The following is a 56,111-nucleotide window of genomic DNA, read 5'->3' as shown; positions in this document are numbered from 1 at the left end:
CGGCATGGCCGAGTTCGAAGGCCGTCACGTGCACACCTCCGACTACACCGACGCGGAGGACTTCCGCGACAAGCACGTGGTGGTCGTCGGCGGCGGCACCTCCGCGATCGGCTTCATGCTCGAGCTCGAGGATGTCGCGGCCGGGCTCACGTGGGTCTCGCGCCGTCCGATCGACTGGCTCGACCGGCAGGAGCTCGATCTCGAAGGGGCATCCGCCGCCGTCGCCAAGCAGGACGAGGCGGCCCGCTCGGGCCGCGCGCTGCCCTCCATCGTGAGCGGAACCGGCGTGCCGAAGAGCCGGCGCATCGCGGCGGGCATCGAGCGCGGGCTCCTCGTGGCGCGCCCCGTGTTCGATCGCATCGAGGCCGACCGCGTCGTCTGGCGCGGCGACGAGGGCGGCGGCATGGCCCGGGCCGACGTCATCATCTGGGCCACGGGCTTCCGTCCGGAGCTGCGGCACCTGTCGCCGCTGAGGCTGCGCGAGAAGGCGGGCGGCGTCACGGTGGGTCAGGGCGCGGCGTGGAGCGACCCGCGCATCTTCCTCGCGGGGTACGGGCCGCAGGCGTCGACGATCGGTGCGAACCGGGCGGGCCGCATGATCGCGCGCCAGATCATGGCGATGCTGTAGCTTCGCGCTTCCGCGGGCGCTCACCGGGCGCTCACCGGGGCGGATTCGGCCTACCTGCCGCGCTTGGTCGGGGTCTTCTCGACGATGGGCCGACGCGGCACGGGTCGCACGGGTTCGCCGCGGCGATCCTGGCCGGGCAGCGGGCGTGAACGCCGGCCGTAGATGAGGTCGGACGAGTCGAGCAGCCACGGCACCAGGGCCACCGTCACGCCGTGCACGAGCATGAGCTTCTGCCGGATGCGCCGTGCCTTGTGGTTGTGCAGGAGGTTCTCCCACCAGTGGCCGACGATGTACTGCGGCATGTACACCGTGACGACCTCGGCGCCGTGCTCCTCGCGCCGCGCCTTGATGTACTGGATGAGCGGATGGCTGAGGTCGCGGTACGGCGACGACAGGATGCGCAGCTTCACGTGGATGTTCTGCTTGACCCAGCCCTTCTTGAGGCGCTTCGTCTCGTCGTCGTCGAGCGAGACGTGCACTGCTTCGAGCGAGTCGTGGCGTGCGGCGATCGCGTAGTCGAGGGCCTTCAGCGTCGGCTTCTGCATGCGGCCCACCAACACGATCGCGTGGTCGCCGGCTGAGCCGAACGTCGTCGTCGGGTCGACCTCGATCTCCCGCTCCACGTCGCGGTAGTAGCGGTTCACGCCGAGCATGAGCGTGAAGAGCACCGGCATCAGCACGAACACGATCCATGCGCCGTGCGTGAACTTCGTGACCGTGACGACGATGAGCACGACCGCGGTCATCGCGGCGCCCACCGCGTTGATGACGAGGGCCCGCCAGATCGCGCCTCGCGTGAGCGGCCGATCGCCCGCGGCATCCGCCTGCGCTCTGGGCGACCTCGTTCGTTGAGGAGTGCGCAGCGCGCGTAGCCAGTGCCGCACCATTCCCGTCTGGCCGAGGGTGAACGAGACGAACACGCCGATGATGTAGAGCTGGATCAGCACCGTGAGGTTCGCCTGGAAGATGACGAGGATGACGGATGCCGCGAGCGCGAGGATCACGACGCCGTTCGAGTAGATCAGCCGGTCGCCGCGGGTCGAGAGCGACTTCGGCGCGTAGCCGTCGCGGGCGAGCACCGACCCGAGCAGCGGGAACCCGTTGAACGCCGTGTTCGCCGCGAGGAGGAGCACGAGCGCCGTCGCCGCCTGGATGACGTAGAAGAACACCGTCGCGTCGCCGAACGTCGCCGCCGCGACCTGTGCGATGAGGCTCTTCTGCGGCTCGGTGGCGCACTCGGTCCAGCCGATGAGATGGCACGGGTCCTCGGCATAGTGCACGTTCGCGATGAGTGCGAGCGCGGTGAGGCCGGCGAACAGGATGATCGCGATGCCGCCCATGAGCACGAGCGTCGCCTGCGCGTTCCGCACCTTCGGGAGGCGGAACGCGGGGACGCCGTTCGAGATCGCCTCGACGCCGGTGAGCGCGGAGCATCCGCTCGCGAAGGAACGGAGCAGGAGCAGGATGATCGCCGCCTGGGTGAGCGACTCGGCCTGCACCTCGAACCCGGCCGATTCGGCCACCGGCGGGTCGCCGAGCACCGTGCGGGTGAGCCCCACGACGATCATGACGAAGACGCTGCCGATGAACAGGTAGGTGGGCACCGCGAACGTCTTCGACGACTCGCTCACGCCGCGGAGGTTCACGGCGGCCAGGATGATGACGAAGAGCACCGCGAGCTCGACGCGGAACGGGTTCAGCTCGGGGATCGCGGAGATGATGTTGTCGACGCCCGACGCCACCGAGACCACGACCGTCATGACGTAGTCGACGAGCAGGGCGGATGCCACGACGAGGCCGGCCTTCTCGCCGAGGTTGCGGTGCGCCACCTCGTAGTCGCCGCCGCCCGACGGGTAGGCGCGGATGAGCTGGCGGTAGCTCGCCACCACCGTGACGAGCAGCACGATGACCGCGAGCGCGACCCACGGCGCGAAGGTCAGGAAGGCGAGGCCGCCGATGGTCAGGATCATCAGCAGCTCCTGCGGCGCGTACGCCACGGAGGAGAGCGGGTCGCTCGCGAAGATCGGCAGTGCGAAGCGCTTCGGGAGGAGCTGCCCCTCGAGTTTCTCGGTGGGCAGCGGGTCGCCGATGATCCAGTGCTTCGGCGACTTCAGCTCTGCCGGCGGCTCGCCGACTTCATTCGTCACGGCGGATGACACTACACCCGCCGCGGCGCAAGTCAAGTCAGGCGAGCGGATGCCGCGGCTCGCGCGAGCCGGGCGACCCAGTCGTTCGTGTGAAGCACACGGCCCGGCGCGACTTCGAAGTCCACCTCGCCGAGGAGTGTGAAGCCCGCCTTGCGGCACACGGCGTTCGACGCGGGGTTGTCGACGCGCGGATACGCGTGCACCGGAAGGGTTTCGCCGGCGGCGCGGACCTGTTCGAGCATCGCGACCACGGCTGCCGGCGCGATGCCGCGACCGCGATACGCCGCTTCGACCGACCAGCCCGCCTCGAGGGTCGCCTGCCCGCCTTCGTCGCGATGCCAGTAGCCGACGATGCCGACGCCCTCGGGATGCCCCGCGATCACGATGCGGAACTGGAACCCGGTGCCTTCGCGCTGCAGGCGCAGGTAGCGCTCGTGTCGCGCAACGACCTGGGCATCGGTCTCGATGCCGCCGAGCTGGTCCATCAGTTCGGGCGTGTTCGCCCGCCGAAGCAGGTCGAGGTCGTCGGCGGACCATGGCCTGAGTTCGACGTCGGTCATGCGTTCATCGAAGCACGAGCCGCCGACGTTCGGCGCGCAAGGTGACGTCGTTGGGATCGCGCGGATCGGTCGCACAGAGGGAGACCACGATGACAGGATGAGAGGCCAGATGGCCTTGTATGCGAGGTCATCTGGCCTCTCATCCTGCACAGCGGATTGCTCAACAGGGCACCCTTCGTTCTGCCACGCATCGAGCTGATGTGAGACGTTCACCGCTGAGCGCTCAGCATTCAGCGCTCAGCGAGCGTGGCGAGCACGTCGGCGCGCACCTGGGCGAGGCGGGCCCTGAGCAGTGAGACCGACTCGGCGGTCACGCGGCCGTGGTGGGCCCGGGTGCGCAGGTCGGTGCGCAGCTGCTGGCGGAACTCGTTGATCACGAGGTCGGCCTCGTGCACGGCACGGATGGACTCGCCGGATGCCGCGCCCGTGCCGCCTGTGGCGCCCGCGCCTGTGGCGCCCGTGCCACCCGCGGCGCTCGCCGGCGTGCGGGTCGCCGCGCGCTTCGCCTCACGGGCGGCGCTCGCGAGCTCGGCGCGGAGCGTGCGCATCGCGTCGTTGACCTCGGCGCGCACTCCGTCGGCGAGACGGCGCACGGAGTCGGTGAGGTCGTCTTCGATCGCGTCGAGCTCGGGGCGCCTGGCCTCGAGCTCGGCGCGACCGGCATCCGTGATCTCGTAGACGGTCTTGCGGCCGTCGGTGGACTTGGTGACGAGCCCCTCCTCCTCGAGTTTCGCCAGGCGCGGATAGATCGTGCCGGCGCTCGGGCTGTAGGTGCCGCCGAAGCGGTCGGACAGCGCCTGGATCAGCTCGTAACCGTGGCGCGGGCGCTCGTCGAGGAGCGCGAGCAGGTACAGGCGCAGGTTGCCGTGGGCGAAGACGGGTGGAGTCATGCCGACGCCCCGTTGCCGTTCGCGCCGGCGCCGGCGGCGGCCCCTTCGGCAGGCTCAGGGAACGCCGCGGTCCCTTCGGCGGGCTCAGGGAACGCCGCGGTCCCTTCGGCAGGCTCAGGGAACGCCGTCGTGCCCGCGTTCGCCCGAGACTCGCGCCGCATGATCGAGATGCTGCCCGACACGCTGTTCGCGCCGAGGTCGAGCCAGGTGCCGGCCAGCTCGCCGACGACGCGCTCGAAGCCCTTGCCGAGCATGCCCTTGATCGTCATGTCGTCGAGCAGCACGGTGCCGCCGACGGTGTTGATGCGGTAGCGCGCCCCCGAGCCCTGCTCGAAGCGCACGGTGAGGTCGCCAGAGACCGTGTTGGAGTCGATGCGGCCGGGAGTCCCGTAGGCATCGACGATCATGTTGCCCGAGACCGTGTCGGCGTTGAACGCGACGATGTCGCCGGTCGCCACGATGTCGCCCGACACCGAGTGCGCCGTGATGCGGCCGGTGTGGTCGCCTGCCGACATCTCGCCCGAGACGCTCGAGAGTTCGACGTCGCCCGAGTGGTTGTCGAGCACCACGTCGCCCGAGACGGTGCTGAGCTTCGCGTCGGTCTCGAATCCCGAGACGAGCGCGTCGCCCGAGACCATGCCGAGCTTCAGCGCGACGTGGCGCGGCGCGAGGATCGAGACCTCGGCCTTCGCGTTGCCGATGAAGCCCTTGAACGCGTCGATGAAGTTGTCCCAGCGCAACTGGGGGTGGTCGATCTCGAGCGCGTCGCCGTCGATCTCGACCTTGAGGTCTCTGCCGGTGACGCCCGAGATCTCGATGCGCGCGCCGGGCTCGTCGTGGGCGATCACGTCGACCTTGCCGCCGATGAGGCTGACCTTGAGCTTGCGGACGAGCTCGAGGTCGATGACCCGGCTCTCTCCGGGTGCGATGACCCACTTCTCGATGGCCATTGCGCTTCCTCTCCTTCGATTGCGGGCGACGGATGCCGCGGCATCCGCTGCTCTTGGAATCTCGCTCGCGATATATCGCGTCTTCTGCTCGACAACACGATATATCGCGTTCCGCCCGAGCGCAAGCATCGACGGATGCCAGTGCTTGACATTGACGCCGCGTCAACGTCTACCGTGGCATCCGTGGGGCAATACCGGCCCCGGAGATCACGAGAAGAAGGGAGGCATATGGACTGGTCGATCCAGGAGATCGCGAAGCTCGCCGGCACGACGAGCCGCACGCTCCGCCACTACGACGACATCGGCCTGCTGCCGCCGAGCCGCATCGGCGGCAACGGGTACCGGTACTACGACGACGACGCGCTCGTGCGGCTGCAGCGCATCATGCTCCTCCGCGAGCTCGGACTCGGGCTCCCCGTGATCGCGGAGGTGCTCGACCGGGAGGAGAGCGCCCCGCTCGCCCTGCGCGCGCACCTCGAGTGGCTGCGCGGGGAGGAGCACCGGCTGGCGCTGCAGATCGCGTCGGTCGAACGCACCATCGGAGCACTGGAGGGAGGTGAACGACTCATGGCAGAGCAGATGTTCGACGGCTTCGACCACACCCGGTACCGGGAGGAGGTCGAGGAGCGTTGGGGCACGGACGCGTACGCCAAGGGCGACTCGTGGTGGCGCTCGATGAGCACCGACGAGAAAGCGGCGTGGCAGCAGCGTCTCGCGACACTCAATGGCGACTGGATCGCGGCGCACGAACGGGGCATCGACCCCGCGGGCGACGAGGCGCAAGCGCTCGCGCAGCGCCAGTTCGAGTGGCTGCGCGGCATCCCGGGCATGCCCGGCGGCGCGGACGGCCCGACGAAGGCGTACTTCGTCGGCCTTGCCGAGATGTACGCGGCCGACGAGCGCTTCGGCGCCAACTACGCTTCGACCGGCTCAGCGCAGACGGCACGCCGGGCGGGCGCCGAGTTCGTGCGCGACGCGATGACCGTGTACGCCGAGCGCAACCTGTAGGAGGTTCGGCCCGCCGCGGCCCGCCGCGGCCCGCCGTGACGACCCTTTGCCGGGGCGCGACGGTTCGCACGCGTCCTCCACCCGGCAAAGGGTCGTCACGCAGGAGGCAGGGTCGTCACGCACCCGCAAAGGGTCGTCACGCGGGAGGCACGCTTGCGGATGCCGCGACGGCGTCGCGCGCGTCGCGCGGTGGGGCCGCGGCATCCGCTCGCTCGGCGCGCTTGATCGCGAACAGCGGGATCGTGTAGCCGCAGAGCGGCCCTATCAGGAGCGCGAAGGCGACCGTGCCGATGCCGACGTTGCCGCCGAGCAGCCAGCCGACCGCGAGCACGACGAGCTCGATGCCGGTGCGCACGATCCAGATGCGCCATCCGGTGCGCCGGTGCAGGCCCGTCATGAGGCCGTCGCGCGGGCCCGGGCCGAAGTGCGCGCCGATGTACAGCCCGGTCGCGATCGCGAGCACGACGATGCCGGCGGGCAGCAGGATGACGCGCGCCCACAGGTCGAGGCCCGGCGGAATGAGCCAGAGGCCGACATCCGCCGCGGGGCCGACCAGCAGCGCGTTCATGACGGTGCCGAACCCGGGCTTCTGGCGGATCGGGATCCACAGCAGCAGCACCACGCCGCTCGTGATGACGGTGATCAGGCCGAAGCCGAGCCCGGTCTGCTTCGCGACGCCCTGCGTCAGCACGTCCCACGGGGCGACGCCCAGCTCGCCGCGCACGATGAGCGCCATGCCGATGCCATAGAGGAACAGCCCGACGAAGAGCTGCACGAACCGGCGGACGAGCACGGGAGCAGGGTCGGCGGGGAGGCGGGGCATCCGACGGAGCATGGTGCGAGGACTGGTGCGGGGCATGATGCAATCCAATTCCATGATTGGCCTTCCCGTACAGAGCCAATCTGCGTAAAGTGGCCTTATGGCCGACCTGGCGCTCACCGCGCGCTCACTCCAGCTCCTCCTCGGCGACTGGCGGGGATCCGGCAGCGCCTACGAGGCGCTCGCAGAGCGCATCCGGCTCCTCATCCTCGACGGTCGCATCGGCGTCGACACCCGGCTGCCCGCCGAGCGCGATCTCGCCACCCGTCTCGCGCTGAGCCGCACCACCGTGACCGCCGCGTATCGGCACCTGCGCGAGCAGGGCCTGCTGCACAGCGTGCGCGGCTCCGGCAGCGTCGCCCGGCTGCCCGGCGCCCCGGCGATCCTTCCCGCGCCGCTCGAGACCGAGTACATCGACTTCTCGAAGGCGGCCCCGCCCGCGCTGCCATGGCTTGCGGATGTCGCGCGCCAGGCGGTCGACGACCTGCCCGCGTACCTCGGCGACGCGGGATTCGACCCCATCGGCACGCCAGCCCTGCGTGCGGCGATCGCCGACCGCTACACGGCCCGCGGGCTGCCCACGACGCCCGAGCAGATCATGGTGACGATCGGCGCCCAGCATGCGATCGCCCTGCTCTCGCGTGCGCTCATCGGCCGCGGCGACCGCGCCGTGACCGAGGTGCCCATCTACCCGCACGCCTACGAGGCCCTGCGCGCGGCGGGCGCGCGGCTCGTGCCGGTGCCGGTCGCTCCGCACGGCGTCGGCGACGAGCGCGAGGAGACCGACGCGCTCGTGCAGGCCATCCGCCACTCGAACCCCGTCGCGGCCTATCTCATTCCCGACTTCCAGAACCCGACCGGCCGCTCGATGAGCCGAACCGCGCGCGCCCGTGTGCTCGACGCGGCGGCCCGCCAGGGCACGGTCGTGATCGCCGACGAGACCACCGCCGAGCTCTCGATCGACCGTCCCGGCGAGTTCCCGCCGATGGCGGCCGACGGCCCCGCGGTGCTCATCGGCTCGGTCGGCAAGACGGCCTGGGGCGGCATCCGGGTCGGGTGGATCCGGGCCGAGCGGCCGCTCATCCGGCGCCTGCTCGCGGTGCGCTCCCCGGGCGACCTCGGCACCCCCATCCTCGAACAGCTCCTCGTGACCCGGCTCCTCGGCCGCATGGATGAGATCCTCGAGCTGCGTCGCGAGCAGCTGCGCGCCGGCCGCGACCGCCTCGAAGACCTGCTCGCGCGCACCATCCCCGAGTGGCACGTGCCGCACGTCGACGGCGGCATCGTCACCTGGGTGGGGCTCGGCACGCCCGTGAGCTCGCAGCTCGCGCTCGCGGCCAGGCGCGAGGGCCTGATCGTGGCGGCGGGTCCGCGCTTCGGCGTCGACGGGGCGTTCGAACGCTTCCTCCGCCTGCCGATCTGCTACACCCCCGAGACGACGGATGCCGCGGTGCAGGCCCTCAGCCGCGCGTGGCATTCGCTGGCGCACGCCCCGGTCGCCGAGCCCGAGCAAGAGCTGCTCGCCTCCGTCGTGTGAGCCGACGGCGTATCGCGCCGACAATGTCGGATGCATCGAGCAGAATCGAAGCATGTCATTCGCGTTCGATGCGCCAACTCTGCGTAAAGGGCGCGGCGCGTTCTTTACGCCCTTGCCGCTCGCGGCGTTTCTCGCAGATTGGGCGATCACCAGCCCGGACGATCGAGTGCTCGAACCCTCCTGCGGTGATGCCGTGTTTCTCCAAGCTGTATCGGAGAACCTCCGGAGATCAGTAGACGACAGTGCCCCGCCTCGGTTCGTCGGCTTCGATATTCATGGCCCGTCAGTGATCGAAGCATCCGAACGCGCGCGATCTCTCGGTGTTGCTGCCGACATTCGGGAAGCCGACTTCTTCACGGTTGATCCCACGCCGACGTTTGACGCGGTGATCGGAAATCCGCCGTTCATCCGCTTTCAAGGGTTCGCGGGAGACGGCAGACGACGGGCTATCGAACGCGCGCTCGCTGCTGGCGTCAATTTGTCGGGCCTCGCCTCATCCTGGGCCGCCTTCGTCGTGCACGCGACGCAGTTCTTGCGGCCTGGAGGGCGTCTTGGCATGGTTCTCCCGGCAGAACTGCTCTCGGTGAATTACGCGGCTCCCGTCAGGGCTTTTCTGCTGGAGCGGTTCACAGCAGTCGAGTTGGTCACCTTCGAGCGGCTGCAATTCGACGGGATACAAGCCGACGTCGTCTTACTCCTTGCCGGTGGTAACGATGCAGGAGGCACCGACCACTTCACGGTACGACAGGTCGGAGACGTTGAGGAGCTCTCTGGCGCCACGACAACCAGTTGGGCACCAGACCCCGTCGGCGGAAAGTGGACAGGTGCGTTCCTAGGGGACACGGCACAGCAGGACCTGCAGCGCCTCGCAGATGTGGGCGCGCTCTCGCCGCTCGGAGGATGGGGCCGAGTAACGTCCGGGGCGGTCACCGGGCGCAATTCCTACTTCACGTTGGCTCAGGAGGATGTCGTCGCCCTCGGTATCCCGCAGCATGAACTCGTCAGGATACTTCCGCCCGGTCTCTCCATCACCTCAGTCGGCGACTTCTCGCGCCGATCGTGGGAACGAGCGCGCGATGACGGACGATGTGCATTTCTGCTCGTGCCCGGGAAGAAGCCGAGCCCTGAGAGCGCCCGATACATGGACCGCGGTCGGCTGCTGGGCGTTCCCGATGGCTACAAATGCAGGGTTCGACAGTATTGGTGGAGAACACCAGGGATTTCGCGGCCTGATTTCTTCGTCTCGTATATGAGCGGACACACCCCGAGGGTTGTCAAGAATTCGGCTCGGGTAGCGAACCTCAACGGCACGCATGGCCTCGCCTTGGCCTCGGAAGGGTCGTCGTTGGCGAAATTCCTTCCAGTGCTTTCGATGTCGTCGATGTCACTTCTGTCCGCGGAAACCGTAGGGCGAACGTATGGGGGCGGAGTTCTCAAGATGGAGCCCACTGAAGCGGCGAGATGGTTGACGGTTTCGCCAGCCTTCGTGAAGGCTGCCTTGAGCGGTCACGCATCGAGTCTGGCTGAAGCGCACAAGCGCATCCAAGTTGGCGATATCGAGGGCGCCCAGAACTTGGCAGACTTGCTCGTCTTCTCCGTGTCTCGATCAGCATTTGAGACGGTCGTTGACATCGACCGGATAAAGGCAGCCCGCCACGACTACACGACGCGTCGCGTCAGCCGCGCAAGGAGAGCATGATTGGCGTGACCGAGTTCGTTTCCCCTTGGAAGATGTCGGAGGGCTTCTCGCCCGACATTCCCGCGCTTGAAGAGCTTCTTCTCCAGCGCGTCGTGGATGGTGGGGACTGGAGTTCGGGCGCACTCGCCGTTTCGCTCGATGCTTGGGTCGCCAGAGAACTCGTTAGGTCTGGGTTTCCACCTGATGAGGTGTGGCCACGACCCGACGCGCCCGCGGTTCTTCCGAGGGAGGTTGGCTTGTTACTGGCGCGTGCGAATCCGACTCTTCGAGCAGAGTTGCTGAAGCTCATCCGTCGAACACCTGGTGTGGCGTCCAGTGATGCCCGTGTGCTTGGCAAGGCGTACTTGAAACAGGTAGACGTTGTCATGGCGCAGTGGTCCCGCGGCCCCGAACTGATGATCTCGACCAAGACGATGATGTCCTCGTTTCGCAAGAACCTCCCAAATCGGTTCGAAGAAGCGTATGGCGATGCTGCGAATCTCCGAGGGCGGTACCCGCTGGCAGCGATCGGGTTTGTATTCGCCATGAGAGCTGCCGCCCTGGCAGAGCCGGGGACAGTGCAACGCGCGGTCGACATGTTGCGGAAACTCAAGGATCCATCGACGTATGATGCGACCTGCCTCATTCTCGTAGACGTCGAACGCGCACAGGGTGACAGTCTCGGAATTGCGGATGTCCTCGAATCTGAAGTGCCGGAGGACCTCCGGAGTTCACAGTTCTTTGAGTCGATGATCGATCGAGTGCTCGATTCCTCGCCGGTCGATATGCACGTGCGAGTGCGTGAGCAGCGCGAAGGGCGCAACATCGCTCCACCCCATTGGTCGTTGTCGGCCAGACCGGTCGCGGCATGTCGCGTTTCGCATTCCCGGGTAGTGATTTCCGGCTGCGTCCTGTGACCTTCGGGCGCCAATGCCCCTGCCAGAATCGGGGGATGCACCTGCTTGCCGCGCTCAGCATGAAGAACCGAGCGCTCATCGCGCTGATCACCGTCGTGGTCGCGATCTTCGGCGGCATCTCGCTGTCGAGCCTCAAGCAGGAGCTCGCCCCGTCGATCGAGTTCCCGCAGCTGTCGATCGTCGCCGCCTACCCCGGCGCCTCGCCCGACATCGTGAACACGGATGTCTCGACGCCGATCGAGACGGCCATCCAGGGCATCACTGGGCTCGAGACCACCTCGACGACGAGCTCGACCGGGCTCTCGCGCGTCACCGCGAGCTTCACGTACGGCACCGACCTCGCCTTCGCCGAGCAGAAGCTGCTCTCGGCGGTCAACCGCATCGCGGGCGAGCTCCCCGAAGACGTCGAACCGCAGGTGCTCGCCCTCAGCCTCGACGACTTCCCGGTCATCGCGGTCGCGGTCACCGGCGCCGACGACGTGAGCGCTCTCGCCGACGAGCTCGACCGCACCACGCTCGGCGAGCTCCGCGACCTCGACGGCGTGCGGGACGCGACGCTCATCGGCGACGTCGGGCAGCGCGTCACCATCACGCCCGACCCGGCCGCGCTCGCCGCCCGAGGGCTCACCCAGCAGGCGATCCGCCAGGCGCTGGCGCAGAACGGCCTGCTCGTGCCCGCGGGCACCATCACCGAGGGCGACTCCACGTTCGCGGTGCAGACCGGCCGCGTGCTCGGCAGCGTCGACGACATCGCCGCGCTGCCGGTGCTCGGAGCGGCCTCGACGGGCTCGGCCAGCGGCGCGGGCGCCGTGCCCGCGACGATCGACGACGTGGCATCCGTCGCCCTCACCGACAACCCCGTCGCGAGCATCTCGCGCGTGAACGGCGAACCGGCCCTCACGATCTCGGTCACGAAGTTGCCGGCGGCCAACACCGTCGAGGTGTCGAACGCGGTGCGCGCGCTGCTGCCCTCTCTCGAGTCCTCGCTCGACACGACGAACCCGGGCGCGACGTTCACGGTCGTGTTCGACCAGGCCCCCTACATCCAGCAGTCGATCGAGTCGCTCGCCACCGAGGGCATGCTCGGCCTGCTCTTCGCCGTGCTCGTGATCCTCGTGTTCCTGCTCTCGATCCGGGCGACCCTCGTCACGGCGATCTCGATCCCGACGTCGGTGCTGATCACCTTCATCGGGCTGCAGGCGGCCGACTACACCCTCAACATCCTCACCCTCGGCGCGCTCACGATCGCGATCGGGCGAGTGGTCGACGACTCCATCGTGGTCATCGAGAACATCAAGCGCCACCTGGTCGAGGGCACTGACAGGGCGTCGACGATCGTGCACGCGGTGCGCGAGGTCGCGGGCGCGATCACCGCGTCGACGGTCACCACCGTGGCCGTGTTCCTGCCCCTCGCGCTCGTCGAGGGCGTGACGGGCGAGCTGTTCCGCCCGTTCTCGCTCACGGTCACCATCGCGCTCCTCGCGTCGCTGCTCGTGTCGCTCACGATCGTGCCCGTGCTCGCGTACTGGTTCCTGAAACCCGCGAGGCTGCACAAGCACGAGGACGCAGCGGATGCCGCGGCGGCGGCGTTCGTCGACGAGCTCCCCCCGCTCCCTGAGCCCGTCGAAGGGAGCCCGCGGGCGAACGCTTCGACAGGCTCTGCGAGCCCCGTCGACGAGCTCGAGCACCCGTCGCGTCTGCAGCGGGGCTACCTGCCGATCATCGAGTGGACGCTGAAGCACGGCGTCGTCACGATCGTCGTCGCCGTGCTGATCCTCGGGGGCACGATCGCGCTCACGCCGTTCATGAAGACGAACTTCCTCGGCTCGTCGGGGCAGAACACGTTCCAGGTCACCCAGGAGCTGCCCGTCGGCACGAGCCTCGACGCGATGGACGCGGCATCCAAGCCCGTCGAGCGCACGATCCGCGGCACCGACGGCGTCGAGACCGTGCAGACGTCGATCGGCTCGGGCGGGCGCGGACTCGCGGCGGCGCTCGGCGGCGGAGGCGGCGCGACGGTGACGTACCGGGTGACGACCGACGAGGACGCCGACCAGGAGGCGTTGCAGGCACAGGTGCGCGAGGAGCTCGGGGGCTTCGGAGACCAGGGCGAGATCAGGCTCACCGCGGCGAGCGGGTTCGGCGCGTCGACCGACATCGAGGTCGACGTGACCGCCTCGAACGCGCAAGACCTGCAGGCCGCGACCGACGCGGTGCAGGCGGAGCTCGACGGGCTCGACTCGCTCTCGCAGACCTCGTCGAACCTCTCGGAGTCGCGTCGCTACATCGCGGTCGAGGTGAACCGAGCGGATGCCGCAGCCGCGGGTTACTCCGAGGTCGCCCTCGGCGGCGTCGTCTCGGCGGCCATGCAGCCGCAGTCGGCGGGCTCGGTGGTGATCGACGAGAAGACGCTCACGATCTACCTCGCGAGCGAGAACCCGCCCGCGACCGTCGCGGAGCTCTCGGCGCTCGAGGTGCCGACGCCGTTCGGTCCCGTGCGGCTCGACTCGCTCGCGACAGTCGCCGAGGCCGACGGCCCGTCGTCGGTCACGACCGTGCAGGGCCTTCGCAGCGCGACAGTGACGGCGACGCCGAACGACGACGACCTCGGCACGGCGAGCGCCGAGGTGTCGGCGGCGATCGACGCGGCCGACCTGCCGGCGGGCGCGTCGGCGTCGATCGGCGGTGTCTCGGCCGACCAGGCGGAGTCGTTCTCGCAACTCGGGCTGGCCCTGCTCGGGGCGATCCTCATCGTCTACATCGTGATGGTGGCGACGTTCCGTTCGCTGCTGCAACCGCTCCTGCTGCTCGTCTCGGTGCCGTTCGCCGCGACCGGCGCGATCGCGCTGCAGGTCATCACGGGCATCCCACTCGGCGTCGCCTCGCTCGTGGGCGTGCTCATGCTCGTCGGCATCGTCGTGACGAACGCGATCGTGCTCGTCGACCTCGTGAACCAGTACCGCGGTCGCGGCATGACCGTGCGGGAGGCGCTGCGGCACGGGGCATCCCGACGACTGCGACCGATCCTGATGACCGCACTCGCGACGATCTTCGCCCTGCTTCCGATGGCGCTCGGCATCACCGGACACAGCGGGTTCATCTCGCAACCGCTGGCGCTCGTCGTGATCGGCGGGCTCGTGTCGTCGACGGCGCTCACGCTCGTCGTGCTGCCCGTGCTCTACGACCTGGTCGAGGGTGCGCGCGAGCGTCGCGCGGCGCGGCGGGCGACGACTCGGGACGACGTTCTGTCGAGCAACACGTAGCCTGAAGCCGGGAGGCCGATCATGGAACGCAGCGACACCGAGGTCGACGGATTCCTCGCCGGCGTCGAGGGTCCGCGCGGCGACGACCTGCGCGCGCTCGACCGCATCCTCTCCGAGGAGCTCGCGGGCCTCGAGCGCGTGCTCTGGGAGGGCACCATGTGGGGCGGCACCGAGCAACGGATCGTCGGGTATGGCGGCATCTCCCAGCCGCGGCCGCGCGGGGCATCCGTCGAGTGGTTCCTCATCGGCCTCGCGGAGCAGCAGCGGCACCTCAGCGTCTACGTGAACGCCGCCGAGGACGGCGAGTACCTCGTGAAGCGCCGCGCAGCAGGGCTTGGGAAGGTGAAGGTCGGCTCGGCGGCCATGACGTTCGGCTCGCTCGCCGACCTCGACGAGGCCGCCTTCCGATCGTTGCTCCGGCGCGCCCGGGAGCTGACGCCCGAAGCCCGCTGAGCGGATCGCGGGGCCCGGGCCCCACGGATCCCCCGCGACCTGTACGTGCCCGCAACGCGACGAACCGGCAGCGGCTCCACATCTACTGGGTCTCGATACGCTCCTTCGTCGCTGCTCGACCACCGGCGGGGCGCGCGTGTTCCGTTCCGCGCGAGCGGTCGAGCACCGCGCGCGTCGACGCCTCGGGCCGCAGGTCGAGCCGGCGCAGCAGCTGGGCGTTGGCGGCGACGATGACCGTCGAGAGCGACATGAGGATCGCGCCGACCGACATCGGCAGCACGAACCCGATGGGCGCGAGCACGCCCGCGGCGAGCGGCACCGAGATGAGGTTGTAGCCCGCCGCCCACCAGAGGTTCTGCGCCATCTTGCGGTAGCTCGCGCGCGACAGCTCGATCACCGAGATCACCGAGCGGGGGTCGGATGACGCGAGGATGACGCCGGCCGAGGCGATCGCGACATCCGTGCCCGCGCCGATCGCGATGCCGACATCGGCCTGCGCGAGGGCGGGCGCGTCGTTCACGCCGTCGCCGACCATCGCGACGCTGAGGCCCTCGTGCTGCAGCTCCTGCACCTTCGCGGCCTTGTCTTCGGGGCGCACGCCCGCGAACACCCGGTCGATGCCGAGCTCGGCGGCGACCGTGCGGGCCACGGGCTCCGCGTCGCCCGTGATCATCACGACCTGTACACCGAGCGCGTGCAGCGCGTCGACGGCCTCTCTCGACTCGGGCCGCACCTCGTCGGCGAGGGCGATCGCGCCGGCCACCTCGGCGCGCTGCCCTGAGCCTGTCGAAGGGTCGACGAGCACGTGCAGCACGGTCGATCCGGCCTCGGCCCAGGCGACGGATGCCGCGAGCGGCGCCGTGCCCTCGCGCTCGAGCATGCCGGGGCCGCCGACGTGCACGGCACGGCCGTCGACCATGGCGCGCACGCCGATCGCCGCCGACGCCTCGAAGTCCTGCGCCGGGCGCGTCGGGTATCCGCGACGCGCGGCCTCGGCCACGATCGCCTTCGCGAGCGGGTGCTCCGAGTCGCCCTCGGCGGAGGCGGCGAGCCCGAGCACCTCGGCCAGGTCGTGGCCGGGAGCCGCCGCGGCATCCGTCACCGCGGGCTCGCCCTTGGTGAGGGTGCCGGTCTTGTCGAAGAGCACCGCGCCGACCGTGCGCATCGTCTCGAGGGCGAGGCGGTCGGTGATGAGCACGCCGCCGCGCGCCGCGCGCTCGGTCGCGATCGAGACGACCAGCGGGATGGCGAGGCCGAGGGCATGGGGGCAGGCGATCACGAGCACCGTGATCGTGCGGACGACCGCGTCGTCGGGACTGCCGAGCAGGGTCCAGACGATCGCCGTGATCACGGCGACGCCGAGGGCGAACCAGAACAGCCAGCCCGCGGCGCGGTCGGCGAGGCGCTGCGCGCGCGAGCTCGACGCCTGTGCCTGCGCGACGAGGCGCTGGATGCCGGCGAGCGCGGTGTCCTCGCCGACGGCGGAGACCCGCACGCGGATCGCGGTGTCGGTCGCGACCGTGCCCGCGACGACGTGCGCACCCGGGCCGCGGCTCACGGTCGTGGACTCGCCGGTGATCATCGACTCGTCCATGGCGGCGGTGCCGTCGACGACCTCGCCGTCGGCCGGGACGCGTCCGCCGGGGCGCACGATCACGACGTCGCCGACGTTCAGGTCGGCAGGCGCGACCAGTTCGGCCCCTGAGCCCGTCGAAGGACCGTCCGCGGCATCCGTCACCCGCTCCGCTTCGTCGGGCAGCAGCGACGCGAGCGCATCGAGCGCCGACGAGGTTGCGGCGATCGACCGCATCTCGATCCAGTGGCCGAGCAGCATGATGACGATCAGCAGCGCGAGCTCCCACCAGAAGTCGAGCATGTGGTCGAGGATGCCGAGACTCGCGCCGAGCGACGCGAAGAACGCGACCGTGATCGCGAGCCCGATGAGGAGCATCATGCCCGGCTGACGCGACCTCAGGTCGGACCAGGCGCCGGTGAGGAACGGCCTGCCGCCCCAGACGTACATGACCGTGCCGAGCACGGGGGAGATCCACGGGACGAGGGGGTTGTCGGGCAGCTGGTAGCCGAGGATCGACGCGAACATCGGGCTGAACGCGATGGTCGGCACCGCGATGACGAGCATGATCCAGAACAGCCGGCGGAACTGGCCGACGTGGTCGCCGTGACCGGTGTGCCCGGTGTGCTCGGCGTGGCCGGTGTGCTCGGCGTGGCCGCCGTGCCCGGCGTGGGCCGAGTGCTCGTCGTGCGCATCGTGCGAGCCGTGCGCGGGAACATCCGCGACTGCGGCTCGTTCGTGGTGTTCGTGGCCGGCGTGCTCGTGCTCATCGCGGGTCATACTCATCGATCTTCCTCCGTTGCGAGCGGTCATGCATACCCCCACCGGGTATTGCACACATTGTCGACAACGCAGGCACGGCTCGATCTGTTCCCGCATCCCGCGAAGAGTTCGCGTTGCGAGAACAGGAGTGCATGCGGCATCCGTCACGTGCTGGGATGGGCGGATGGACCTGCTCATCCTCGGCGGCACGCAGTGGCTCGGACGCGAACTCGCGCGGGAGGCGATCGTGCGCGGGCATCGCGTGACGAGCCTCGCGCGGGGCGAGGCGGGCGAGGTCGCCCCTTGCTCGGCGTTCGTGCGTGCCGACCGGTCGGAGCCGGGCGCGTACGACGAGGTCGCCGGGCAGGAGTGGGATGCGGTCATCGACGTCACGCGCCAGCCAGGGTTCGCGCGTCGGGCCGCAGCCGACCTCGCGCCCCATGCCGCGCACTGGACGTTCATCTCCTCGGGCAACGTCTACGCGGCGCAGAACGAGCCGGGCGCCGATGAGTCGGCCGCGCTGATGCCGCCGCTGGAGTCCGACGAGTCGACGCCCGACACCTACGGCGAGGCGAAGTCGGCGATCGAGCTCGCGTACCGCGAGACACTCGGCGATCGGCTGCTCGTGGTCCGGCCCGGGCTGATCGCCGGACCCGGGGACGCCTCGGGCCGCAGCGGCTACTGGGTCGCGCGCGCCGCCCGCGACGACGAACCGATGCTCGTGCCCGACATCCTCGACTCCCCGACCCAGGCCATCCACGTCGACGATCTCGTGCGCTTCACCCTCGACTCGGTCGAACGTCGACTCACGGGCGCGTTCAACGCCGTCGGCGACCGGAGCACGTTCGGCGACTGGCTCGGGGCGTCGCGCGTCATCGGCGGTCACCGGGGCGAGGTCGTCGCGGTGGCGCCCGAGTGGCTGGCCGAACAGGGGGTCGCCGAGTGGTCGGGACCCGAGTCGCTGCCGCTGTGGATCATCGACCCCGGGTGGAACGCGTTCATGGACCGGTCGAACGCGGCGGCGGTCGCCGAGGGGCTTCGGTTGCGGCCGGTCGGGCAGCTGCTCGAGGAGGTGCTCGAATGGGAGCGGAGGCAGGGTCTCGAGCGTGAGCGCGGCGCCGGCCTCAGCGCGGCACGGGAACGGGCGCTGCTCGCCGCGCTCCGCGGCTGAGGCGTGCGCTGGGGCGGCCACGTCCGAAATCGCAGACACCACGGCCAGGGGATGCCTCGGCCCGCGGCATCCGTCGTTGCTACCGTCGTGGCATGGCGACGCTCTCTCACGACCCGCTGTGGCCCCGCGCCGGCGCGTGGCCCGCGCTCGCGGAGCTCGGGCCCGAGGCATCCGCAGACCTCGTGCTGCTCGGCGTGCCGGCGTGGCGCACCTCGCTCTCGCCGACGAACGCGCATGCGACGCCCGCGGCGATCCGCACGGCGTTGCAGCGCTACAGCCCGGCGGTCATGCCCGACCGGCGCGCGGCCGTCGATCGGAGCATCGGCGCCGAGGCATCCGACCCGGTCGACCTCGGCGAGCTGCGGTACGCGGACGCCGGCGACATCCACGAGCCCGACGGCCCGGCCGGAGAGGCGCGCACGATCGCGGCCGTGGCGGACGCGCTCGAACGTGCGATTGCGCTCGTCGCCCTGGGCGGCGACAACTCGGTGACCGTCGCCACCGCGCTCGGCGCCTGGGGCGACGACCTCGAACGCGCCGGCCTCGTGACGATCGACGCGCACTACGACCTGCGCGACGGCGTCTCGAACGGCTCGCCCGTGCGCCGGCTCGTCGAGGCGGGCCTCGATCCGCGCCGCATCGTGCAGATCGGCATCGCCGACTTCGCGAACTCCGCGGCGTATGCGCGGCGGGCGGCCGAGCTCGGGATCACGGTGATCCACCGCGACGAGCTGCACGGCCGCCGGCCGGCCGAGGTCATGGCCGAGGCGCTCGAGATCGCCGGCGCCGGAGGCGGCCCCGTGCACCTCGACGTGGACGTCGACGCGTGCGACCGCTCGGTCGCCCCTGCGTGCCCGGCGTCGGTGCCCGGCGGGCTCGCGGCATGGGAGTTGCGGGCGCTCGTGCGGGCCGCGGGTGCCGACGCTCGGGTGCGCTCAGCCGACATCGTCGAGATCGATGCGACGACGGATGCCGCAGACGAACGCACCGTGCGGCTGGCCGCGCTCTGCGTGCTCGAGTTCGCCGCGGGGCTCGCCTCGCGCTGAGCGGTGAGCGGTGAACGGGTGAGCGGGTGAGCGAGGGGCAGGACCTCGCCGGCTCGCACGGTCTCGGACGAGCTGTCAAGCGTTCGCAGGATGAGAAGTCCGATGGGCCCCTCCTGGACACCAACGCGCGGCTGGTCCTGAGAAACGTCGCGGCGGCGACGGCTCGGTGGCAGACTCGGCCCATGAAGACCCTGCTGCTCGTGCGCCACGCCAAGTCGAGCTGGGAGCATCCCGGCACCTCCGACCACGATCGCCCGCTCAACGAGCGGGGCCTGCGCGATGCGCCGGCGATGGGGCACCGGCTCGCCGAACGCGGCGTCGCACCCGACGTGATCCTCTCCAGCACCGCGGTGCGGGCGCGCGCGACGGCCGAGCTCATCGCCGCCGCGCTCGGCTTCGGCGCCGCCCGCGTCATTACCGACGAACGACTCTACGGGGCATCCGCCGACGAGGTCCTGCGGGTCATCGGCGAGCTCGACAACGAGGTCGCGTGCGCGATCGTGGTGGGGCACAACCCCGAGACGGCGTCGCTCGCGCACCAGTTCTCGGATGAGATCCACGAGATGCCGACCAGCGCCGTCGCGGAGTTCACGTTCGATGTCGACGCCTGGTACGAACTCGACGGTGCGTCGCCGGTCGACGTGCTGGTGGAGTCGCCGCGCCGCTGACCATCGCACGGCCCTGAGCCCATGACGTCTTCGCGCCGAACTGGTTGTAGCCTCCTCGACTCCGACACTGCTGCAAGAAGCGCAGCCGTAGCGGAGTCTGCGGGGCCCAATGTGCGGGCGGAACGAGGCGCGAGCGGAGGGGGCGGAACGAGGCGCGGCGGCAACGCAACGGCTATTCTGCGGATGCCGCGAGCATCCGTTCGACGTACGGCGTCGCGGGTGTCGCGCGCAGCTCGTCGAGCGTGCCGCGCTGCGTCACCCGCCCCGCCTCGAGCACGAGCACGGAGTCGGCGAGCGCCGCGGCATCCGCCGGACTGTGCGTGACGAGCACGGTGGCGCCGCCGAACTCGCGCACATGCGTCGCGAGTTCGGCGCGCATCTCGGCGCGCACCTCGACGTCGAGCGCCGACATGGGTTCGTCGAGCAGGAGCACCTCGGGTTCGGCCGCGAGGGCGCGGGCGAGGGCCACGCGTTGCGCCTGTCCGCCTGAGAGCTCGGCGGGCAGGCGGTCGGCGAGGGGCGCGAGGCCGTACCGATCGAGCCACGGCCGGGCGGCGTCCCGCGCCGCGCTCCGCGAGCCGCGCATTCGCGCCGCGAACGCGACGTTGTCGCGCACGGTGAGGTGCGGAAACAGCACGTAGTCCTGGAACACCACGCCGATGCGCCGCCGCTCGGGCGGCAGATCGCCGACGGCGCGATCGCCGATCGACACGAGTCCCGACTCGATCGGCACGAGCCCGGCGATCGCGGCGAGCACGCTCGACTTGCCGGCGCCGTTCGGTCCGATCACGGCGAGCGGATGCCCCGGCTCCACGTCGAACGCGGCCGCGATGCGCGCGGTGCCGCGCGCCACGGTGACGTCGGCATGCAGGGCCGGGCGCCGGGCGGGCCGCGTCATCCCCGCACTCCCGGAAGCCACCGGTCGCGCAGCCCGAGGAGCACGGCCGCCGACACCGCGAGCAGCAGCAGCGCCAGCGCGATCGCCTCGTCGGGGTCGGTCTGCATCGCGAGGTAGCTCGCGATCGGGAGGGTGCGCGTGACGCCGGGCAGGGAACCGGCGAACGTGATCGTCGCACCGAACTCGCCGAGGGCGCGGCTGAAGCAGAGCACCGCGCCGGCCGCGACGCCGGGCGCGACGAGCGGCAGCGTGACGTGCCGGAACACCTGCCACCGCGAGGCGCCGAGCGTGGCCGCGGCGAGCTCGGTGCGGCGGTCGGCCGAGCGCAGGGCGCCCTCGACGGCGAACACGAGGAACGGCAGCGCCACGAACACCTGGGCGATCACCACGGCGCCGGTCGTGAACGGCACCGTGAGTCCGAACCAGTCCTCGAGCGCGCCGCCGACGAGCCCGCGGCGCCCGAGCAGCTGCAGCAGGGCGATGCCGCCGACGACCGGGGGGAGCACGAGCGGCACGGTGACCGCCGCGCGCAGCAGGCGCCGCGGCAGCGTCGGCCAGCCCGATGCCCGCGCGACGAGCGCCGCGAGCGGCACGCCGAGCACGAGGCAGAGCCCGGTCGCCGCGAGCGCCGTGCCGAACGAGAGCACGAGGGCCTGCAGCACCGACTCGCGGGCGAGCAGTTCGGGCAGGCGCGCCCACGGTGCGCGCAGCACGAGCGCGGCGAGCGGCAGCACGAGCAGGGCGAGCGCGAGCGCCGCGACCGCGACGACCGGCCACGACAGCCGTCCGCCCGCGCGCGGCGCCGTCGCCACCTAGGGCGCCCCGAATCCGGCGGCGTCGAGCACGGCGCGCCCGTCGGCGCCGGTCACGAACGCGACGAAGTCGGCGGCGGCACGCGGGCTCGCGGCATCCGTCATCGCAGCGATCGGGTAGCGATTGACGACGGATGCCGCGCCCGGCACCTCGATGCCCTCTACCGCATCGCCCGCCGCGATCACGTCGGTGCGGTAGACGAGGGCCGCATCGACCTCGCCGAGCACGACCTTCGTCAGCACCGCCTTCACGTCGGACTCGAGGGTGTCGGGCGCGGCGGTGACGCCGGCGTGCCCGAGCAGCGTGACGGATGCCGCGCCGCACGGCACCGACGCGTCGCAGAGCGCGATCCGCAGCTCGGGCCGCGCCAGGTCGTCGAGGCCGTCGACGTCGGCGGGATTGCCGGCGGGCACGACGAGCTCGAGCGTGTTCGTCGCGAAGACGACCGGGTCATCGGCGAGCCCGGCACCGACCACCGTCTGCATGGGCGGCTCGGCGGCCGAGGCGAACACGTCGGCGGGCGCGCCCTCGACGATCTGCTGGGCGAGCGCGGCGCTTCCGCCGGAGTTGAGCACGACCTCGATGAGCGGATGCTCCGCCTCGAACCGCTCGGCGAGGGTGTCGAACGCCTCGGTGAGCGAGGCGGCGGCGAAGACGGTGAGGGTGGCGGGTGCGGCATCCGCCGGGGCATCAGTCGTCGGGGCATCCGCCGTGGAACCCGGCCCGGCGGCGCACCCGGAGAGACCCGCCAGCGTCGCGAGCACGAGCACGAGCACGAGCGGACGCGGGAGGGCGCGACCGGTGCGCCGCGTCATCCGTCGCCCCTCGGTGGAAGCTCGATCGAGACCGTGGTGGCCTTCGCGCTCGCCGCGGCGAGCATGCCGGGCTCGAGCCCGAGCTCGTCGGCGGCCTCGCGGCTCATCAGCGAGACGACGCGGAACGGGCCGGCCTGCAGGTCGACCTGGGCCATCACGCCGTCGCGCTGCACGCGGGTGACGAGGCCGACGAAGCGGTTGCGGGCCGATGCCCGCGCGAGCGGGAACGCCTCGGCGAGGGCGCCGCCCGACGCGAGCTCCTCCATGAGGGGGAGGAGTGCCGCGCCGTCGACCATCTGCATGCCGTTCGCGCCGCGCGTGACGTCGATGCGGCCCTGGTCGGCCCAGCGTCGCACGGTGTCATCGCTGACGCCGAGCAGCGCGGCCGCCTCGCTGATGCGGAACTGCGTCACGATTGCACCCGCAGATACGTTTCCATGGGCCGATCCTACCCGCGAATGCGGACACTGATGCCAGGTCGACCGCCGCTGGTCGAGCAGCCGCGGACCGCCGACGTCGGGGCACGTGCGGAGCCGTCACGGGATCGTAAGGAACTGCCTCCCGACGCGCGGCCCGGCCGAGGCAAGGTGGAGGGGTGGCGAACATCGTCGGCGTGATCGGCGGCACCGGCCTCGGTGAGCTCGTCGACGGCGGCGCGACTCGCGACGTCTCGACGCCGTTCGGGCCGGCCATCGTCACGGTCGGCGAACTCGGGACACGGCCGATCGCCTTCCTGCCCCGGCACGGCGCGGGCCACACGATCGCACCCCACCGCGTCAACGCGCGCGCCAACCTCTGGGCGCTCGCGAGCCTGGGCGTGCGGGCGGTCGTCTCCACCGCCGCCGTCGGTTCGCTCAGGCCGGCGTTTCCGACCGAGTCGTTCGCGCTCGCCGACCAGCTGGTCGATCGCACGTTCGGCCGCGCCGACACCTATTTCGACGCGGGTCTCGTGCGGCACCTGCCGTTCGCCGAGCCGTTCTGCCCGGTGCTGCGGTCGCTTTCGATCGCGGAACTGCCGGATGCCGCGCCGCGGGCCACCGTCGCGGTGATCCAGGGGCCGAGGTTCTCGACCGCGGCCGAGTCGCGCATCCTCCGCGACGCGGGCGTCGACCTCGTGAACATGACGCTCTGCCCCGAGGTCGCGCTCGCCGCCGAGATCGGGATCGGCACGGTCGCGATCTGCCTGGTCACCGACACTGACAGCGGCACCTCCGCCGACGACCCCGACGCGGTCACCGCCGAACTCGTCTTCCGCCGGCTCGCCGAGGCGAAGCCCCGCATCGTCGCGGCGATCGAGCGCATCGTGACGTCGGTGCCCGACGACTACGAGCCGCGGGCGCTCATCGACGGCGAGGCGGTCGCGGCGCTCCGGGCGCTGCCGGTGGTGCGATGACCCTGCTCGTCACCGGCGGTGCCGGGTTCATCGGCGGCACGATCGTGAAGCTCGCGGTGGCGCGCGGCCACGACGTGCGGCTGCTCGACTCGCTGCGCGACGACGTGCACCCCGCAGAGCCGAGGCCGATCGACGGCGTCGAGCTCATGCGCGGCGACGTGCGTGACCCCGGTGCGCTCGACCGCGCGTTGCGGGGCGTCGACGTCGTCTGCCACCAGGCCGCGAAGGTCGGCCTCGGCGTGGCCCTCTCGGACGCACCCGACTACGCCTCGACGAACGTCACCGGCACCGCGGAGCTCGTCGCCGCGATGGGCCGAGCCGATGTCGGTCGGCTCGTGCTCGCGTCATCGATGGTCGTCTACGGTGAGGGCGCGTACCGCGACGTGACAGGACGCCGTCGCCGACCGGCGCCGCGCACCACGCCCGACCTCGACGCCGGCCGGTTCGAGCCGCGCGACCCCGGCACCGGCGAACCGCTCACGCCCGACCTCGTCGACGAGGACGACGCGCTCGACCCCCGCAACGTCTACGCGCTCACCAAGCTCGCGCAGGAGCACCTGGCGGCGACCTGGGCCCGCTCGACCGGCGGAACGGCGGCGATGCTGCGCTATCACAACGTCTACGGCCCCGGCATGCCGCGCAACACCCCGTATGCCGGCGTCGCCGCCCTGTTCCGCTCGGCGATCGAGCGGGGCGAGGCGCCGCGGGTCTTCGAAGACGGACGACAGCGGCGCGACTTCGTGCACGTCACGGATGTCGCGGGCGCGAACCTCGCTGCCGTCGACCGGCTCTCCGGGTTGGCAGCCGGCAGTGCGCGGGCGTACAACGTGGGCTCCGGCACGGTGACGACGGTCGGCGAGGTCGCCGAGGGCCTCGCGCGCGCCATGCGCGGGCCGGCCCCGGTCGTCACCGGCGAGTACCGCCTCGGCGACGTTCGGCACATCACCGCGTCATCCGCACGAGCCCGCGCGGAACTCGGCTGGCGGGCGGCGGTGTCGCTCGAGGACGGGCTCCGCGAGTTCGCCACCGACCGCTGACCGCTGCCGCACCGGCCGGCGCCTCAGGCGCTGAGCGAGGCGTCGCGCGGGAGCAGCAGGTCGAAGCGGCATCCGCCGGGCACATTTCGCACCGCGACCTCGCCGCGGTGCGCGCTCATGATGCCCTTGACGATCGCGAGGCCGAGTCCTGCACCGCTCGTGGAGCCCTCGCGCAACGACGGCGTGCGGGCCCTCGACCCGCGCCAGGCCGGCTCGAACACCCGGTCGAGGTCGTCCTCGTCGATGCCGCCGCCCGCGTCGATCACCGACACCATCGCCCGATCGTCGACGAGGTCGACGGCGACCGTGATCGGCGAGCCCTCGGGCGTGTGCTGGATCGCGTTCATGAGCAGGTTCCCGATCGCCCGCGAGAGCTCCCGCGGGTCGGCCACCACGAGGAGGTCCTGCTCGAGCGGCGCCTCGACGCGGATGTCGCGACCGCGCGACGCGGGTCGCAGGTCGGCGACCGTGTCGCTCACGACATCGTAGAGCGACACCTCCTTGAACGAGAGACGCAGCGCGTCGGAGTCGATCTTCGACAGCTCGAAGAGGTCGTCGACCATGCTCGAGAGCTGGTCGACCTGGATGCGCATCTGTCGGTGGTACCTGGCCGGGTCCGGCGCGATACCGTCCTCGAGGGCCTCGGCCATCGCCCGGATACCGGCGAGCGGCGTGCGCAGGTCGTGTGAGATCCACGCCACGAGCTCGCGGCGGGAGCTGTCGATGCGCTGCTCGCGCTCGCGTGACTCGGCGAGCTTCGCGCTCGTCGCGACGAGTTCGTCGGCCAGGGCATTGAGCTCGCTGTTCGAGTACCGGCCGGCCGACTCGAGGCGCTCACCCGCGCCGATGCGTCGGGCCGCGAGCGACAGCGCTCGCGAGTTGCGCGCGACGAGCCGGCCGAGCACCGCGACGAGCACGAGCGACACGACACCCGAGATCGCCGCGACGGCCACCGCGACCGTGAGGTCGTGTTCGGAGAGGTACATCGCGTTGGCGACGCCGACCATGCTCGCGACGACCGACACGATCGCGGCGAGCACGAGCACGCACACCTGCACGACGAGCGACGCACGCCGCAGCAACAGCAGCGCGACGACGCCGAGCCCGCCGACGACGGCGGTCGTGGCGAGCGCGACCGAGGCGACCGCGACGACATCAGACCACGGCATCCGGAACACCACCCATCGAGAACCGGTAGCCGACTCCCCAGACGGTCGTCAGCATGGAGGGCGAGCGCGGGTCGCGCTCGATCTTCTCCCGCAGCCGGCGCACGTGCACGGTGACCGTGGAGAGGTCGCCGTAGGTCCAGCCCCAGACCGTGCGCAGCAGGTCCTCACGGCTGAAGACCTGGTTCGGATGCTTCAGGAGGAACTCGAACAGGTCGAACTCGCGAACCGTGAGCGACAGTTCGACCCCCGCCCGGGTCGCGATCCGGGCCGACGGGTCGAGGCGGAACTCGCCGTACTCGAGCACGGACTCCGGCGTGAACTCGCCGATCGAGCGCCGCAGCACCGACTGCACCCGCAGCACCAGCTCGCGTGGCGAGAACGGCTTCGCGAGGTAGTCGTCGGCTCCGGCCGCGAGGCCCGCGATGCGGTCGTCCTCAGACCCGAGGGCGGTGAGCAGGATGACCGGGGTCGACATCCGTTCGCGCAGCCGCCGGAAGACCTCGAGGCCGTCGATGCCGGGCAGCATGCGGTCGAGCACGATGAGGTCCGGCGCGAGACGTTCCGCGGCCTGCAGGGCGGTGAAGCCGTCCCCCGCCTCCTCGACGACGAAGCCGCCGGCGCGCAGGTAGCTCGACGCGACCTCGGCGACCGTCGGGTCGTCGTCGACGAGCAGCACTCGCCGGCCCACGAGGTCCTCGTTGCCGATCGAGAACGGAGCAGCCGCGGACACGTTCACAGACTACGTCCGCTCCGGCATCGAATCCCGTGACCTCGGCCAGACGTTCGTGTTCCGTAAGACTTGTCCGGCGACCCCGTTGAGGCCGTGACCTAGCGTCGAACCATGCGGGCATCCCGCGTCGACCTGGTGCTCCCGTGCCTCGACGAGGAGCGGGCACTGCCGTGGGTGCTCGGCCGCGTGCCGGCCGGCGTCAGGGCGATCGTCGTCGACAACGGTTCCACCGATCGCTCGGCCGAGATCGCGCGGGAGTTCGGTGCGCTCGTCGTCACAGAGTCGCGCCGCGGATTCGGTGCAGCGGCCGACGCGGGCCTGGAAGCGGCGGATGCCCCGCTCGTCGCGTTCTGCGACGCCGACGCGTCGCTCGACCCCGCCGAGCTCCCACACCTCGTGAGGCTCCTCGAGCAGGGCGGCGCCGATCTCGTGCTCGGACGGCGACGGCCGACCACCGGCGGTGCCTGGCCGTTGCACGCCCGGCTGGCGAACCGAGTGCTCGCTGCCATGCTGTCGCGGCGCACCGGCATCCGGTTGCACGATCTCGGCCCGCTCAGGGTCGCGCGCACCGCCGAGCTGCGGGCGCTCGGCATCCGGGACCGGCGCAGCGGATACCCGCTCGAGATGGTGCTGCGCGCCGTGGCCGCCGGATGGTCGATCCGCGAGGTCGACGTCGCCTACGCGCCGCGAGCGGGCCGGTCGAAGGTCACGGGCACCCTGCGGGGCGTGGTCACGGCGGTCGCCGACATGTCGCGGGTCTTCGCCGAGGTGTCGCGATGACCGCGGTCGTCGTCATCGCGAAGGAGTGCCTGCCGGGGCGCGTGAAGACCCGCCTGAGCCCGCCGTTCTCCCGGTCGGCTGCCGCGAGGCTCGCGGCGGCGAGCCTCGACGACACCCTCTCGACCGTCGCATCGCTGCGGGTCTCGCGGCGGGTGCTCTACTTCGACGGGTCGCAGGCGCCGGCCGCCGCACTCGCCTCCGGGTTCGAGGTGCTGCCGCAGATCGGCGGCGGGCTCGACGAACGGCTTGCACACCTCTTCGACGTGCTGGCGGAACCGACCCTGCTCGTCGGCATGGACACCCCGCAGCTGGGCGCCCCCGACGTCGCCGCGGCCCTCGCCTCGCTCGCGCACGGCGGCGACGACGGCGTGGACTGCTGGTTCGGCCCCGCGGCCGATGGCGGGTTCTGGGCGCTCGGCATGCGTGAGCCTCGCGGCGACCTCGTCCGCGGGGTGCCGATGTCGCGCGGCGACACCGGGGCGCTGCAGCGCCGCCGGCTCGAGGAGGCGGGTCTCGCGGTGGGGATGCTGGCGGTGCTGACCGACGTCGACACCGCGGTCGAGGCATCCGTCGCCGCAGCGCTTGCGCCCGGCTCGCGGTTCGCACGCGAGTTCCGGCGGCTCACGGAGGGGCGGCCCGCATGATCACCGAGACGGTGCCGGCGAGCCCGACACCGGCCACGCGGTCGCGGAGACTCGCACCGTGGATCGGCCTCGTCATCGCGCTCATGCTCATCGGGCTCGCGATCTCCATTCCCGTACTCCTCGGCTGGAGCGTGCACGTCATGTCGTTCCCGCCGCTGCATGCCGAGTGGATGCCGCGGCTCGGCCCCGGCACCCTGCCGGCCGTCGTGCTCGCAGTGCTCGCGGCCGTCTGGGGCGTCGACCTGGCCGCGCGGGCTCCGTGGCGGGCGCTCGTCGCAGGGAGCTTCGTCGCCGGGGCGGCATGGCTCGCAAGCCTCGCGACCGTCGACGGACTCGACGGCATCGGCGTCATCCTCGACACGCAGTACGAGTACCTCGACACTGCGCGAACCGTGACCGATTTCCCCGCGACGTTGCGCGAGTACGTGTCGCGCATCCCGCTCGACTCCGACGACAACTGGCCCGTGCACCTCGCCGGCCACCCGCCGGGCGCGCTGCTGTTCTTCGTCGTGCTCGTGCAGCTCGGCCTCGGCGGCGGCCTCGCCGCAGGATTCGTCGTGTTGCTCGTCGCGGCCACGACGCCCGTCGCGGTGCTGCTGCTGCTCCGGCGACTCGGCGCGGAGGAGTGGGCACGGCGGGCGGCGCCGTTCCTCGTGATGGGGTCGGCGGCGATCTGGATGGCGGTCTCGGCCGACGGCGTGTTCGGCGCGGTCGCGGCGTGGGGGCTCTGCGCACTCGCGTACTCGGCGACCGCCGAGCGGTGGCGTGCGACCGCCGGGTGGGGCATCGCGGCGGGTCTGCTGCTCGGCTCCTGCGTGATGCTCTCGTACGGGCTCCCACTGCTCGGCATCCTCGCTCTCGCCGTGCTGTACCTCACCCGGAATTGGCGACCGCTGCCCTGGGTCGTCGCCGCCGCAGTCACCGTGGTGCTCACGTTCGCGGCGTTCGGCTTCGCGTGGTGGGAGGCGTACCCGGTGCTCGTCGAGCGCTACTGGGACGGCGTCGCGAGCCGCCGGCCGTTCACGTACTGGGTCTGGGGCAACCTCGCCGCCCTCGCAGTGAGCGCGGGGCCGATGGTCGGCGCGGCGATCGCAATGGCCGTGCAGCGCGGCATCCGGCTCCGCGACCTCGTCACCGGAGAGCGCGCGATCGTGCTCCTCGCCCTCGCCGGCACCCTCGCGGTGCTCGCCGCCGACCTCTCGCAGATGAGCAAGGCCGAGGTCGAGCGCATCTGGCTGCCGTTCGTGCCGTGGATGCTCCTCGGCACGGCCCTTCTCACGGCACGCTGGCGACGCATCGGGTTCGCGGGGCAGCTCGGATTCGCGCTCGTCGTGCAGCATCTGCTCTTCACCGGCTGGTGATGCGGCGAGCGCCCGCCGTCGTCAGCACTTCGTAAGGATTCGCCATTGCCGCACCACGATCCCCTGCGTTGACTGAGGCGAAGAGAGAGGTCGCCGATGACCACTGCGATGCACGATCCCCCGGCAGGTCCGCTGGCGTCCGGGTTGTCGCGTGGGCTGCTCTCCGTCGTGCGCATCGGCGTGGCGGTGATGTGGATCCAGAACGTGGCGTGGAAGCGCCCGCCCGACTTCGGACGGGCGGACGACAACGGCCTGTTCTTCTGGGCGGGCCAGGCAGTCGAGTTCCCGGTGTTCCCGCCGTACTCGGCGTTCGTCGAGGTGCTGTTCCTGCCCGGCATCGAGGTCGTCGGATGGATCATCCTCCTGATCGAGGGCGGCCTGGGGGCATTCCTGCTCATCGGACTCGCGACGCGCTTCTGGGCGGTGGTCGGGCTCGCGCAGACGCTCGCGATCACCCTGTCGGTGCTGAACGCGCCGCACGAGTGGCACTGGTCGTACTACCTGATGTTCCTCGCCCACCTCGCGATCTTCGCGACGGCGGCGGGACGCTGGTTCGGACTCGACGGCGTGCTGCGGCCGGCCTGGTCGCGGTCTTCCGGCCGGCTGGCGCGAGCGATGGTGAGGCTCTCGTGAACGAGGACCGCGCGCGCTACGACCGCGCGGCGATCGCTCTCGGCACCGGAAGCATCGTCTCGTCGGTCTTCGTGTTCGGCGCGGATGCGCCCACGCCGATCGACTTCGCGCACGTCGGCCTCGGTGGCGCGATCGTGCTCGCCGTGCTCGGCCTCGTCGGCATCCTCGGCGGTGCGCTGCACCGCGGCATCCTGAACCTGGTCGCAGGCGGCGGGCTCACGATCGCCGCGCTCGTGCAGCTCGCCACGCTGCCGCTCTCACCGCGGCCGCTCGGCGGCGACGCGTCGATGATGGCGCTCCTCGGCGCATTCGGCATCGGCCTGCTCGCCGTCGGCCTCGCCCGCCGCTCGAGCGCGTCCACGCCGCCGCGCACCACCTCGATCCTCGACAGGAAGGTCGAACCCTGATGGACCTCCACGACCGGCTCGAACCGGTGCTCGCGATCGCGTCCGAGCACGCCCACGACGTCGACCAGCGCGGCCGATTTCCCGACGAGGCGGTGGCCGCGCTCCGCGAGTCGGGCCTGCTGGGTCTCACCCTGCCCTCCGAGCACGGCGGACTCGGCGGAGGTCCGCAGGACCTCGTCGACGCGATGAGCGCCGTCGCGGGCGCGTGCGGGTCGACCGCGATGATCTACCTGATGCATGTGTCGGCCTCGATGCCCCTCGCGACCGCCACCCCATCGGGAACCCCCGGGCTCCTCGGCGACCTCGCGTCAGGCCGCGCGCTCGCGTCGCTCGCCTTCTCCGAGGCGGGATCCCGCTCGCACTTCTGGGCGCCGGTGTCGCAACCCGCTGACGACGTCAACGGCATGCACGTCACGGCGAAGAAGAGCTGGGTCACCTCCGCGGGGCACGCCGACCTGTACGTCATCTCGACGAAGACTCCGGATGCCTCGGGCGTCGATCTCTACGCGATCGCAGCCGGCACCCCGGGTGTCGCGGTCGACTCCCCGTTCTCGGGCATGGGACTGCGGGGCAACGCGTCGAGCCCGATGACCTTCGATGTCGCACTCCCCGAGGACCTGCGACTCGGAGACACCAGAGCGGGCACCGACCTCATGCTCGGCGTCGTGCTGCCCTGGTTCAACCTCGGCAACGCCGCAGTCTCGCTCGGACTGAGCCGCGCAGCCGTGGACGCGTCCATCCGGCACACCGCGGGCGCGCGCTTGGAGCACCTCGACCAGACCCTGTCGGCGCTGCCGACGATCCGCGCCCAGCTCGCCAAGATGTCGATCGACCTTGCGACCGCATCGGCATACCTCGACCGGGCGGCGAGCCGCGTGGCCGAGACATCCGACGACACGCCGCTGTTCGTGCTCGGCAGCAAGGCCACCGCCAACGACACCGCGCTGCGCATCACCGACGCGGCCATGCGGGTGTGCGGCGGCGCGGCGTTCTCGCAGCACCTGCAGATCGACCGGTACTTCCGCGATGCACGCGCGGGCCACGTGATGGCCCCGACCGCAGACGCGCTCTACGAGTTCTACGGTCGGGCGATCACCGGCCGACCGCTCTTCGACCCGCCGGCCGAACCCGCCCCGGCGACGGCGCCCAGCGCTGGAGCAGCGCCGTGATCCCCGCCCCGACCACCCCGCTCCTCATCGGGTCGGTCGCGTACACCCCGAACGTCGTGACCGTCTGGGAGGGCATGCGCGACTACTTCGCCGGCACCGACACTCCGATCGATTTCGTGCTGTTCTCGAACTACGGCCGGCTCGTCGACGCGCTCATCGCGGGCACGGTCGACCTCGCGTGGAACACGAACCTCGCCTACGTGCGCACGGTTACACAGACGGAAGGCGCCTGCCGGGCGCTCGCGTCGCGCGACACCGACGTCGTCTTCCAGAGCGTGTTCGTGTCGCGCGCAGGCGCAGGTTTCGGCGGGCTCGGGGCGGTCCGCGGGCGGCGCCTGGCGCTCGGTTCGCGGGACTCCGCGCAGGCGGCGATCCTTCCGGTGCAGTACCTGCACGAGGCCGGCATCGGCGGCGACGACGTCACGTTCCTCCGCATCGACAGCGACGTCGGAAAGCACGGCGACACCGGTCGCAGTGAGCTCGACGCCCTGCGCGCGGTGCTCGATGACCGGGCGGATGCCGCCGCCATCGGCGTCAACACGTGGCAGGCCATCACCCGCGGCGAGATCATGGCAGGCGCGATCGAGGCGTTCTGGACGTCGCCGGAGTACAGCCACTGCGCCTTCACCGCGATGCCGACTCTGTCGGACGAGTGGGCCGAGGCCTGGCTCGCGAACCTGTACGCGATGGAGTGGGAGAACCCTGCTCATCGCGTCATCCTCGAGATGGAGGGGCTGCGCCGCTGGGTGCCGCCGTACCTCGACGGATACGACACCCTCTTCGCCGCCGTCGCAGCTCAAGGAATCCCCGACCGATGGTGAACCACGGCCTCATACTCGACCTCATCGAACAGCTGGGTCGCACCCCGGCCGGTTCGACGATCACGCTCGACGTCGCATCGGGCGCCGCCGACGACGGGAAGATCGCCGACAACGTCGACGTGATCGCCAGGTGGTGCCGGGCGAGCGGCAACGAACTCGTCGAGTCGCGGCCCGGGGTCGTCGTCGTCCGTCACGGGCGCAGCCCCGACGTGCTCGCCGGTCTCGACCCCGACCAGGTCCCGGGCACCCGGCTCTGGATGTACACGAACTTCGACTGCAACCTGCACTGCGACTACTGCTGCGTGAGCTCCTCACCGCAGACCGACCGCCGAGCGCTCGGCGCCGACCGAATCGCGCGGCTCGCCGCGGAGGCGGAGCCGGCCGGCGTCCGTGAGCTGATCCTCACCGGCGGCGAGCCGTTCCTGCTGCCCGACATCGACGAACTCGTCGGCTCCTGCACCGCACACCTGCCCACGACGCTGTTGACGAACGGCATGCTCTTCCGCGGAGCTCGCCTCGAGCGGCTCCGCCGGATGGACCGCGAGCGACTCACCCTGCAGATCAGCCTCGACTCCGCGACGCCCGAACAGCACGACGCGCACCGCGGTCCTCGCGCGTGGGAGCGCGCGGTCGCCGGCATCGGGCTCGCGCTCGACGAGGGCTTCGACGTGAAGGTCGCGGCCACGCTCCCGGCCGAGCAGACGCAGGATGTCGCGCCGTTCAAGGCGTTCCTCGGCACGCTCGGCATCCGCCCCGAGAACCAGGTGATCCGCGCGGTCGCCCACCAGGGCGCCGCCGACGGCGGCATCGAGCTCACGGTCGAATCCCTCATCCCCGAGGTCACGATCACCGCGGAGGGGGTGTGGTGGCATCCGGTCTCGGCGACCGACGAGTCGCAGTTCGTGCGGCGGGAGATCTTCCCGCTCGCCGACGCCATCGCCGACGTGCGGCAGCGGTTCGTGCGGCACCGCGAGGCGGCTGATCGGGCCGCCGACTGGTTCCCCTGCTCCTGACGTCCCGCATGCGCGGATGCCGCGGGGGATGGCCGCGCCCACGCGGCCGGCTGTGGCGGCCGATGGTTGCGACCGAGCACGCGCTGTTGCAAGCTGGCCGCAAAGGGGATGGGGATGGACGCCGACGAGGGCCGCATCCGCCGGCTTCAACGCACCGCATACGGCGCAGACGTGACCGACGGCGAACGCGAGCGGGCGGTCGCCGAACTGGCTGAGCTCGCGGAGCACAGTGCCGTACGCGATGAGGCCCAGGGTGCAGACCTCGTCGAACGGACGGCACCCGACACATCCGGGCGTCGTCGGTTCGTCCGCTGGACGATCGCGGCGGGCGCCGCCGGTCTCCTGGTCGGCGCCGCCCTCGGCTGGGGCGTGGGCCAGCGCCTGTCGGTGGACTCCGCCGCACCCTCGACCGCAGGGGGGCCGGAGTCGTCGCGTGCCGGAACCCCGCTCGAAGACACCGACCTGCTCGCGCTGTTCGATCGGCTGCCCCCGGCCGACGAGTCGACACGTGTCGCGAGCGTCGACGACACGATCGATCCGGCGTCGGTGCGGCTGCTCGCCACCCGAGTGGACGGACCCGCCGCCTTCCTGGCCCGCACCGCCGACGGCGAGAACGTCTGCCTCGTGCTCCTGCTGCCGGCCGGCCCGTCGCGAAGCGAGTGCACGCTCGACGGGCGTCTCCCTCCCGACGGCCTGCGCATCCTGTACGGCGCCGAGGGGTACGGACTGTCCGCGGCGCAGCTCGACCCGACCGGAGTGGTCTCGCTCGGCTTCATGTACTGACGTCGCGCACGGTACCGACGTCGCGCGCGAGGCGCGACGGGAGGCCGCCCGGCCATCGGGGCCTGCGAGAATCGATGCATGGCCGACGCGATCGATCCGCAGTCCCCGCGGTACGCGCGCCAGCGCGTGCTGCCCGGGTTCGGCGCCCTGGGGCAGCGACGCCTCGCCGACGCGCACGTCGTGGTGCTCGGTGCGGGCGGGCTCGGCAGCGCCGTCGTGCCGGTGCTCGTGGCCGCAGGCATCGGCCGCATCACCGTCGTCGACGACGATCGCGTCGACGTCACGAACCTGCACCGCCAGACCCTGCACAGGCCCGCCGACGTCGGGCGTTCCAAGGTCGACTCCGCGGCGGATGCCGCGGCCGCCCTCTCGGCCGAGACCGACGTCGTGGCGGTGCCGACGCGCTTCGACGCGGGCAATGCCGACGCGCTGCTCTCGGATGCCGACCTCGTCATCGACGGCACCGACGACGTCCTCACGACGTACCTCGCCGACGACGCCGCGGCACGCGCCGGCATCCCGCTCGTGTGGGGATCGGCCGCGAGGTTCTCGGGGCAGGTGGGCGTCTCCTGGGAGGCGCACGGCGTCTCGTACCGCGACCTCTTCCCCGAGCCGCCGGCCGACGCGGGTCTCAGCTGCGAGGTCGACGGCATCCTGCCGACGGTGTGCACCGTGACCGGCGGCATGATGGCGGGCGAGGCGCTGAAGCTCCTCACGGGCATCGGCGAGCCGTTGCTCGGGCGCGTGATCGTCTACGACGCGCTGTCGGGTCGCTCGCGCGAGATCGGCTACCGGCGGGCGACGGATGCCGCATCCACTCGTTCTGCGGCGACGGCTCTCGAGGCGCGGCCGGCGGACGCGGTGGGCGACGTCGAGGCATCCGCGCTCGCCGACGAGCTCGCCTCCGAGGCGCCGCCGCTGCTGCTCGACGTGCGAGAGCCCTGGGAGGCCGAGTTCGCCGCGATCCCCGGCTCCACCCTGATCCCGCTCGGCGAGCTCGGCGATCGCGTCGCGGAGCTCGACCCCGCGGCATCCGTCGTCGTCTACTGCCACCTCGGCGTGCGCTCGCTGTACGCCGCCAGGCAGCTCCTCGGCGCCGGATTCGGGCGGGTGCGCAACCTCGCGGGCGGCATCGACGCCTGGTCGCGCACCGTCGACGCCGCCGTGGCGAGATACTGACGGATACCGTGGAGCTATGACCTCCCTCACCCACCTCGACGACGACGGCCGCGCGCGCATGGTCGATGTCGGCGCGAAGCCCGTGACCCGGCGCGCCGCGATCGCCGAAGGGCGGCTCGACACGACCGCCGAGGTCGTGGGGCTCGTGCGCTCCGACGGGCTGAAGAAGGCCGACGTGCTGCCGACCGCGCGGATCGCGGGCATCGCGGGAGCCAAGCGCACGAGCGAGCTCATCCCGCTCGCGCACATCGTGCCGCTCGACGCGGTGTCGATCGACTTCGGCTTCGAGGATGCAGCGGTCACCATTCGCGCGACCGTGTCGACGACGGCGCGCACCGGCATCGAGATGGAGGCCCTCACGGCCGTCGCGATCGCCGGCCTCACGCTGCACGACATGGTCAAGGCGGTCGACCCGGCCGCGCGGCTCGGCGGCATCCGTCTGGTCGAGAAGCGCGGCGGCAAGCGCGGCGTCTGGCGGGCGGATGCGGCGTCGTCGACGGATGTCGCGGGGTCGGCGGATGCCGCGTCGACGGGTGCTGTGTCGACGGATGCCGCGGGCACCGCGGCTCGGCGCGCGGTCGTGCTCGTCGTGTCCACGCGCGCCGCTGCCGGGACCGCCGCCGACACCACCGGACCGGTCATCGCCGAGTGGCTGGGCTCCCGTGGATTCGACGCGGGCGAGCCCGTCGTGGTGGCCGACGCCGACGTCGCCGACGCGCTGCGCGGCGCCGTCGCGGGCTCGCCGGCGGTGCTCGTCACCACGGGCGGCACAGGCGTGAACCCGGGCGACCGGACGCCCGAGGCGACGCTCGCCGTGCTCGACCAGGAGCTGCCCGGCGTCGCAGAGGCCATCCGCGCGGTAGGTCGCGCGACGACGCCGACCGCCGCGCTCAGCCGTGCCCGCGCCGGAGTGGCCGGTCGCACGATCGTGGTCAACCTCCCCGGCTCGCGCGGCGGCGTCGCCGACGGGCTCCGCGTGCTCGACGACCTGCTGCCGCACCTCGTCGACCAGGTCGCGGGCGGCGACCACGCGCCGCGGAGCGTCGGGCCGGAGGCAGCCGATGGATGACCCCGAAGTCTTCGCGCACGTCACCACGGAGCCGCTCGATCGCGCCGCGATCGAGGCGTTCGTCACCACCAGGCGCGACGGCGCCGTCGTGACGTTCGAGGGCGTCATCCGGGATCACGACCACGGGGCATCCGTCAGCGCCCTCGACTACGAGGCGCATCCCGAGGCGGAGCGGTTCCTGCGCGAGACCTGCACCGAGGTGGCGCGCGAGACCGGCCTGCGCGTCGGCGCCGCGCACCGGGTCGGCGCGCTCGCCATCGGAGATGTCGCGCTCGTGGCATCCGTCGCCGCACCGCACCGCGCCGAGGCCTTCGCGGCGTGCGCCCTGCTCGTCGACCGCATCAAGGAGCGCACCCCCATCTGGAAGCGGCAGCACCTCGACGGCGGCGCCACGGAGTGGGTCAACCTCTGACGGTGCCGCCGGATCGACGTAGCCAATCGGCTCGTGTGAGTTCTCCTTCACGTGAGGCGCGGCTCACATGATCCGGAGGAAGAGCGAGGGCGCACGCGGTTCGTGGCGAATCGAGTGTGTGCCGCGGCTGGAGTTCGAGTCGACCGCGCCCGAGTTCGAATGTGCAAGTTCGCAGAACAGAGGTCGCGCGCTCAGCCGCCCGCGAACGGCGGCAGCACGTCGACCCGCGCGCCGAGCGGCGCGGCGCCGTCGCGCTGCACGACGCCGTCGACGAGGAACGAGCCGTTCGCGACCACCCGGGCCATCGCGGCGCCGTAGCGGCTGACGAGCAGGCCGCGCAGGTCGCCGACGGTCGATCCGGCGTCGCCGGCGGACAGCGTCTCCTCCTCGATACCCGCGGCCTCGGCGGCGGCGGCGAAGTACCGGACCGTGACGGATGCCACGTCGACCTGTGCCACGTCGCTTTGTGCCGCGTCCACGGATGCCACGTCAGCCACCGATCCCGCCCATCGACCGCACCGGGCGCACGAAGTCCTCGTCGTCGATGCCGTGGCCCTGCTTCTTGCCCCACATCGCGGCGCGCCATCGGTCGGCGATCTGTGCGTCATCCGCCCCACCGCGCAGCAGCCCGCGCAGGTCGGTCTCGTCGTCGCCGAAGAGGCACGAGCGCACCGACCCCTCGGCGGTGATGCGCGTGCGATCGCACGCCGAGCAGAACGAGCACGTCACCGACGCGATGATTCCGACGGTTGCGGGGCCGCCGTCGACGAGCCACTCCTCGGAGGGCGCCGCCGGGTCGTCGCGACCCACCGGCTGGAGCACGAAGCGCTCGCCGAGCACGCCGAGAAGTTCATCCGCGTCGACCATGTTGTCGCGCTTCCAGGTCTCGTCGGCGTCGAGCGGCATCTGCTCGATGAAGCGGAGGCGGCATCCGTGCTCGAGCGCCCACGCGAGCAGCGCGGGCGCATCGTGCAGCGTCTCGCGCATGGCGACCGCGTTGAGCTTGAGCGGACCGAGGCCCGCCCGGTGCGCCGCGGCGATGCCGGCGAGCACCCGGGGCAGCCGGTCGCGGCGCGTGAGGCGGGTGAAGTGCTCGCGGTCGATCGTGTCGAGCGACACGTTCACGCGCGTGAGGCCCGCGTCGGCGAGCGCCTGCGCGTGCCTGTCGAGACCGATGCCGTTCGTCGTGAGCGCGAGCGGCGTGCCGGGCGCGGCGTCGGCGCTGCGGGCGATGATCTCGACGAGATCGCCACGGGTGAGCGGCTCGCCGCCGGTGAAGCGCACCTCGCACACGCCCAGGTCGCGCACCGCGATGCCGACGAGCCGCGCGATCTCGGTCGCCGAGAGCAGCTCGTCGCGCGGGACCACGGGGAGGCCCTCGGCGGGCATGCAGTACGTGCACCGCAGCGAGCACGCGGAGGTGATCGAGACGCGCAGGTCGCGGGCGACGCGGCCGAAGCGATCGACGAGGCCCGCGGCATCCGGCCGCCCCTCGATCGACGGCGCGGCCGACGGAGACCGACGCGCCGTCGGCATGCCGAGCAGAAGTGCCGCCATGATTCCACCATAGGCGCTCGGGCGCTCGCTCGATCCACTCGGAACTGCGAGGCTGTTGCCATGTGGATCGGCTGGATCGAGTTCGACCTGCTGCTCGGTGACGTGCACTCGCTGAAGGACAAGCGCGCCGTCATCCGCCCGCTCCTGACCGACCTGCGGCGCCACACCGAGGCGAGCGTGGCCGAGGTCGACGGGCAAGACCTGCATCGCCGCGCGGTGCTCGGCGTCGGGGTGGTGGCGTCGGGTGCCGATCGCGTGACCGACACTCTCGATCGCGCCGAGCGTCTCGTGGCGTCGCGGCCCGACGTCACGTTGCTGTCGGCGCGGCGACGGATGCGGCAAAGCGACGACGACTGAGGTGCGAGCCGGCGACCGTGAGCGATTCCCCACTCAGTGACCGAGAGCGGATGCCGCGGGGTCACGCCCCGGCGGCGACCTCCCCGCCCTTCCATACCCGGGCGACCAGCGGAACCCCCGGCCGATAGGCGAGGTGCACGTGGCTCGGCGCGTCGAGCAGCACGAGATCGGCGCGCGCGCCCGGGCGGATCGCCCCGACATCCGGGCGCCGCAGCGCCGCCGCCCCGCCCGCGGTCGCGGCCCACACCGCCTCGCCCGGGGTCATGCCCATGTCGCGCACGGCCACGGCGATGCAGAACGGCATCGAACTCGTGAAGCTCGACCCCGGGTTGCAGTCGCTCGCGAGCGCCACCGTGACGCCCGCGTCGACGAGGCGCCGCGCGTCGGGGTAGGGCTGGCGGGTCGAGAACTCGACGCCCGGCAGCAGGGTCGCGACGGTGTCGGATGCCGCGAGCGCCGCGACATCCGCCTCGCCGAGGAAGGTGCAGTGATCGACGGATGCCGCGCCGAGCTCGACCGCGAGGCGCACCCCGTCGCCCGGCCCGAGCTGGTTGCCGTGCACGCGCACGCCGAGTCCGGCCGCAGCCCCCGCCTCGAGCACGCGACGGGACTGCTCGGGCGTGAACGCGCCGTGCTCGCAGAACGCGTCGACCCACTTCGCGTGCGGCGCACACGCCGAGAGCATCTCGCCGATGACGAGGTCGACGTAGGCGTCGGGCGTGTCGGCGTACTCTGCGGGTACGACGTGCGCACCGAGGAACGTCACCTCCTCGGTGACCTCGCGCGCGAGGCGCACGAGCCGCTCCTCGTCGGCGACGCTCAGGCCGTAGCCCGACTTGATCTCGAAGGTGGTCGTGCCCTGGGCGTGCAACTCTGCGACGAACGCGGCGAGGCGTTGCCGGAGCTCGTCGTCGGTCGCGGCCCGCGTCGCCGCGACGGTCGAGCGGATGCCGCCCGCCTCGTAGCGGCGGCCCGCCATGCGCGCGGCGAACTCCCGCGCCCGGTCGCCGCCGAACACCAGGTGCGTGTGGGAGTCGACGAACCCGGGGATGACGGCGCCGCCGCCCGCGTCGACGACGTTTGCGGCTGCCTGATGCCCCCGCGCGTTCATCGAACCGTCGCGAACTGCGGGTTCCGAGCGGGACGACTCACCGTTTGCGACGGTTCGATGCGCGCCGGCGGTGGGATCCGGCGTCGAGGCGGCCGGTGCGGCGGCCGGGGCTTCGCCGGCTCTCCCGACCCACGCGATGCGCCCGCCCTCGACGAGCACGGCCGCGTCGCGGAGGATTCCGAGCGGCCCGCCCTCGCGGTCGTCGGCGGTGTCGTTCGTGACGAGTTCGCCGATGTTCGTGATGAGGGTGTTCACGGGATGCGGACGCGGCATCCGTCAGCCTTCCTGCATCGGAACGCGCAGGCCGCGCTCGCGAGCCACCTCGACGGCGCGATCGTAGCCCGCGTCGACGTGCCGCATGACGCCCGTGCCGGGGTCGTTCACGAGCACGCGCGCGATCTTCTCGGCGGCGAGCGGGGTGCCGTCGGCGACGACCACCTGGCCGGCGTGGATCGAGCGGCCGATGCCGACGCCGCCGCCGTGGTGGATCGATACCCAGGTCGCCCCCGACGCCGTGTTCAGCAGGGCGTTCAACAGGGGCCAGTCGGCGATCGCGTCGGAGCCGTCGGCCATCGCCTCGGTCTCGCGGTAGGGCGAGGCGACCGAGCCCGAGTCGAGGTGGTCGCGGCCGACCGCGACGGGCGCGGAGAGCTCGCCCGACGCGACCATTTCGTTGAAGCGAAGCCCTGCGAGGTGCCGCTCCTGGTAGCCGAGCCAGCAGATGCGCGCGGGCAGGCCCTCGAAGTGCACCTTCTCGCCGGCCTGGGTGATCCAGCGGCGCAGGTGCTCGTCGTTCGGGAACAGGTCGAGGATCGCACGGTCGGTCGCGGCGATGTCGGCCGGGTCGCCCGAGAGCGCCGCCCAGCGGAACGGCCCCTTGCCCTCGGCGAAGAGCGGGCGGATGTAGGCGGGCACGAAGCCGGGGAACGCGAATGCGCGGTCGTGCGCGAGCCCGCCGAGCTCGGCCTCGCGACGGATCGAGTTGCCGTAGTCGAACACCTCGGCGCCCGCATCCTGGAACCCGGCCATCGCCTCGACGTGCTTCGCCATCGACGCGCGGGCGCGCTCGGTGAACCCCTCGGGGTCGGATGCCGCGAGCTCGTGCCACTCGTCGACAGCGACCCCCTCGGGCAGGTACGACAGCGGGTCGTGCGCGCTCGTCTGGTCGGTGACGATGTCGATCGCGACTCCGCGGGCGAGCAACTCGGGGAACACCGTGGCCGCATTGCCGACGAGCCCCACGCTGAGCGGGGTGCGCGACGCCTTCGCGGCGAGCACGCGCGCGACCGCGTCGTCGAGGTCGTCGGTCAGCTCGTCGAGGTAGCCGTGCTCGACGCGGCGGGCGAGCCGGGACTCGTCGACGTCGACGATGAGCACGACGCCCTCGTTCATGGTCACGGCGAGCGGCTGTGCACCGCCCATGCCGCCGCAGCCGCCGGTGAGGGTGAGGGTGCCGGCGAGCGACCCGCCGCCGTGCTCATCCAACCCGCCCTTGCGGGCGGCGAGATCGCGGGCGATCGCCCCGAACGTCTCATACGTGCCCTGCAGAATGCCCTGCGTGCCGATGTAGATCCACGAGCCCGCGGTCATCTGCCCGTACATGGTGAGGCCGAGTTGCTCGAGCCGGCGGAACTCGGGCCACGTCGCCCAGTCGCCCACGAGGTTCGAGTTCGCGATGAGCACGCGCGGCGCCCACTCATGGGTGCGGAACACGCCCACGGGCTTGCCCGATTGCACGAGCAGCGTCTCGTCGGCCTCGAGGCCCTCGAGGGTGCGCACGATCGCGTCGAACGCCTCCCAGTTGCGGGCCGCCTTGCCGGTTCCGCCGTACACGATGAGGTCGTCGGGGCGCTCGGCGACCTCGGGATCGAGGTTGTTCATGAGCATGCGCAACGGCGCCTCGGTCTGCCAGCTCTTCGCGGTGAGCTCGGTGCCGTGGGCGGCGCGCACGGTGCGCGCGCCGGCGGAAAGTGTTGGTGCGTCGGTCATGTATCGATCACAGCGCACGCGGCATCCGGTGACAACGGATGTCGCAGCGCCCACGTCCGGGATCCCAGACGCGCCGGCCCCGGCGATCGCGTGACCGATGGCGAAGTGACCGGACGGAGGGGCTCAGCCGATCTCGACGCCGCGCGCCGCCATGAACGGCACCGCGTCGACGGCGACGCCGTCGAGTCGCACCTCGAAGTGGAGGTGGCATCCGGTGGAGGCGCCCGTGTTGCCGACGGCGCCGATCAGCTGCCCGGCGGCGACGGTCTCGCCGACCGACACCGCGATGCCGCCGTCGATGAGGTGGGCATAGCCGGTCGAGACGCCCGACCCGTGTTCGACGAGGATCCAGTTGCCGTATGTGCCGTTGGCGCCGGCCTCGACGACCACGCCGCCGGTCGCGGCGAACACCGGTGCCCGGCAGGAGGCCGCAAGGTCGGTGCCACGGTGGAACTCGTTGACGCCGGCCAACGGCTTGTTCGGACGCGGCCCGAAGCCGTCGGTGAGACGACCGGCGACCGGCTGCGCCCAGCCCTGGTCGCTCAGCTGGCCGGCGTCGCTCGGCAGCGACGCGATCAGCGACACACTGCTCGACGCGAGACGGGTCTCTGCGGACGACGCTCGGTTCTGCAGGTCCGCCAGGGCGGTGCGTGCCGTGGCCAACGCGCGCTCGGCGCTCGCGACGTCGGCTTCGCGCTCCTCGACGGGCACCTCGTCGACCGCCGCCCACGCCTCATCGGCGCGCTCCTGTGCCGCGGCCGCGGCCGCGGTGCGCCGGTCGGCGATCGCGAGGAGCTCCTCGGCGTCGCCGGCGATCTGCGTGACGCGCGCGACCCCGCCGAGGCCGGCGAGCAGGTCGTTCCCTGCGCCGAAGACGGCGTCCATCGACGAGATCGTGGTGCCGTCGCCATGCGCGGCGGCGAAGTACACGCGCCCGGCAGCGGCGGCGTCGAGCTGTGCCTCGTCGGCGATCGCCTGCAGCTGCGTGGCCACCGCACGCGCGACGGCACGTGTGGAGCTCGCATCGGCGAGTGCGTCCTCGGCCTCGCGCAACTCGACGAGGGCCCGATCGATCTTCGCCCGCGCGGCGAGCAGGGCCGTGGCCTGCGAGGTTGCGGCGGGCGTCGGCGTGGAGACGCGGACGACGGGCCCGCTTCTCGGGTACATCGGGGGCACGGTCGGCGCCCGGGTGCCGGGCGTCGTGGTCTCGGGCGTGGCGGTCTCGGGCGGATCGGTCGGGTCGGTCGGCGGGTCCGTCGGGTCGGTCGGCGGGTCGGTCGGCGGGTCGGTTGGATCCGTCGGCGGGTCGGTGGGCGGGTCGGTCGGGTCGGTCGGCGGATCCGTGGGTGGGTCGGTCGGCGGGCTGGTCGGGTCCGTGGGCGGGCTGGTCGGGTCCGTGGGCGGAGCCGAGGGATTTGGGGTCGGGGTGGGTGACGGGTCCGTCGGCGGGGCCGAGGGATCCGGGGTCGGGGTGGGCGACGGGTCCGTGGGCGGAGCCGAGGGATCCGGGGTCGGGGTGGGTGACGGGTCCGTCGGCGAGCTGGAGGGGCTCGGCTCCGCCGTGGGCTGAGGCGTCGCGGCATCCGTCGCCTGGACCGGGGCGGGCTCGACCTCGCCTGCATGTGCGGCGGGCGCGACCCCTGCCAACCCGAACAGCGCGACCACCGTTGCCGTGGCGAGCACGACCCGCCCTCGACCGACGCCGCGTGAGTACCACGGGCGTTGTGGGGCGAGCTGCAAGCGGTCGGGCGTCATAGGCTTTCCGGTCGAGTCGGCTCGGGGGCCGATCTCACTCAGTCTGACATCCTCGCCGAATGGAGACAACACTCCGAGTCGCGCTCATCTTGACCGGTTCGGGGCTGTGCCCTCCGGCGCGTGTTCAGCTGAGAGAACCGGCTGCGTCTGCGGCGTGCGCGACGACCGCTCCCGAGCCCACGAGCGCGGCGATCGCCTCGATCTCGGGCGCGAGGAACCGGTCGGGGCCAGGCATCGCGCCGACGCCCGCGACGAGGTCGACGACCGCGCCCGTCGGCGCCCCCGGCTCGAGCGGCGCCCGCAGCGCGAGCCCGCGCGCTGCCGTCATGACCTCGATCGCGAGCACGCGGGTGAGTCCGTCGATCGCGCGCCGCAGCTTGCGCGCCGCGGCCCAGCCCATCGACACGTGGTCCTCCTGCATCGCCGACGACGGGATCGAGTCGACCGACGCCGGAACCGCGAGCCGCTTCAGCTCGCTGACGATCCCCGCCGCCGTGTACTGCGCGATCATGAGCCCGGAGTCCACGCCCACCTCGTGCGCGAGGAACGGCGGCAGCCCCTGGTTGCGCGCGCGGTCGAGGAACCGGTCGGTGCGCCGCTCGCTCATCGACGCGACATCCGCCACCGCGATCGCGAGGAAGTCGAGCACGTACCCGACCGGCGCGCCGTGGAAGTTGCCATTCGACTCCACGCGGCCGTCGAGCGTGAGCACCGGGTTGTCGATCGCGCTCGCGAGCTCGGCGTCGGCGACGGATGCCGCGTGCGCGACCGTGTCGCGGGCGGCGCCGTGCACCTGCGGGGCGCAGCGCAGCGAGTACGCGTCCTGCACGCGCGTGCACTCGGGACCCTTGTGGCTCGCCACGATCGGCGAGTCGGCGAGCAACCGCCGCAGGTTCGCCGCGGATGCCGCCTGCCCGCGCTGCGGGCGCAGGGCGTGCAGGTCTTCCGCGAACACCGCGTCGGTGCCCATGAGGCCCTCGACGCTCATCGCGGCGGCGACGTCGGCGGTGGTGAGGAGCATCCGCAGGTCGGCGATCGCGAGGGCGAGCATGCCGAGCATGCCGTCGGTGCCGTTGATGAGGGCGAGCCCCTCCTTCTCGCCGAGGCGGAGCGGCGCGATGCCGGCCGCGGAAAGGGCCGTCGCGGCGGGGATCGGTCCCTCGTTCGCTGAGCTCGTCGAAGCGACGGCACTACGCGTGCTCCCTTCGGCAGGCTCAGGGAGCGGAGTGACCCGCACCTCGGGGAGCGGAGTGACCCGCACCTCGCCCTCGCCCATCGCCACCAGCGCGCAGTGGGCCAGCGGCGCGAGGTCGCCCGAGCAGCCGAGCGACCCGTACTCGCGCACGATCGGCGTGATGCCCGCGTTCAGGATCGCCGCGTACGTCTCGGCGGTCTCGCGGCGCACGCCCGTGCGCCCGGTCATGAGCGTCGACAGGCGCAGCAGCATCAGCGCGCGCACGACCTCGGTCTCGACCTCGGCGCCCGAGCCGGCGGCGTGCGAGCGCACGAGGCTCGCTTGCAGCTGCGCGCGGCGGTCCTCGGCGATGAACGTGGTCGCGAGCGCGCCGAACCCCGTCGAGATGCCGTAGTGCGGCTCGGGGTCGGCGGCGAGTCCCTCGATGATCGCGCGGCTCGCGGCGACCCCGTCGAGGGCGGCCGGATCGAGGATGACGGATGCCCCGTGGCGGGCGACGGCGACGACGTCGTCGATGCCGAGCGGTGCGGTGCCGACGGTGACGGATGTCGCGACGGGGGCGTGGGCGGCGGGCGCGATGGTGCTCATGCCTCCGATTCCACACCGCACTCGCGCAAGAGGGAACGCCGACGTCGCGGCATCCGTCCGGGATCCCGGACGCGGCGTAGGCTGGCCGTCGTGAGCGAGCCATCGAAGGTGCCGGCGGCCGACCAGACGCTGCGCATCCTCATGCACCTCGCCGCGCAGCGCGGGCCGGTTCCCGCCGCGACGATCGCGCACGCGCTCGGACTGCCGCGGTCGACCGTGTACCACCTGCTGGCCGTCATGCAGGAGCGCGGGTTCGTCGTGCACCTGCCCGAGGAGCGCCGATACGGGCTCGGCATCGCCGCGTTCGAACTCTCCAGCGGATTCAGCCGTCAGCAGCCGCTCGCCCGGCTCGGGCGTCCGCTCGTCGCGGCCCTGGTCGACCGCCTCGGCGAGTCGGGTCATCTCGCGGTGCTGCACGGACGCGACGTGCTCTACCTCGTCGAGGAGCGGGCGCCGCGGCGTCCGTCGCTCGTCACCGACGTCGGCGTGCGGCTTCCCGCGCACCTCACCGCGACCGGCCGCGCGATGCTCGCCGAGCTTCCGCCCGCGCAGCTGCGCGCACTGTATCCCGACCGGGCGGCGTTCGAGTCGCGGCATCCGTCGGCTGAAGCGGATGCCGCGGAGTGGAGCTACGGGCGCCTGAAGCGCGTGCTCGCCGACGTGCGCGCGGCCGGCTGGTCGGCCGAGCTGGGCGAGGTGACCGGCGGGCTCGCCTCGGTCGGGGTCGCCGTCGTCGACCACCTGGGCTGGCCCGCCGCCGCGATCGCGGTCACCTACCCCGAGGATGCACCCCCCGAGTTGCAGGCCGCCGCCGTGCCCGCCGTGCAGGATGCCGCCGCGACGCTCTCGCGGCGCATCGGCGGCGCGCGCTGACGCGTCGCGCACCCGGGCACGCACTCGCGCGTTCGCGTCGCGATATCGGGTTAGCGTGGAACGAGGCGCACGCGACGTGTTCGCGCGTGCGCACGCGCACGCGACGTGTTCGCGCACGCGCACGCGCGAGAACGAGGAGGCGACGGTGGCGGAGTTCATCAGGTACGGCGAGCACGGCGGCCCCGAGGTGCTCACCCTGGTCGAAGGCCCGGTTCCCGAGGCATCCACCGGCGAGGTGATCGTCGAGGTGCGCGCCGCGGGCGTGAACCCGGTCGACTGGAAGATCCGCAGCGGGTCCCGCGGTGCCCGTGACTTCAGCCGGCCGCAGGGCCTCGGGTCGGATGCCGCGGGCGTGGTCGCTGCGGTGGGCGACGGTGTCGACGGGGTGCAGGTGGGCGACGAGGTCGTCGTGCGCGGCGCCGGCGCCGCCTACGCGAGCCACCTCGTGGCCAAGCCCGAGCAGCTCACGCCCAAGCCCGCCGCGCTGGGGTTCGAGGAGGCGGCGGCGCTCGGCATTCCGGCCGGCACCGCCTACCAGGTGCTCCGCTCGCTCGGGCTGCGAAGGGGCGAGACGCTGCTCCTGCACGGCGGGTCCGGTGCCGTCGGACAGGCGGCGATCCAGTTCGCCCGGGGCTGGGGCGCGAACGTCGTCGCGACGGCGTCACCCGCGAACCACGACCGGCTGCGGCAGCTCGGCGCCGTCGCCGTCGCGTACGGCCCCGGCCTCGTCGACCGGCTGCGGGAGGCGTCGCCCGAGGGCTACCACGTCGCGCTCGATTCCGCCGGCACCGACGAGGCGATCGACGCGTCGCTCGAGCTCGTCGCCGACCGCTCGCGCGTGGCGACGATCGTGCGCATGGCGGATGCCGCGTCGTTCGGCATACGGACCTGGTCGAGCGCGATCCCGTCGACGATGGGGCCCGAGGAGCTGCGCCTGCGCGACGAGGGCGTGGCCGAGGCGGTCCGGCTCGCCGCCGACGGTCGCTTCGACGTCGAGATCGCCGCGAGGTATCCGCTCGCCGAGGCGGCCGGCGCACAGCGGCGGAGCGAGACGGGGCACGTGCGCGGCAAGATCGTGCTCATCCCCTGAGGGTCGGGGTGCGTGGTCTCGATACGCTCGCTGGCGCTCGCTACTCGACCACCGGCGGCATGACTCACTCGGGCGGTCGCACCCCGGCCGAGGTCACGAGCCCGTCCACGGCGGTGTCGGGCTTCATGGCGCTCGATGCGCGGTAGTCGCTCGCCCGCTGCTCGCGGTTCGTCTCGATGGTGCGGTCGTCGCGCAGCGGGAGTTGCACCTGGTTCTCGGCCGCCACGCCGGCCCGGAGCTGCCTGGCCCGTTCGACCTCGGTGTCGAGCACCGCGCCGAACAGCATCGCGAGGTTCGACAGCCACAGCCAGAGCAGGAACGCGACCGCCCCGCCGAGCGCGCCGTACATGCGCTCGTAGCTGCCGAACCCGAGCGCGTAGCCGCCGAAGAGCACCGTCGTGATCATCCATGCGAGCAGGGCCGCGACGGCGCCGACGCTGAACCAGCGCAGGTTGCCGCGCTTCACGTTCGGCCCCGCCCAGTAGAGCAGTGCGATGACGAAGATCGTGATGGCCGCGAGCACGGGCAGCTTGCCGAGGTCCCACCAGAACACGACGCCCTCGTCGAGGCCGAGCACGCGCGCCGTGGACTCCGCGATCGGGCCGGTGAGCAGGATCGCGAACGCCGAGACCGTCGCGAGCACCAGGAGCACGGCCGAGATCCCGATCATCGCGGGCCGCATCCGCCAGAACGGCCGCCCCTCCTCCACCTTGTAGATGCGATTCATTCCGCGCCCGAACGAACCCACGAAGCCCGATGTGGCCCAGAGCGCCACGACGATTCCGACGATGAAGGCCGTCGCCGCGTGCGACGCGTCCAGCAGCTGCTCGACGGCCCCGCGGAGCGGATCGACGACGGAAGACCCGCCGAGGTCCTCGATCACGCGAAGCACGTCGTTCGCGACCGCCTCGGCGCTGCCGAAGATGCCGAGCAGGGCGAGCACGGCGAGCAACGTCGGGAACGTCGCGAGCACCGCGTAGTAGGTGAGCGCGGCGGCGATGTCGTAGACCTGGTTGATGCGGAACTCGTGCACCGTGCGGGTGAGGATGACCCGCCAATCGTCGTGCGAGAGCTGCGCGGGTGAGTCATGATCGGGCATCGGTGCCTCCGCGTCACTGGGATGATGCCGAGCATACGACCGCGTCTGCGCTCCGCGGCAGGGGCTTGCGCGTCAGCCCAGGTGGGCGTGCAGGAACGCGGCGACGCGGCCGCGCAGCCTCTCGTCGAGGATGCCGATCGAGTGCTCGGCGCCCGGCACCACCGCGAGCTCCACCGGCACGCCCGCGGTCGCCAGCGCCGACGCGAAACGCTGCGACTGGCCGAGCGGCACGACCTCGCCCTCGGCGTGGCCGATGAAGACGGGCGGGTCGCTCGGGTCGAGGTGGCTCGCTGCCGAGGCATCCGTCGCCTGGGGGCACGCGTCATCGGTGGCGTGGGGTTCGCAGCCGAGGTAGTCGCCGACGATGCCGCGAAGCCAGTCGGATGCCGCGTCGGAGGCGAGCTCGACGGCGCCGAGCCCGACCGGGCCCGACAGCTCGGCGACCGCCGCGACGCGTGATCCCGCGTCGAGTACGCCCTCGCCGCGCGTGCCGAGGAGCGCCGCGAGATTGCCGCCCGCAGACCCGCCGAACGCGCCGATGCGCCCGGGGTCGATGCCGAACCGCTCGACCTGCTCGGGCGCGCGCAGCCACTCGACCGCGACGCCGACGTCGTCGATCGCGGCGGGGAAGACGGCGTCGGGCACGAGCCGGTAGTTGACGGATGCCGCGACGAAGCCCTCGCTCGCGAGCCACAGGCACACGTTGCGCCAATCGGCGTTCGCCTTGTCGCCGCGTGCCCAGCTGCCGCCGTGGATCGCCACGACGGCGGGTCGCGAGCCCGCGAGCGGGTCGGGCGGGGGCGTGCACACGTCGAGGGTGAGCAGCGTGCCGTCCTCGCGGATGCCGTACTCGAGGTCGGCGTGCACGTCGAGGCCGGGCGGCGGCGTGAAGGTGCGGATGCCGACGATCTCGGCGGTCACGATCTCGCTCGCGGCATCCGTGCCCTGCGGGTCGATCTCGCGCAGCTGGGCGTGGAACCCCGAGAACGCGCTCACGCCGACGCTCGCCGCGATGGCGGCCAGCGCGGCGAGGGCGATCCGCCGGGCGCGGATGCCGGAGCCGCCTGCGATTCGGGTCGAGGTCACACCGGGCTCCGGGTTCAGGGGTGGAGCGATGCTACCGGAAAATGGTGTTCCCCTCGCTCGTGTGCGTTCCGCCTCACCTGAGGCGGGACTCACATGAGCAAGACGGGATGTCTCGTCGTCACGCGGGCGGCGCCGGGATCGACTTCGCGAAGCACACCGAGTGAGGCTGTCCGACGTACTGCCCGAACTGCGGGATCTCGCGGTAACCGTGCCGAACGTAGAGGGCCTGGGCCGCGTCATGCAGGTCGCCCGTCTCGAGCACGATCTCGCGGATGCCGCGAGCCGCGGCATCCGCTTCGATACGTGCGAGCAGCGCACCGGCGACACCGCGACCGCGCGCCGCGGGTTCGACGAACATGCGCTTCAGCTCGCCGTGTGCCGGTGCGGCATCCGGTGCGGGCGACGGCTCGGTCACGAGCGCCGCGATGCCGACGGCCGGGCCGCTCGCGTCGTCGCGGTGGTCGCCGCGGTCGCGGGCGACGTAGAACGCGACCTCGGGTCGCTCGAGCGTCGCGATGTCGAGCAGGAAGTTGCTCTCGGGCGGGTAGAGGCCCTGCGCGTAGGCGCTGCTGCCGTCGAGCAGGCGCTCGACCTCGGGCTGGCGGGGCGGTTCCACGGCGATGCTGATGGGGTGGAAGGCGTCGTTCACCCCGCGAGCGTACGCCGGGCGCGTTACCCGCGTGTTTCGGCAGGACGGCGGCAACGGCGCCACGGATACTCGAGTTCCTTCCGGGGCTTGCAAGTTGCGCCTCATCGATGAGGGCGAACTGGCACACCTGGTACGCGGAACCGCGGCGAGCAGCGGACCGCGGCGAGCAGTGAACGCGGCGAGCAGCGAACCGCGGCGAGCAGTGCTCGTCGTCGGTGAGTCGAGATGCCCTCGGCGGCCTGGTCCGCACAAGCCCCCAGGGGTGACGTGGGCGTCAGTGCGACTGCCGCGGCGTGCGCTGGCGGCGGTTTCCCAGCCGGCATCCGGTATCGTTGGCAGGTCGGTTCTGGACACCGCGCCGTGCGCGGATGGGTTTGTGAGTCTGAAGGGCCGGTTTCGAGGCATCCGGCCTCGGATAGTCACCGTATGTGAACGGCCCCGGTCGACGATGTTCCGGGTTCTCAGTGTGCTGCGCCGCAGCGCCTGCCATGTACCTCAACCCAGGAAGTCATCACCATGCCCAAGAACAAGAAGCCCGCCGGCGGACGCCCCGCCCGGAACTTCGATCCCTCCTACGCGAAGGGCGGCTCGAAGGGCGGTCCGGCGCGCGCCGGATCGTCCAAGCCCGGCTCGCGCAGCGCCGGCCACCGCGGCTACCGCCCCGAGCCTGCGGATGCCCCGCGCAAGGAGCGTTGGTCGCGCGACGAGCGCGTCGCTGCCGGGCGCACGCCGCACCGCGCCGACCGCGAAGGACGCGACATCCGCGACTCGCGTGATTCCCGCGCCCAGGGTGAGCGACCTGCTCGCCGCTACGACCGCGACGACCGCGCACCCCGCTCGTTCGAGCGGAAGGATCGCCCGGCTCGTTCGTTCGACCGCGACGACCGCGCACCCCGCTCGTTCGAGCGGAAGGATCGCCCGGCTCGTTCGTTCGACCGCGCCGACCGCGCACCCCGCCGTGCCCGCGACGACCGCGCTCCCGGCCGCGACGGTGGCCGAGCAGCCCCGCGAAGCGGCGCGTATCGAGACCTCGACCGCGCCGGCTTCCAGCCGTCGGGTCGCCGCGAGTCGAGCTTCTTCCCGTCGAAGGATGCCGCGCGCTTCAGCCCGGCCGATGACGTCGTGCTCGAGCGCCTCGAGGCCGAGGCCATCCAGGCCGACGCGGTCGAGGGCGTGACCTTCGCCGATCTCGGGCTCGGCAACAACGTGGTGCGGACCCTGCGCGACCTCGGCGCGGAGCATCCGTTCCCGATCCAGGCCGCGACCATCCCGGTCGTGCTCGAGGGCCGCGACGTGCTCGGCCGCGGCAAGACAGGTTCGGGCAAGACGATCGCGTTCGGCGCGCCCGCGGTCGAGCGCCTCATGACGCTCTGGGCGCAGTCGGGCCCTTCGGCAGGCTCAGGGACCGGCCGTGTGAAGCGCCAGATGGGCCGAAACCCCCGTGCGCTCATCCTCGCGCCCACCCGCGAGCTCGCCCTGCAGATCGACCGCACGGTGCAGCCGATCGCCCAGAGCGTCGGCCTCTTCACCACGCAGATCTACGGCGGCGTGCCCCAGGGCCGCCAGGTCGGTGCCCTCCAGCGCGGCGTCGACATCGTGATCGGCACCCCCGGCCGCATCGAGGACCTCATCGAGCAGGGCCGACTCGACCTCTCCGAGGTCGTCATCACCGTGCTCGACGAGGCCGACCACATGTGCGACCTCGGGTTCCTCGAGCCGGTGCAGCGCATCATCCGTCGCACCGCCGAGGGCGGGCAGAAGCTGCTCTTCTCGGCGACCCTCGACCAGGGCGTCGCCACGCTCGTCGACGAGTTCCTCGTCGAGCCGGCCGTGCACGAGGTCGCCGGCGAAGACCAGGCGTCGTCGACGATCGAGCACCGCGTGTTCGTCATCGAGAATCGCGAGAAGCGCGACATCGTCGCCCAGCTCGCGAACCGCGACGGCAAGACCCTCGTGTTCAGCCGCACGCGTGCCTTCGCCGAGGACCTCACCGAGCACCTCGAGGACTACGGCATCCGCGCCGTCGCGCTGCACGGCGACCTCAACCAGTCGCGTCGTACCCGCAACCTGCAGCAGCTCACGAGCGGTCGCGTGAACGTGCTCGTCGCCACGGATGTCGCGGCCCGCGGCATCCACGTCGACGACATCGACCTCGTGATCCAGGCCGACGCGCCCGACGAGTACAAGACCTACCTGCACCGTTCGGGCCGCACCGGCCGTGCGGGCAAGGTCGGTCGCGTCGTGACGCTCATCCCCGGCAACCGGCAGCGCCGCATGACCGACCTGCTCGGCCGGGCCGAGATCGACGTCGACTTCGAGCGCGTGGCACTCGGCGACGACCCGTTCGCCGAGCGCGCGCAGCCGGTGGCCTGAACGCCGGACTCCGCATGCGCGATGCCCCGGCCGAGTGGCGGCCGGGGCGTCCGTTTGCCATAATTACTTCCTGAACGGTCGGTCGGGAATTCCGAGGCACGGATGCCGCGGTCCCCTGCCTACGCTGGGAGCAGCATTCCATCACGACAACGCGGTCAGGAGACGGTGCCGATGAGCAGTGGCATGGCAGAGGCCTACCTCGTGGGCGGAGTGCGCACCCCCGTCGGCCGCTACGGCGGCGCCCTCGCGGGCGTGCGCCCCGACGACCTCGCCGCGCTCGTCGTCGGTGAGATCGTGCGACATGCGGAGCTCGACCTCGCGGGCGAGCTCGGCGCGATCGACGAGGTCATCCTCGGCGCAGCGAACCAGGCCGGCGAAGACAACCGCAACGTCGCGCGGATGTCGGTGCTGCTCGCCGGGCTTCCCGACGAGGTGCCCGGCATCACGGTGAACCGGCTCTGCGCCTCGGGCATGTCGGCGATCACGATGGCGTCGCAGGCGATCCGCGCGGGGGACGCCGACCTCATCATCGCGGGCGGCGTCGAGTCGATGACGCGTGCGCCGTGGGTGCAGGCCAAGCCCGAGAAGGCGTGGGCGCGGCCCGGCGCCGCGCACGACACGTCGATCGGCTGGCGGTTCCCGAACCCCGAACTGCTGGCGCGCGACAAGGCGACGTACGCCATGCCCGAGACCGCGGAGGAGGTCGCGCGAGTCGACGGCATCACTCGCAAGGAGGCCGACGCGTTCGCGCTCCGCTCGCAGCAGCGGGCCCTGGCGGCCATCACGGCCGGGCGGTTCGAAGCCGAGATCGTGGGCGTGCCGACGCATCGCGGCGACGTGCTCGTCGACGAGGGCCCGCGCCCCGAGACGACGCTCGAGGCGCTCGCCGGGTTGCGGCCGGTCGTCGCCGGCGGCTCCGTGGTGACCGCGGGCAATTCGAGCGCGTTGAACGACGGGGCATCCGCGATTCTGGTGGCGAGCGGTGCGGCCGTGGAGCGCTACGGGCTCACACCCCGCGCCCGCGTCGTGGTGGGCACATCGGCGGGCCTCGCACCCGAGATCATGGGCCTCGGGCCGGTGCCCGCCACCGAGAAGGCGCTCGAACGCGCCGGGATCGACCTCGACGAGATCGGCTCGGTCGAGCTCAACGAGGCGTTCGCGACGCAGTCCATCGCGTGCATCCGCCGCCTCGGGCTCGACGAGGCGCGGGTGAATGCCGACGGCGGCGCGATCGCGCTGGGTCATCCGCTCGGCTCGTCGGGGTCGCGACTCGTCGTGACCCTGCTCGGGCGCATGGAACGCGAGGGCTCGCGCTACGGCCTCGCGACGATGTGCGTCGGCGTCGGCCAGGGCACGGCGCTCATCGTGGAGCGCGTGTGATGAGCCGGTTCCCTGAGCCCGTCGAAGGGGGCAACGAAGGCGGGGGGGTCGCTTCGACGAGCTCAGCGAACGGTGGCTCGCCGCTCCTCGTCGAGCGGCACGACGATCGCGTCGTCGCGACGCTCGACCGGCCGTCGGTGCGCAACGCGATCGACCAGGCCACGATCGACGCGCTGCACGTGCTCTGTGCTGAGCTCGAGGCGATCCCGCGCACGCTCATCCTCACCGGCGCGGGCGGCGTGTTCGCGTCGGGCGCCGACATCGCCGAGCTTCGCGAACGGCGAGCGGATGACGCGCGCGCCGGCATCAACGCCAACGCCTTCGTGCGCGTGGCCGAACTGCCGATGCCCGTCATCGCGGCGCTCGACGGATTCGCGCTCGGCGGAGGCGCCGAGCTCGCGTACGCGGCGGACATCCGCATCGCGACGCCCGCTCTCAGGATCGGCAACCCCGAGACCGGGCTCGGCATCATCGCCGCGGCGGGCGCGAGCTGGCGGCTCAAGCAGATCGTCGGCGATGCGCGCGCGATCGAGCTGCTGCTCACGGGCCGTGCGATCGGCGCCGACGAGGCGCTCGAGATCGGGCTCGTGTCGGAGCTGCATCCGGCCGACGAGCTGCTGCCCGCGGCCCATGCGATCGCAGATCGCATCGCCCGCAACGACCGCGCCGCGACGATCGCCACGAAGCGCGTGTTCCGGGCGCCGCGCGAGTCGCATCCGACGGTCGACCTCGAGGCGCAGGCGGCGCTGTTCGAGAGCCCCGAGAAGTACCGGCGCATGACCGAGTTCCTCGAGAGGAAGCAGAAGTGAGCGAGCAGCCCGGTGCACCTCGATCGGCCACAGGCGCGCCGTCCGACGTCGGCGTGCTCGGCGGCGGGCGCATGGGCGCGGGCATCGCGCACGCGTTCCTGCTCGCCGGCTCGCGGGTCACGGTCGTCGAGCGCGATGCGGATGCCGCGGCCGCCGCGTCGGCGCGCGTGCTCGAGTCGGTCGCGGCATCCGTCGCCCGCGGCACCGCCGACGAGGACGCCGGCGTCATCGGCGCCCGCTTCGCGACGAGCATCGACGTCGGCGACTTCGCCCGCTGCGGCCTCGTCGTGGAGGCGGTGCCCGAGGACCTCGAGCTGAAGATCGACGCGCTCACCCGGGTCGAGACGGTGCTCGGGCAGGGCGCGGTGCTCGCCTCGAACACGTCGTCGATCTCGATCGACCAGCTCGCCGCCCTGCTCGAACGGCCGTCGCGGTTCCTCGGCATGCACTTCTTCAACCCGGTGCCCGCGTCGACGCTCGTCGAGATCGTGCGCGGCGACGCGACATCCGCCGCCCTCGTCGACGACGCGCGCGACTGGGTGCGCGCGATCGGCAAGACCCCGATCGTCGTGACGGATGCCCCGGGGTTCGCGTCGTCGCGGCTCGGCGTCGCGCTCGGGCTCGAGGCCATCCGCATGCTCGAAGACGGCGTGGCGTCGGCCGAGGACATCGACAACGCCATGACCCTGGGCTACAAGCATCCGGTGGGCCCGCTGCGGCTGACCGACCTCGTCGGACTCGACGTGCGGCTCGGCATCGCCGAGTACCTGTCGTCGACGCTCGGCGAACGATTCACCCCGCCCGCGCTGCTGCGCCGCATGGTCGCCGAGGGCAAGCTCGGCCGCAAGACCGGCCAGGGCTTCTACACGTGGGATGCCCCGTGAAAGGAACACCGATGACCGAGATCCTGCCGAGTTATGTGAACGGCGCGTGGTGGACCCCGACGGGGCCGGATGCGGATGCCTCGGTGGCGGGTTGGGGGCCCCCGGGCATACGCCCCCCC

At 71.9% G+C, this 56,111-nt stretch carries 53 protein-coding genes (1 of these 53 running past the window's edge); 32 read left to right on the top strand and 21 right to left on the bottom strand.

Features of this window, described 5'->3' with window-relative positions; all coding sequences use genetic code 11:
- Positions 1 to 628, top strand: partial view of an NAD(P)-binding domain-containing protein gene (locus tag ACFWN7_RS06710; protein WP_376937985.1) — the 3' portion only. The gene continues 557 nt to the left of window position 1, outside the view; only the last 628 of its 1,185 coding nucleotides appear in the window; the start codon falls outside the window, past its left edge; it ends in the stop codon at positions 626 to 628.
- Between the two features lie 50 nt (positions 629 to 678).
- On the opposite strand, the gene ACFWN7_RS06705 is transcribed toward ACFWN7_RS06710, so the two are convergent.
- The 4 genes from ACFWN7_RS06705 to ACFWN7_RS06690 all read right to left on the bottom strand — a co-directional run bounded on the left by ACFWN7_RS06705 (position 679) and on the right by ACFWN7_RS06690 (position 5,175).
- A complete protein-coding gene (locus tag ACFWN7_RS06705; protein WP_376937984.1) occupies positions 679 to 2,775 on the bottom strand; it encodes an APC family permease in 2,097 nt (698 codons plus the stop codon).
- Positions 2,776 to 2,807: 32 nt separating this feature from the next.
- Complete coding sequence (locus ACFWN7_RS06700) at positions 2,808 to 3,335, bottom strand: GNAT family N-acetyltransferase (RefSeq protein WP_376937982.1); 528 nt, start codon at positions 3,333 to 3,335, stop codon at positions 2,808 to 2,810.
- A gap of 230 nt (positions 3,336 to 3,565) precedes the next feature.
- Positions 3,566 to 4,225, bottom strand: a complete 660-nt coding sequence (locus tag ACFWN7_RS06695) for a PadR family transcriptional regulator (RefSeq protein ID WP_376937980.1) — start codon at positions 4,223 to 4,225, stop codon at positions 3,566 to 3,568.
- A complete protein-coding gene (locus ACFWN7_RS06690; RefSeq protein ID WP_376937979.1) occupies positions 4,222 to 5,175 on the bottom strand; it encodes a DUF4097 domain-containing protein in 954 nt (317 codons plus the stop codon). The genes ACFWN7_RS06695 and ACFWN7_RS06690 overlap by 4 nt, the downstream gene beginning before the upstream one ends.
- Before the next feature lie 228 nt (positions 5,176 to 5,403).
- Here ACFWN7_RS06690 and ACFWN7_RS06685 point away from each other — a divergent pair, with 228 nt between their 5' ends.
- Complete coding sequence (locus ACFWN7_RS06685; RefSeq protein WP_376937977.1) at positions 5,404 to 6,183, top strand: MerR family transcriptional regulator; 780 nt, start codon at positions 5,404 to 5,406, stop codon at positions 6,181 to 6,183.
- A gap of 136 nt (positions 6,184 to 6,319) precedes the next feature.
- Here the strand turns inward: ACFWN7_RS06685 and ACFWN7_RS06680 are convergent, their stop codons facing one another.
- Entirely contained in the window at positions 6,320 to 7,006 is a 687-nt protein-coding gene (locus tag ACFWN7_RS06680; RefSeq protein WP_376937976.1) for a YitT family protein, read from the bottom strand.
- 97 nt (positions 7,007 to 7,103) lie between these two features.
- Here ACFWN7_RS06680 and ACFWN7_RS06675 point away from each other — a divergent pair, with 97 nt between their 5' ends.
- The 5 genes from ACFWN7_RS06675 to ACFWN7_RS06655 are packed head-to-tail and all read left to right on the top strand — an operon-like array spanning position 7,104 to position 14,851.
- The gene (locus ACFWN7_RS06675) at positions 7,104 to 8,540 is read left to right on the top strand and encodes a PLP-dependent aminotransferase family protein (protein ID WP_376937974.1); all 1,437 of its coding nucleotides are present in this window, start codon (positions 7,104 to 7,106) and stop codon (positions 8,538 to 8,540) included.
- Positions 8,541 to 8,592: 52 nt separating this feature from the next.
- Positions 8,593 to 10,239 (top strand): Eco57I restriction-modification methylase domain-containing protein, encoded by a 1,647-nt coding sequence (locus ACFWN7_RS06670; protein WP_376937973.1) that lies wholly within the window; start codon positions 8,593 to 8,595, stop codon positions 10,237 to 10,239.
- 5 nt (positions 10,240 to 10,244) lie between these two features.
- Complete coding sequence (locus ACFWN7_RS06665; protein ID WP_376937972.1) at positions 10,245 to 11,135, top strand: hypothetical protein; 891 nt, start codon at positions 10,245 to 10,247, stop codon at positions 11,133 to 11,135.
- A 35-nt stretch (positions 11,136 to 11,170) separates the two neighbouring features.
- Positions 11,171 to 14,398 carry an efflux RND transporter permease subunit gene (locus ACFWN7_RS06660; RefSeq protein ID WP_376937970.1) on the top strand — a complete coding sequence of 1,076 codons (3,228 nt, stop codon included), beginning with the start codon at positions 11,171 to 11,173 and terminating at the stop codon, positions 14,396 to 14,398.
- Between the two features lie 21 nt (positions 14,399 to 14,419).
- Positions 14,420 to 14,851, top strand: a complete 432-nt coding sequence (locus ACFWN7_RS06655) for a hypothetical protein (protein ID WP_376937969.1) — start codon at positions 14,420 to 14,422, stop codon at positions 14,849 to 14,851.
- A gap of 82 nt (positions 14,852 to 14,933) precedes the next feature.
- Here ACFWN7_RS06655 and ACFWN7_RS06650 read toward each other — a convergent pair whose 3' ends face one another.
- Positions 14,934 to 17,204: a heavy metal translocating P-type ATPase gene (locus ACFWN7_RS06650; RefSeq protein WP_376938111.1), complete on the bottom strand. Its 2,271-nt coding sequence runs from the start codon at positions 17,202 to 17,204 to the stop codon at positions 14,934 to 14,936.
- Between the two features lie 166 nt (positions 17,205 to 17,370).
- Here ACFWN7_RS06650 and ACFWN7_RS06645 point away from each other — a divergent pair, with 166 nt between their 5' ends.
- From ACFWN7_RS06645 to ACFWN7_RS06635, 3 genes are all read left to right on the top strand, one after another.
- Positions 17,371 to 18,357: an NAD-dependent epimerase/dehydratase family protein gene (locus ACFWN7_RS06645; RefSeq protein ID WP_376937968.1), complete on the top strand. Its 987-nt coding sequence runs from the start codon at positions 17,371 to 17,373 to the stop codon at positions 18,355 to 18,357.
- A 92-nt stretch (positions 18,358 to 18,449) separates the two neighbouring features.
- Complete coding sequence (locus tag ACFWN7_RS06640; RefSeq protein WP_376937967.1) at positions 18,450 to 19,403, top strand: arginase family protein; 954 nt, start codon at positions 18,450 to 18,452, stop codon at positions 19,401 to 19,403.
- A 182-nt stretch (positions 19,404 to 19,585) separates the two neighbouring features.
- The gene (locus ACFWN7_RS06635) at positions 19,586 to 20,071 is read left to right on the top strand and encodes a SixA phosphatase family protein (protein ID WP_376937966.1); all 486 of its coding nucleotides are present in this window, start codon (positions 19,586 to 19,588) and stop codon (positions 20,069 to 20,071) included.
- Positions 20,072 to 20,243: 172 nt separating this feature from the next.
- On the opposite strand, the gene ACFWN7_RS06630 is transcribed toward ACFWN7_RS06635, so the two are convergent.
- From ACFWN7_RS06630 to ACFWN7_RS06615, 4 genes are read right to left on the bottom strand one after another with little or no spacing between them, the layout of a single operon-like run.
- The gene (locus ACFWN7_RS06630) at positions 20,244 to 20,969 is read right to left on the bottom strand and encodes an ABC transporter ATP-binding protein (protein ID WP_376937965.1); all 726 of its coding nucleotides are present in this window, start codon (positions 20,967 to 20,969) and stop codon (positions 20,244 to 20,246) included.
- Entirely contained in the window at positions 20,966 to 21,781 is an 816-nt protein-coding gene (gene modB / locus ACFWN7_RS06625; protein WP_376937964.1) for a molybdate ABC transporter permease subunit, read from the bottom strand. Before modB ends, ACFWN7_RS06630 begins: the two co-directional genes overlap by 4 nt.
- Positions 21,782 to 22,597, bottom strand: a complete 816-nt coding sequence (gene modA, locus ACFWN7_RS06620) for a molybdate ABC transporter substrate-binding protein (RefSeq protein WP_376937963.1) — start codon at positions 22,595 to 22,597, stop codon at positions 21,782 to 21,784. It lies immediately after the preceding gene.
- Complete coding sequence (locus tag ACFWN7_RS06615; RefSeq protein WP_376937962.1) at positions 22,594 to 23,010, bottom strand: molybdopterin-binding protein; 417 nt, start codon at positions 23,008 to 23,010, stop codon at positions 22,594 to 22,596. Before ACFWN7_RS06615 ends, modA begins: the two co-directional genes overlap by 4 nt.
- 182 nt (positions 23,011 to 23,192) lie before the next feature.
- Here ACFWN7_RS06615 and ACFWN7_RS06610 point away from each other — a divergent pair, with 182 nt between their 5' ends.
- Positions 23,193 to 23,990: an MTAP family purine nucleoside phosphorylase gene (locus tag ACFWN7_RS06610; protein ID WP_376937961.1), complete on the top strand. Its 798-nt coding sequence runs from the start codon at positions 23,193 to 23,195 to the stop codon at positions 23,988 to 23,990.
- The gene (locus ACFWN7_RS06605) at positions 23,987 to 25,027 is read left to right on the top strand and encodes an NAD-dependent epimerase/dehydratase family protein (protein ID WP_376937960.1); all 1,041 of its coding nucleotides are present in this window, start codon (positions 23,987 to 23,989) and stop codon (positions 25,025 to 25,027) included. Before ACFWN7_RS06610 ends, ACFWN7_RS06605 begins: the two co-directional genes overlap by 4 nt.
- Positions 25,028 to 25,050: 23 nt before the next feature.
- On the opposite strand, the gene ACFWN7_RS06600 is transcribed toward ACFWN7_RS06605, so the two are convergent.
- Complete coding sequence (locus ACFWN7_RS06600) at positions 25,051 to 26,196, bottom strand: sensor histidine kinase (protein WP_376937959.1); 1,146 nt, start codon at positions 26,194 to 26,196, stop codon at positions 25,051 to 25,053.
- A complete protein-coding gene (locus tag ACFWN7_RS06595; RefSeq protein WP_376937958.1) occupies positions 26,183 to 26,932 on the bottom strand; it encodes a response regulator transcription factor in 750 nt (249 codons plus the stop codon). Before ACFWN7_RS06595 ends, ACFWN7_RS06600 begins: the two co-directional genes overlap by 14 nt.
- A 105-nt stretch (positions 26,933 to 27,037) precedes the next feature.
- Between ACFWN7_RS06595 and ACFWN7_RS06590 the strand changes: the two genes are divergently transcribed.
- The 12 genes from ACFWN7_RS06590 to ACFWN7_RS06535 all read left to right on the top strand — a co-directional run bounded on the left by ACFWN7_RS06590 (position 27,038) and on the right by ACFWN7_RS06535 (position 37,197).
- Positions 27,038 to 27,706 (top strand): glycosyltransferase family 2 protein, encoded by a 669-nt coding sequence (locus ACFWN7_RS06590; RefSeq protein ID WP_376937957.1) that lies wholly within the window; start codon positions 27,038 to 27,040, stop codon positions 27,704 to 27,706.
- Positions 27,703 to 28,350: a DUF2064 domain-containing protein gene (locus ACFWN7_RS06585; protein WP_376937956.1), complete on the top strand. Its 648-nt coding sequence runs from the start codon at positions 27,703 to 27,705 to the stop codon at positions 28,348 to 28,350. Before ACFWN7_RS06590 ends, ACFWN7_RS06585 begins: the two co-directional genes overlap by 4 nt.
- Complete coding sequence (locus tag ACFWN7_RS06580) at positions 28,347 to 29,711, top strand: hypothetical protein (RefSeq protein ID WP_376937954.1); 1,365 nt, start codon at positions 28,347 to 28,349, stop codon at positions 29,709 to 29,711. Before ACFWN7_RS06585 ends, ACFWN7_RS06580 begins: the two co-directional genes overlap by 4 nt.
- Positions 29,712 to 29,807: 96 nt before the next feature.
- On the top strand, positions 29,808 to 30,344 hold the full coding sequence (locus ACFWN7_RS06575; RefSeq protein WP_376937952.1) for a TQO small subunit DoxD: 537 nt from the start codon (positions 29,808 to 29,810) through the stop codon (positions 30,342 to 30,344).
- Positions 30,341 to 30,751: a hypothetical protein gene (locus ACFWN7_RS06570; protein WP_376937951.1), complete on the top strand. Its 411-nt coding sequence runs from the start codon at positions 30,341 to 30,343 to the stop codon at positions 30,749 to 30,751. The genes ACFWN7_RS06575 and ACFWN7_RS06570 overlap by 4 nt, the downstream gene beginning before the upstream one ends.
- Entirely contained in the window at positions 30,751 to 31,920 is a 1,170-nt protein-coding gene (locus ACFWN7_RS06565) for an acyl-CoA dehydrogenase family protein (RefSeq protein ID WP_376937950.1), read from the top strand. Before ACFWN7_RS06570 ends, ACFWN7_RS06565 begins: the two co-directional genes overlap by 1 nt.
- Positions 31,917 to 32,741, top strand: coding sequence for a phosphate/phosphite/phosphonate ABC transporter substrate-binding protein (locus ACFWN7_RS06560; RefSeq protein ID WP_376937949.1), 825 nt, complete (start codon positions 31,917 to 31,919; stop codon positions 32,739 to 32,741). The genes ACFWN7_RS06565 and ACFWN7_RS06560 overlap by 4 nt, the downstream gene beginning before the upstream one ends.
- Positions 32,735 to 33,754, top strand: a complete 1,020-nt coding sequence (locus tag ACFWN7_RS06555; RefSeq protein WP_376937948.1) for a radical SAM protein — start codon at positions 32,735 to 32,737, stop codon at positions 33,752 to 33,754. The genes ACFWN7_RS06560 and ACFWN7_RS06555 overlap by 7 nt, the downstream gene beginning before the upstream one ends.
- Positions 33,755 to 33,868: 114 nt before the next feature.
- Positions 33,869 to 34,537, top strand: a complete 669-nt coding sequence (locus tag ACFWN7_RS06550) for a hypothetical protein (RefSeq protein ID WP_376937946.1) — start codon at positions 33,869 to 33,871, stop codon at positions 34,535 to 34,537.
- 78 nt (positions 34,538 to 34,615) lie between these two features.
- Positions 34,616 to 35,716: a ThiF family adenylyltransferase gene (locus tag ACFWN7_RS06545; protein ID WP_376937945.1), complete on the top strand. Its 1,101-nt coding sequence runs from the start codon at positions 34,616 to 34,618 to the stop codon at positions 35,714 to 35,716.
- A gap of 16 nt (positions 35,717 to 35,732) precedes the next feature.
- Positions 35,733 to 36,785, top strand: a complete 1,053-nt coding sequence (moaCB, locus tag ACFWN7_RS06540) for a bifunctional molybdenum cofactor biosynthesis protein MoaC/MoaB (protein WP_376937944.1) — start codon at positions 35,733 to 35,735, stop codon at positions 36,783 to 36,785.
- Entirely contained in the window at positions 36,778 to 37,197 is a 420-nt protein-coding gene (locus ACFWN7_RS06535) for a molybdenum cofactor biosynthesis protein MoaE (protein WP_376937943.1), read from the top strand. The genes moaCB and ACFWN7_RS06535 overlap by 8 nt, the downstream gene beginning before the upstream one ends.
- A gap of 191 nt (positions 37,198 to 37,388) precedes the next feature.
- On the opposite strand, the gene ACFWN7_RS06530 is transcribed toward ACFWN7_RS06535, so the two are convergent.
- A complete protein-coding gene (locus ACFWN7_RS06530) occupies positions 37,389 to 37,640 on the bottom strand; it encodes a MoaD/ThiS family protein (protein WP_376938110.1) in 252 nt (83 codons plus the stop codon).
- Between the two features lie 46 nt (positions 37,641 to 37,686).
- The gene (moaA, locus tag ACFWN7_RS06525) at positions 37,687 to 38,754 is read right to left on the bottom strand and encodes a GTP 3',8-cyclase MoaA (RefSeq protein WP_376937942.1); all 1,068 of its coding nucleotides are present in this window, start codon (positions 38,752 to 38,754) and stop codon (positions 37,687 to 37,689) included.
- Between the two features lie 60 nt (positions 38,755 to 38,814).
- Here moaA and ACFWN7_RS06520 point away from each other — a divergent pair, with 60 nt between their 5' ends.
- Positions 38,815 to 39,111: a DUF503 domain-containing protein gene (locus ACFWN7_RS06520; RefSeq protein ID WP_376937941.1), complete on the top strand. Its 297-nt coding sequence runs from the start codon at positions 38,815 to 38,817 to the stop codon at positions 39,109 to 39,111.
- 61 nt (positions 39,112 to 39,172) lie between these two features.
- Here ACFWN7_RS06520 and hutI read toward each other — a convergent pair whose 3' ends face one another.
- The 3 genes from hutI to ACFWN7_RS06505 form a co-directional block, all read right to left on the bottom strand.
- Entirely contained in the window at positions 39,173 to 40,495 is a 1,323-nt protein-coding gene (gene hutI / locus ACFWN7_RS06515; RefSeq protein ID WP_376937940.1) for an imidazolonepropionase, read from the bottom strand.
- Between the two features lie 3 nt (positions 40,496 to 40,498).
- On the bottom strand, positions 40,499 to 42,211 hold the full coding sequence (hutU, locus tag ACFWN7_RS06510) for a urocanate hydratase (RefSeq protein ID WP_376937938.1): 1,713 nt from the start codon (positions 42,209 to 42,211) through the stop codon (positions 40,499 to 40,501).
- A 123-nt stretch (positions 42,212 to 42,334) separates the two neighbouring features.
- A complete protein-coding gene (locus ACFWN7_RS06505) occupies positions 42,335 to 43,378 on the bottom strand; it encodes a M23 family metallopeptidase (protein ID WP_376937937.1) in 1,044 nt (347 codons plus the stop codon).
- Between ACFWN7_RS06505 and ACFWN7_RS06500 the strand changes: the two genes are divergently transcribed.
- Positions 43,341 to 43,781 (top strand): hypothetical protein, encoded by a 441-nt coding sequence (locus ACFWN7_RS06500; RefSeq protein ID WP_376937936.1) that lies wholly within the window; start codon positions 43,341 to 43,343, stop codon positions 43,779 to 43,781. The two genes, ACFWN7_RS06505 and ACFWN7_RS06500, sit on opposite strands and share 38 nt — an antisense overlap.
- 309 nt (positions 43,782 to 44,090) lie before the next feature.
- Here the strand turns inward: ACFWN7_RS06500 and hutH are convergent, their stop codons facing one another.
- Entirely contained in the window at positions 44,091 to 45,749 is a 1,659-nt protein-coding gene (gene hutH, locus ACFWN7_RS06495; protein WP_376937935.1) for a histidine ammonia-lyase, read from the bottom strand.
- Between the two features lie 141 nt (positions 45,750 to 45,890).
- Between hutH and ACFWN7_RS06490 the strand changes: the two genes are divergently transcribed.
- Positions 45,891 to 46,622, top strand: a complete 732-nt coding sequence (locus ACFWN7_RS06490; RefSeq protein WP_376938109.1) for an IclR family transcriptional regulator — start codon at positions 45,891 to 45,893, stop codon at positions 46,620 to 46,622.
- 145 nt (positions 46,623 to 46,767) lie between these two features.
- A complete protein-coding gene (locus ACFWN7_RS06485; RefSeq protein WP_376937934.1) occupies positions 46,768 to 47,712 on the top strand; it encodes a zinc-binding alcohol dehydrogenase family protein in 945 nt (314 codons plus the stop codon).
- Between the two features lie 64 nt (positions 47,713 to 47,776).
- On the opposite strand, the gene ACFWN7_RS06480 is transcribed toward ACFWN7_RS06485, so the two are convergent.
- The 3 genes from ACFWN7_RS06480 to ACFWN7_RS06470 form a co-directional block, all read right to left on the bottom strand.
- Entirely contained in the window at positions 47,777 to 48,811 is a 1,035-nt protein-coding gene (locus ACFWN7_RS06480) for a YihY/virulence factor BrkB family protein (protein WP_376937933.1), read from the bottom strand.
- Between the two features lie 72 nt (positions 48,812 to 48,883).
- Positions 48,884 to 49,897 carry an alpha/beta hydrolase gene (locus ACFWN7_RS06475; RefSeq protein ID WP_376937932.1) on the bottom strand — a complete coding sequence of 338 codons (1,014 nt, stop codon included), beginning with the start codon at positions 49,895 to 49,897 and terminating at the stop codon, positions 48,884 to 48,886.
- Between the two features lie 118 nt (positions 49,898 to 50,015).
- Positions 50,016 to 50,546 carry a GNAT family N-acetyltransferase gene (locus ACFWN7_RS06470; RefSeq protein ID WP_376937931.1) on the bottom strand — a complete coding sequence of 177 codons (531 nt, stop codon included), beginning with the start codon at positions 50,544 to 50,546 and terminating at the stop codon, positions 50,016 to 50,018.
- Positions 50,547 to 51,062: 516 nt separating this feature from the next.
- On the opposite strand from ACFWN7_RS06470, the gene ACFWN7_RS06465 reads away from it, so the two are divergent.
- The 4 genes from ACFWN7_RS06465 (at position 51,063) to ACFWN7_RS06450 (ending at position 55,992) form a co-directional block, all read left to right on the top strand.
- Positions 51,063 to 52,919: a DEAD/DEAH box helicase gene (locus ACFWN7_RS06465; RefSeq protein ID WP_376937930.1), complete on the top strand. Its 1,857-nt coding sequence runs from the start codon at positions 51,063 to 51,065 to the stop codon at positions 52,917 to 52,919.
- Between the two features lie 183 nt (positions 52,920 to 53,102).
- Positions 53,103 to 54,299 carry an acetyl-CoA C-acyltransferase gene (locus ACFWN7_RS06460; protein WP_376937929.1) on the top strand — a complete coding sequence of 399 codons (1,197 nt, stop codon included), beginning with the start codon at positions 53,103 to 53,105 and terminating at the stop codon, positions 54,297 to 54,299.
- Positions 54,299 to 55,108 carry an enoyl-CoA hydratase/isomerase family protein gene (locus ACFWN7_RS06455; RefSeq protein WP_376937928.1) on the top strand — a complete coding sequence of 270 codons (810 nt, stop codon included), beginning with the start codon at positions 54,299 to 54,301 and terminating at the stop codon, positions 55,106 to 55,108. Before ACFWN7_RS06460 ends, ACFWN7_RS06455 begins: the two co-directional genes overlap by 1 nt.
- Entirely contained in the window at positions 55,105 to 55,992 is an 888-nt protein-coding gene (locus ACFWN7_RS06450; protein ID WP_376937927.1) for a 3-hydroxyacyl-CoA dehydrogenase family protein, read from the top strand. The genes ACFWN7_RS06455 and ACFWN7_RS06450 overlap by 4 nt, the downstream gene beginning before the upstream one ends.
- Positions 55,993 to 56,111 lie beyond the last annotated feature (119 nt).

It is taken from the genome of Agromyces sp. NPDC058484 (assembly GCF_042720415.1).
In the GTDB taxonomy this organism is placed as follows: Bacteria; Actinomycetota; Actinomycetes; order Actinomycetales; family Microbacteriaceae; genus Agromyces.
Note: the sequence above shows the minus strand (reverse complement) of the source record. Positions and strands in the feature narration are given on the sequence as shown.

Coding starts and splice junctions, on each gene's coding strand:
- ACFWN7_RS06700 (WP_376937982.1), bottom strand. CDS start 3,335: ATGACCGACGTCGAACTCAGGCCATGGTCCGCCGACGACCTCGACCTG.
- ACFWN7_RS06455 (WP_376937928.1), top strand. CDS start 54,299: ATGAGCCGGTTCCCTGAGCCCGTCGAAGGGGGCAACGAAGGCGGGGGG.
- ACFWN7_RS06685 (WP_376937977.1), top strand. CDS start 5,404: ATGGACTGGTCGATCCAGGAGATCGCGAAGCTCGCCGGCACGACGAGC.
- ACFWN7_RS06675 (WP_376937974.1), top strand. CDS start 7,104: ATGGCCGACCTGGCGCTCACCGCGCGCTCACTCCAGCTCCTCCTCGGC.
- ACFWN7_RS06545 (WP_376937945.1), top strand. CDS start 34,616: ATGGCCGACGCGATCGATCCGCAGTCCCCGCGGTACGCGCGCCAGCGC.
- ACFWN7_RS06630 (WP_376937965.1), bottom strand. CDS start 20,969: ATGACGCGGCCCGCCCGGCGCCCGGCCCTGCATGCCGACGTCACCGTG.
- ACFWN7_RS06465 (WP_376937930.1), top strand. CDS start 51,063: ATGCCCAAGAACAAGAAGCCCGCCGGCGGACGCCCCGCCCGGAACTTC.
- moaA (WP_376937942.1), bottom strand. CDS start 38,754: ATGGCGGCACTTCTGCTCGGCATGCCGACGGCGCGTCGGTCTCCGTCG.
- ACFWN7_RS06600 (WP_376937959.1), bottom strand. CDS start 26,196: ATGCCGTGGTCTGATGTCGTCGCGGTCGCCTCGGTCGCGCTCGCCACG.
- ACFWN7_RS06670 (WP_376937973.1), top strand. CDS start 8,593: ATGTCATTCGCGTTCGATGCGCCAACTCTGCGTAAAGGGCGCGGCGCG.
- ACFWN7_RS06605 (WP_376937960.1), top strand. CDS start 23,987: ATGACCCTGCTCGTCACCGGCGGTGCCGGGTTCATCGGCGGCACGATC.
- ACFWN7_RS06580 (WP_376937954.1), top strand. CDS start 28,347: ATGATCACCGAGACGGTGCCGGCGAGCCCGACACCGGCCACGCGGTCG.
- ACFWN7_RS06565 (WP_376937950.1), top strand. CDS start 30,751: ATGGACCTCCACGACCGGCTCGAACCGGTGCTCGCGATCGCGTCCGAG.
- ACFWN7_RS06655 (WP_376937969.1), top strand. CDS start 14,420: ATGGAACGCAGCGACACCGAGGTCGACGGATTCCTCGCCGGCGTCGAG.
- ACFWN7_RS06690 (WP_376937979.1), bottom strand. CDS start 5,175: ATGGCCATCGAGAAGTGGGTCATCGCACCCGGAGAGAGCCGGGTCATC.
- ACFWN7_RS06635 (WP_376937966.1), top strand. CDS start 19,586: ATGAAGACCCTGCTGCTCGTGCGCCACGCCAAGTCGAGCTGGGAGCAT.
- ACFWN7_RS06550 (WP_376937946.1), top strand. CDS start 33,869: ATGGACGCCGACGAGGGCCGCATCCGCCGGCTTCAACGCACCGCATAC.
- ACFWN7_RS06490 (WP_376938109.1), top strand. CDS start 45,891: ATGCACCTCGCCGCGCAGCGCGGGCCGGTTCCCGCCGCGACGATCGCG.
- ACFWN7_RS06585 (WP_376937956.1), top strand. CDS start 27,703: ATGACCGCGGTCGTCGTCATCGCGAAGGAGTGCCTGCCGGGGCGCGTG.
- ACFWN7_RS06660 (WP_376937970.1), top strand. CDS start 11,171: ATGCACCTGCTTGCCGCGCTCAGCATGAAGAACCGAGCGCTCATCGCG.
- ACFWN7_RS06590 (WP_376937957.1), top strand. CDS start 27,038: ATGCGGGCATCCCGCGTCGACCTGGTGCTCCCGTGCCTCGACGAGGAG.
- ACFWN7_RS06505 (WP_376937937.1), bottom strand. CDS start 43,378: ATGTACCCGAGAAGCGGGCCCGTCGTCCGCGTCTCCACGCCGACGCCC.
- ACFWN7_RS06645 (WP_376937968.1), top strand. CDS start 17,371: ATGGACCTGCTCATCCTCGGCGGCACGCAGTGGCTCGGACGCGAACTC.
- ACFWN7_RS06680 (WP_376937976.1), bottom strand. CDS start 7,006: ATGCCCCGCCTCCCCGCCGACCCTGCTCCCGTGCTCGTCCGCCGGTTC.
- ACFWN7_RS06520 (WP_376937941.1), top strand. CDS start 38,815: ATGTGGATCGGCTGGATCGAGTTCGACCTGCTGCTCGGTGACGTGCAC.
- ACFWN7_RS06695 (WP_376937980.1), bottom strand. CDS start 4,225: ATGACTCCACCCGTCTTCGCCCACGGCAACCTGCGCCTGTACCTGCTC.
- ACFWN7_RS06575 (WP_376937952.1), top strand. CDS start 29,808: ATGACCACTGCGATGCACGATCCCCCGGCAGGTCCGCTGGCGTCCGGG.
- hutH (WP_376937935.1), bottom strand. CDS start 45,749: ATGAGCACCATCGCGCCCGCCGCCCACGCCCCCGTCGCGACATCCGTC.
- hutI (WP_376937940.1), bottom strand. CDS start 40,495: ATGCCGCGTCCGCATCCCGTGAACACCCTCATCACGAACATCGGCGAA.
- ACFWN7_RS06650 (WP_376938111.1), bottom strand. CDS start 17,204: ATGACCCGCGATGAGCACGAGCACGCCGGCCACGAACACCACGAACGA.
- ACFWN7_RS06640 (WP_376937967.1), top strand. CDS start 18,450: ATGGCGACGCTCTCTCACGACCCGCTGTGGCCCCGCGCCGGCGCGTGG.
- moaCB (WP_376937944.1), top strand. CDS start 35,733: ATGACCTCCCTCACCCACCTCGACGACGACGGCCGCGCGCGCATGGTC.
- hutU (WP_376937938.1), bottom strand. CDS start 42,211: ATGACCGACGCACCAACACTTTCCGCCGGCGCGCGCACCGTGCGCGCC.
- modA (WP_376937963.1), bottom strand. CDS start 22,597: ATGACGCGGCGCACCGGTCGCGCCCTCCCGCGTCCGCTCGTGCTCGTG.
- ACFWN7_RS06460 (WP_376937929.1), top strand. CDS start 53,103: ATGGCAGAGGCCTACCTCGTGGGCGGAGTGCGCACCCCCGTCGGCCGC.
- ACFWN7_RS06480 (WP_376937933.1), bottom strand. CDS start 48,811: ATGCCCGATCATGACTCACCCGCGCAGCTCTCGCACGACGATTGGCGG.
- ACFWN7_RS06555 (WP_376937948.1), top strand. CDS start 32,735: ATGGTGAACCACGGCCTCATACTCGACCTCATCGAACAGCTGGGTCGC.
- ACFWN7_RS06535 (WP_376937943.1), top strand. CDS start 36,778: ATGGATGACCCCGAAGTCTTCGCGCACGTCACCACGGAGCCGCTCGAT.